Annotated in this window: 51 protein-coding genes, 1 tRNA gene and 1 pseudogene (1 of these 53 cut by a window edge); 33 read left to right on the top strand and 20 right to left on the bottom strand. The window is 64.4% G+C overall.

What is annotated here, in order from left to right; genetic code table 11:
• Positions 1-757, bottom strand: the 5' end (the start) of a protein-coding gene (locus tag SE92_RS16960; RefSeq protein WP_157095517.1) for a P-loop ATPase, Sll1717 family. The gene continues 1343 nt to the left of window position 1, outside the view; 757 of the gene's 2100 nt are visible here — the first part of the coding sequence; the start codon lies at positions 755-757; the stop codon falls past the left edge of the window.
• Between the two features lie 387 nt (positions 758-1144).
• Positions 1145-1282, bottom strand: a complete 138-nt coding sequence (locus SE92_RS35885; protein WP_157095516.1) for a hypothetical protein — start codon at positions 1280-1282, stop codon at positions 1145-1147.
• Positions 1283-1547: 265 nt separating this feature from the next.
• On the opposite strand from SE92_RS35885, the gene SE92_RS16955 reads away from it, so the two are divergent.
• A complete protein-coding gene (locus SE92_RS16955) occupies positions 1548-2510 on the top strand; it encodes a DUF4238 domain-containing protein (RefSeq protein ID WP_063196784.1) in 963 nt (320 codons plus the stop codon).
• 40 nt (positions 2511-2550) lie between these two features.
• On the opposite strand, the gene SE92_RS16950 is transcribed toward SE92_RS16955, so the two are convergent.
• Together SE92_RS16950 and SE92_RS16945 are read right to left on the bottom strand one after the other, a co-directional pair.
• Positions 2551-2626, bottom strand: a tRNA-Ile gene (locus tag SE92_RS16950).
• A gap of 338 nt (positions 2627-2964) precedes the next feature.
• Positions 2965-3939 (bottom strand): Bug family tripartite tricarboxylate transporter substrate binding protein, encoded by a 975-nt coding sequence (locus SE92_RS16945; protein ID WP_063203589.1) that lies wholly within the window; start codon positions 3937-3939, stop codon positions 2965-2967.
• A 102-nt stretch (positions 3940-4041) separates the two neighbouring features.
• Here SE92_RS16945 and SE92_RS16940 point away from each other — a divergent pair, with 102 nt between their 5' ends.
• Positions 4042-5004: a TAXI family TRAP transporter solute-binding subunit gene (locus SE92_RS16940; RefSeq protein WP_063203588.1), complete on the top strand. Its 963-nt coding sequence runs from the start codon at positions 4042-4044 to the stop codon at positions 5002-5004.
• Positions 5005-5161: 157 nt separating this feature from the next.
• Here the strand turns inward: SE92_RS16940 and SE92_RS16935 are convergent, their stop codons facing one another.
• Entirely contained in the window at positions 5162-6376 is a 1215-nt protein-coding gene (locus SE92_RS16935) for an ABC transporter substrate-binding protein (protein WP_063196783.1), read from the bottom strand.
• A gap of 102 nt (positions 6377-6478) precedes the next feature.
• Positions 6479-7372 (bottom strand): substrate-binding domain-containing protein, encoded by an 894-nt coding sequence (locus tag SE92_RS16930; RefSeq protein ID WP_063196782.1) that lies wholly within the window; start codon positions 7370-7372, stop codon positions 6479-6481.
• A 271-nt stretch (positions 7373-7643) separates the two neighbouring features.
• On the opposite strand from SE92_RS16930, the gene SE92_RS16925 reads away from it, so the two are divergent.
• The 4 genes from SE92_RS16925 (at position 7644) to SE92_RS16910 (ending at position 11969) form a co-directional block, all read left to right on the top strand.
• Entirely contained in the window at positions 7644-8471 is an 828-nt protein-coding gene (locus tag SE92_RS16925; RefSeq protein ID WP_063203587.1) for an ABC transporter substrate-binding protein, read from the top strand.
• A 55-nt stretch (positions 8472-8526) separates the two neighbouring features.
• Positions 8527-9633, top strand: a complete 1107-nt coding sequence (locus SE92_RS16920; RefSeq protein WP_063196781.1) for a molybdopterin-binding protein — start codon at positions 8527-8529, stop codon at positions 9631-9633.
• A gap of 13 nt (positions 9634-9646) precedes the next feature.
• Positions 9647-11596 carry a molybdopterin biosynthesis protein gene (locus tag SE92_RS16915; RefSeq protein ID WP_063203586.1) on the top strand — a complete coding sequence of 650 codons (1950 nt, stop codon included), beginning with the start codon at positions 9647-9649 and terminating at the stop codon, positions 11594-11596.
• Positions 11597-11669: 73 nt separating this feature from the next.
• A complete protein-coding gene (locus SE92_RS16910; protein ID WP_245324622.1) occupies positions 11670-11969 on the top strand; it encodes a DUF4175 domain-containing protein in 300 nt (99 codons plus the stop codon).
• Here SE92_RS16910 and SE92_RS35035 read toward each other — a convergent pair.
• Positions 11966-12133: pseudogene (locus SE92_RS35035) on the bottom strand (molybdenum cofactor guanylyltransferase MobA); the annotation flags it as partial. The gene SE92_RS16910 and the pseudogene SE92_RS35035 sit on opposite strands and share 4 nt — an antisense overlap.
• Before the next feature lie 160 nt (positions 12134-12293).
• Here SE92_RS35035 and SE92_RS16905 point away from each other — a divergent pair.
• Entirely contained in the window at positions 12294-13436 is a 1143-nt protein-coding gene (locus SE92_RS16905) for a toll/interleukin-1 receptor domain-containing protein (RefSeq protein ID WP_084251834.1), read from the top strand.
• Positions 13437-13489: 53 nt separating this feature from the next.
• Here SE92_RS16905 and mobA read toward each other — a convergent pair whose 3' ends face one another.
• Together mobA and SE92_RS16895 are read right to left on the bottom strand one after the other, a co-directional pair.
• Positions 13490-14146, bottom strand: coding sequence for a molybdenum cofactor guanylyltransferase MobA (gene mobA / locus SE92_RS16900; protein WP_157095514.1), 657 nt, complete (start codon positions 14144-14146; stop codon positions 13490-13492).
• A complete protein-coding gene (locus tag SE92_RS16895) occupies positions 14127-15017 on the bottom strand; it encodes a formate dehydrogenase accessory sulfurtransferase FdhD (protein ID WP_063196779.1) in 891 nt (296 codons plus the stop codon). The genes mobA and SE92_RS16895 overlap by 20 nt, the downstream gene beginning before the upstream one ends.
• A gap of 207 nt (positions 15018-15224) precedes the next feature.
• On the opposite strand from SE92_RS16895, the gene mobB reads away from it, so the two are divergent.
• From mobB to SE92_RS16830, 14 genes are all read left to right on the top strand, one after another.
• On the top strand, positions 15225-15752 hold the full coding sequence (gene mobB / locus SE92_RS16890) for a molybdopterin-guanine dinucleotide biosynthesis protein B (RefSeq protein ID WP_063196778.1): 528 nt from the start codon (positions 15225-15227) through the stop codon (positions 15750-15752).
• A 9-nt stretch (positions 15753-15761) separates the two neighbouring features.
• A complete protein-coding gene (locus SE92_RS16885; RefSeq protein WP_063196777.1) occupies positions 15762-17018 on the top strand; it encodes a molybdopterin molybdotransferase MoeA in 1257 nt (418 codons plus the stop codon).
• Positions 17019-17062: 44 nt separating this feature from the next.
• A complete protein-coding gene (locus SE92_RS16880) occupies positions 17063-17326 on the top strand; it encodes a sulfurtransferase TusA family protein (protein ID WP_063196776.1) in 264 nt (87 codons plus the stop codon).
• A 313-nt stretch (positions 17327-17639) separates the two neighbouring features.
• Positions 17640-19295 carry an OFA family MFS transporter gene (locus SE92_RS16875; RefSeq protein ID WP_063196775.1) on the top strand — a complete coding sequence of 552 codons (1656 nt, stop codon included), beginning with the start codon at positions 17640-17642 and terminating at the stop codon, positions 19293-19295.
• Between the two features lie 93 nt (positions 19296-19388).
• Positions 19389-19664, top strand: a complete 276-nt coding sequence (locus SE92_RS16870) for a hypothetical protein (RefSeq protein ID WP_063196774.1) — start codon at positions 19389-19391, stop codon at positions 19662-19664.
• A 149-nt stretch (positions 19665-19813) separates the two neighbouring features.
• Positions 19814-21517 carry an NADH-ubiquinone oxidoreductase-F iron-sulfur binding region domain-containing protein gene (locus SE92_RS16865; RefSeq protein WP_063196773.1) on the top strand — a complete coding sequence of 568 codons (1704 nt, stop codon included), beginning with the start codon at positions 19814-19816 and terminating at the stop codon, positions 21515-21517.
• Complete coding sequence (gene fdhF / locus SE92_RS16860; RefSeq protein ID WP_063196772.1) at positions 21514-24282, top strand: formate dehydrogenase subunit alpha; 2769 nt, start codon at positions 21514-21516, stop codon at positions 24280-24282. Before SE92_RS16865 ends, fdhF begins: the two co-directional genes overlap by 4 nt.
• A 232-nt stretch (positions 24283-24514) precedes the next feature.
• Entirely contained in the window at positions 24515-24988 is a 474-nt protein-coding gene (gene ybaK / locus SE92_RS16855; protein ID WP_063196771.1) for a Cys-tRNA(Pro) deacylase, read from the top strand.
• 16 nt (positions 24989-25004) lie between these two features.
• Entirely contained in the window at positions 25005-25130 is a 126-nt protein-coding gene (locus SE92_RS37375) for a hypothetical protein (protein WP_283806776.1), read from the top strand.
• Between the two features lie 104 nt (positions 25131-25234).
• Complete coding sequence (locus tag SE92_RS16850) at positions 25235-25678, top strand: hypothetical protein (protein WP_063196770.1); 444 nt, start codon at positions 25235-25237, stop codon at positions 25676-25678.
• Positions 25675-26532 (top strand): alpha/beta fold hydrolase, encoded by an 858-nt coding sequence (locus SE92_RS16845; protein WP_063196769.1) that lies wholly within the window; start codon positions 25675-25677, stop codon positions 26530-26532. The genes SE92_RS16850 and SE92_RS16845 overlap by 4 nt, the downstream gene beginning before the upstream one ends.
• Positions 26533-26548: 16 nt before the next feature.
• Positions 26549-27745, top strand: a complete 1197-nt coding sequence (locus tag SE92_RS16840; RefSeq protein ID WP_063196768.1) for an ABC transporter substrate-binding protein — start codon at positions 26549-26551, stop codon at positions 27743-27745.
• A gap of 61 nt (positions 27746-27806) precedes the next feature.
• Positions 27807-28688 carry an NAD(P)-dependent oxidoreductase gene (locus tag SE92_RS16835; RefSeq protein ID WP_063196767.1) on the top strand — a complete coding sequence of 294 codons (882 nt, stop codon included), beginning with the start codon at positions 27807-27809 and terminating at the stop codon, positions 28686-28688.
• Between the two features lie 8 nt (positions 28689-28696).
• Positions 28697-29452 carry an IclR family transcriptional regulator gene (locus tag SE92_RS16830; protein WP_063196766.1) on the top strand — a complete coding sequence of 252 codons (756 nt, stop codon included), beginning with the start codon at positions 28697-28699 and terminating at the stop codon, positions 29450-29452.
• Between the two features lies 1 nt (position 29453).
• Here the strand turns inward: SE92_RS16830 and SE92_RS16825 are convergent, their stop codons facing one another.
• Entirely contained in the window at positions 29454-30149 is a 696-nt protein-coding gene (locus tag SE92_RS16825; RefSeq protein ID WP_063196765.1) for a GntR family transcriptional regulator, read from the bottom strand.
• A gap of 156 nt (positions 30150-30305) precedes the next feature.
• On the opposite strand from SE92_RS16825, the gene tcuA reads away from it, so the two are divergent.
• The 3 genes from tcuA to tcuB are packed head-to-tail and all read left to right on the top strand — an operon-like array spanning position 30306 to position 33856.
• Positions 30306-31697 (top strand): FAD-dependent tricarballylate dehydrogenase TcuA, encoded by a 1392-nt coding sequence (gene tcuA, locus SE92_RS16820; protein WP_063196764.1) that lies wholly within the window; start codon positions 30306-30308, stop codon positions 31695-31697.
• 25 nt (positions 31698-31722) lie between these two features.
• Positions 31723-32751, top strand: coding sequence for an alpha/beta hydrolase (locus tag SE92_RS16815; protein ID WP_063196763.1), 1029 nt, complete (start codon positions 31723-31725; stop codon positions 32749-32751).
• A gap of 4 nt (positions 32752-32755) precedes the next feature.
• Positions 32756-33856: a tricarballylate utilization 4Fe-4S protein TcuB gene (tcuB, locus tag SE92_RS16810; protein ID WP_063196762.1), complete on the top strand. Its 1101-nt coding sequence runs from the start codon at positions 32756-32758 to the stop codon at positions 33854-33856.
• 173 nt (positions 33857-34029) lie between these two features.
• Here the strand turns inward: tcuB and SE92_RS16805 are convergent, their stop codons facing one another.
• Both SE92_RS16805 and SE92_RS37475 read right to left on the bottom strand, forming a co-directional pair.
• Complete coding sequence (locus SE92_RS16805) at positions 34030-37434, bottom strand: acyl-[ACP]--phospholipid O-acyltransferase (RefSeq protein ID WP_063196761.1); 3405 nt, start codon at positions 37432-37434, stop codon at positions 34030-34032.
• A 346-nt stretch (positions 37435-37780) separates the two neighbouring features.
• Positions 37781-38047, bottom strand: coding sequence for a hypothetical protein (locus tag SE92_RS37475; RefSeq protein WP_063196760.1), 267 nt, complete (start codon positions 38045-38047; stop codon positions 37781-37783).
• Positions 38048-38098: 51 nt separating this feature from the next.
• On the opposite strand from SE92_RS37475, the gene SE92_RS16795 reads away from it, so the two are divergent.
• Positions 38099-38719 (top strand): TetR/AcrR family transcriptional regulator, encoded by a 621-nt coding sequence (locus SE92_RS16795; protein WP_084251833.1) that lies wholly within the window; start codon positions 38099-38101, stop codon positions 38717-38719.
• Between the two features lie 15 nt (positions 38720-38734).
• On the opposite strand, the gene SE92_RS16790 is transcribed toward SE92_RS16795, so the two are convergent.
• The 4 genes from SE92_RS16790 to SE92_RS16775 all read right to left on the bottom strand — a co-directional run bounded on the left by SE92_RS16790 (position 38735) and on the right by SE92_RS16775 (position 43667).
• Positions 38735-40042: a GGDEF domain-containing protein gene (locus tag SE92_RS16790; RefSeq protein WP_063196759.1), complete on the bottom strand. Its 1308-nt coding sequence runs from the start codon at positions 40040-40042 to the stop codon at positions 38735-38737.
• Positions 40043-40289: 247 nt separating this feature from the next.
• Positions 40290-41594, bottom strand: coding sequence for a nicotinate phosphoribosyltransferase (pncB, locus tag SE92_RS16785; RefSeq protein WP_063196758.1), 1305 nt, complete (start codon positions 41592-41594; stop codon positions 40290-40292).
• Between the two features lie 105 nt (positions 41595-41699).
• On the bottom strand, positions 41700-42551 hold the full coding sequence (locus SE92_RS16780) for a putative nucleotide-diphospho-sugar transferase (protein ID WP_063196757.1): 852 nt from the start codon (positions 42549-42551) through the stop codon (positions 41700-41702).
• 198 nt (positions 42552-42749) lie between these two features.
• The gene (locus SE92_RS16775; protein WP_063196756.1) at positions 42750-43667 is read right to left on the bottom strand and encodes a LysR family transcriptional regulator; all 918 of its coding nucleotides are present in this window, start codon (positions 43665-43667) and stop codon (positions 42750-42752) included.
• Positions 43668-43767: 100 nt separating this feature from the next.
• On the opposite strand from SE92_RS16775, the gene pcaH reads away from it, so the two are divergent.
• Entirely contained in the window at positions 43768-44556 is a 789-nt protein-coding gene (gene pcaH, locus SE92_RS16770) for a protocatechuate 3,4-dioxygenase subunit beta (protein WP_063196755.1), read from the top strand.
• 3 nt (positions 44557-44559) lie between these two features.
• Positions 44560-45186, top strand: a complete 627-nt coding sequence (pcaG, locus tag SE92_RS16765; protein ID WP_063196754.1) for a protocatechuate 3,4-dioxygenase subunit alpha — start codon at positions 44560-44562, stop codon at positions 45184-45186.
• A gap of 4 nt (positions 45187-45190) precedes the next feature.
• On the opposite strand, the gene SE92_RS16760 is transcribed toward pcaG, so the two are convergent.
• Positions 45191-46090: a helix-turn-helix domain-containing protein gene (locus SE92_RS16760; protein WP_063196753.1), complete on the bottom strand. Its 900-nt coding sequence runs from the start codon at positions 46088-46090 to the stop codon at positions 45191-45193.
• A gap of 50 nt (positions 46091-46140) precedes the next feature.
• Between SE92_RS16760 and pobA the strand changes: the two genes are divergently transcribed.
• Positions 46141-47313: a 4-hydroxybenzoate 3-monooxygenase gene (pobA, locus tag SE92_RS16755; protein ID WP_063196752.1), complete on the top strand. Its 1173-nt coding sequence runs from the start codon at positions 46141-46143 to the stop codon at positions 47311-47313.
• Positions 47314-47358: 45 nt separating this feature from the next.
• Here pobA and SE92_RS16750 read toward each other — a convergent pair whose 3' ends face one another.
• The 3 genes from SE92_RS16750 to SE92_RS16740 form a co-directional block, all read right to left on the bottom strand.
• The gene (locus SE92_RS16750) at positions 47359-49509 is read right to left on the bottom strand and encodes an adenylate/guanylate cyclase domain-containing protein (protein ID WP_063196751.1); all 2151 of its coding nucleotides are present in this window, start codon (positions 49507-49509) and stop codon (positions 47359-47361) included.
• 20 nt (positions 49510-49529) lie between these two features.
• Positions 49530-50198: a hypothetical protein gene (locus SE92_RS16745; RefSeq protein WP_063203582.1), complete on the bottom strand. Its 669-nt coding sequence runs from the start codon at positions 50196-50198 to the stop codon at positions 49530-49532.
• Positions 50199-50384: 186 nt separating this feature from the next.
• A complete protein-coding gene (locus SE92_RS16740) occupies positions 50385-51509 on the bottom strand; it encodes an HD domain-containing phosphohydrolase (RefSeq protein WP_063196750.1) in 1125 nt (374 codons plus the stop codon).
• Positions 51510-51759: 250 nt separating this feature from the next.
• Between SE92_RS16740 and SE92_RS16735 the strand changes: the two genes are divergently transcribed.
• The 5 genes from SE92_RS16735 to SE92_RS16715 are packed head-to-tail and all read left to right on the top strand — an operon-like array spanning position 51760 to position 56712.
• A complete protein-coding gene (locus SE92_RS16735) occupies positions 51760-52083 on the top strand; it encodes an STAS domain-containing protein (protein WP_063196749.1) in 324 nt (107 codons plus the stop codon).
• On the top strand, positions 52083-52448 hold the full coding sequence (locus SE92_RS16730; protein WP_008142319.1) for a response regulator: 366 nt from the start codon (positions 52083-52085) through the stop codon (positions 52446-52448). Before SE92_RS16735 ends, SE92_RS16730 begins: the two co-directional genes overlap by 1 nt.
• The gene (locus SE92_RS16725) at positions 52445-54517 is read left to right on the top strand and encodes a chemotaxis protein CheA (RefSeq protein WP_063196748.1); all 2073 of its coding nucleotides are present in this window, start codon (positions 52445-52447) and stop codon (positions 54515-54517) included. The genes SE92_RS16730 and SE92_RS16725 overlap by 4 nt, the downstream gene beginning before the upstream one ends.
• Positions 54517-54978, top strand: a complete 462-nt coding sequence (locus SE92_RS16720) for a chemotaxis protein CheW (RefSeq protein WP_063196747.1) — start codon at positions 54517-54519, stop codon at positions 54976-54978. The genes SE92_RS16725 and SE92_RS16720 overlap by 1 nt, the downstream gene beginning before the upstream one ends.
• 36 nt (positions 54979-55014) lie before the next feature.
• On the top strand, positions 55015-56712 hold the full coding sequence (locus SE92_RS16715; RefSeq protein WP_063196746.1) for a methyl-accepting chemotaxis protein: 1698 nt from the start codon (positions 55015-55017) through the stop codon (positions 56710-56712).
• The last annotated feature ends 63 nt before the right edge of the window (positions 56713-56775 follow it).

Raw genomic sequence — 56775 nt, 5'->3', positions numbered from 1 at the left:
TTAGCTCGCGGGGCGGCATAAAGCTGCTCTGTAGCAGAGCGTCGCGTTCGGCCGCCTCGTCACCAAATCGAAGGGCACCAACGTCGATGCTTTCTCTCGTTAATTTCTCAAGATGGAACTCTGAGATGAGCCGATGAGCGAAGGTCCATTGCGTTGGGCTTGCAGTAACAAAAGAAGAGTCCAATAGAGCCCGGCTAGCCGCACTCACGCGGCTCACTGAGAGCCCCGAGAGCCTCCCGAGATCGGAGGGCGAGACCGGTTGAAAAAATGCCAGGATTGTGAGCAACAGGCGAGCATCGGTGCCAGTTTGATCCGACCCAAATCGGAGTTGATAACTCCTATTGATGCTATCTAAGATCGTGCTAGTTGAGGCCGCGAGAGGGACTTCACCGGGAATCTCGACATCGCCGCGCTCACGAATGAGACCCGCAATGAGCTTTAATGCTAGGGGATTACCATTCGCCTGAGCGCTGAGCCTCTCGACCGTCGCGGAATGGGCCTCGTCGGGGAGAATGCGGCGCAGGAAATCGACCCCCTCGGCCTCTGTGAGCGGAAGAAGCTGAAAGAGGTCGAAATGACCTCGGGTCTCTAGGCGCGACGCCGCGGGAGAATATCGCGATGTAACGACGAGGCTGGCGGAGATTAGGCGTTCCGCGAGCTCTTCGATAGCAAGCGAGATCTCAGCTCCGCCGGGCGTTTCGTCCATGCCGTCTAGCAAGATATAGGCGCGCTTGAGGGTACTGGCTTCGAGCGCCATCTGTATTATCTGCTCAAGAGTACTGGATGCTCGTGCCAGGCGAGATGAGGTTATAATCTCTGCATCAAACTGCGCCCGGAGTTGCTCGTACGCCGCGACCGGCGCGGACGTCCCCATCTGTACGTCTGGTCTCAGAAGCCCTCGTGCTATCGAGGTAATGAGCTGATCAGACGTATCGATCTCGCGGAGTCCGATCATGATCACAAGGTGATTGTCACCTCGAAGAACCTCCGTCAAATACTTCAGGGCCGATGTTTTTCCCGCCCCGGGCGGTCCGACAAGGAACGCATGCCGCCGACCTGGCAGCGCCAAGAATTCACGAAGACTGAGCACCGCGGACGTAACGATGTACGTGGGGTCGCCGATCATAGCTGAAGCTCGTTTTGTTTAACGGACGCCGCTGAGTAGGCCGATGAAATTATTGTCCACTAGCTGGACGGCTGTCCTTTTCGCCTTGCGTCGTTCATTTTCCAGCATTTCAGCGAGTCTCTTGTGGCGTGTACCCGCCTCTTCAGCATCAACCATTTGCAACCTCCCGCACCGTTCCCTACTACAACCGTATAGTGAGAGATTGTAGAATGCCATTTATAGTGGCCAGCAGCAATGCGCGTGGCCAGCATAGTTGCCCGGAGTTACGGGTGAGTGCACCCAACTACACCGAAGGCGCGGGCAGCCATTGCTTTGCGAGGTGACGCGGTGCGGTGGACGGGGAACGAAGATGCGGGCGACCTGCCTGTGTGATGCGTGCCCAGGGGGAATAGATCATTGAGAGTTAACCAGTAGAGTCGCCATGCCCCTCGATCATTACGTCTCGCAGGTTCACCTTCGGCAGTTCTATTCTCCGGCGCTTGACGGAAAGCAGATGTATGGCTTTCGCAAGCGCGACGGCCACATTTTCCCATGTAGCTCGAAAGATGTTTGCCGTGTGCAGGACGGCAGCACGAACGAATATCTACAGAAAGACCGGGTTATCGAAGAGTTTTTGAAAACAATAGAGCCGAACTACAACACTGCAATCGCTGAATTGCGAACGGGTAGGGCGAGCCTTGACGCGGTTTATGTGGTCGCAGGTTTCGCGGCCTATGTAACGAGCTGTTCGCCGGCCGCGATGCGTGTGCATGCCGGACCTTTGAGGAGTACGGTTGAAGCCACCGGCAAAATCCTCGACGCTTCGGGAGAAATTCCGAAGACGCCGGAAGTGCTCGGAGGCAAGGGCTATACCGAGTTGATCGAGAGTGGAATCATCAAAACAACAATCGACGAGAAGTATCCGCAAGCTCTTGGTATCGACGGGATTGTTGACCGCGTGAATATCTGGGGGAATTCCGCGTGGGATATACTGATAAACGAGCACGCCGGTAATAGTCCGTTCTTCACCACCGATTTTGCGAGCGGCATAGAACTCTCGGACGATCCGAGGATTATCAACCGGCTGGTGCCACTTGGTCCCGATCTCGCAATACGTATTCGTCCCGACCTTGATGCGCGCGACTTGAACAAAGACACGACGTTCAAAGCGTTTCGTTGTCGTTTGCTCACGCCTTCCCGGAGCGAGGTCCGCGTCATTAACCGAACCATAGTACGGTGCGGCGAGGAGTTCGTCTTCTTTCGTGACAATCACGGTTGGGTTGAAGACTTTCTCAACAAGAACAGGTCTTTTCGCGTTGAGCCGGTAACCAGGGAGATCAAGACGCCGACTGGATACGCGCTTGTGTCGACGATCCGAGTTAAGTCAACGAAAGGTAGTGGTTAGTTTATGAATTCTTTTCTTCACACTCCGAAGCAGCGAAGGCTGGTGGGCCCGGCAGGACTCGAACCTGCAACCAGACCGTTATGAGCGGCCGGCTCTAACCATTGAGCTACAGGCCCCGCCGCGAGCGGCTCGCGGGAACGCGCGGCCGGCAACGGTGCGCGGTTCGTTTACAGGGATGGGGGCGGGGGTGCAATGCTGGCTCTGGCGGGCGGGAACGACGGAGCAGCATCGCCGGTGAGTTTCAAATAACCGAAATCTGCGATGATGCCTGTATACCTCTGATTTGCCCGACGGAGCAAACCACCGCGCCGGGCTCATTTTTCAGGGGGGGGCGGCTAACTCGTTGAAATCATTGGCCTCGTCTACTGTGCATGGGGTTGTTTTGCGACTCTTTGATTGGAGGGGCCCTCCCGAGCCCCTCTCAGATCTTTCCTGTGAGCCGCCGAGCCCTTCGCTAATCCACCGAGACCCCGGCGAACTCCACCACCTTGCGCCACTTCTCGGTCTCGCTGGCGACCAGCTTGCCGAACTCGGCCGGCGTCATCGGCTTGGGGATGCCGCCGACTTCGGTGAGGCGCGCGACCACCTTCGGGTCCTTCAGCACTTCGCCGACGGCCTTGTTGAGGGTCTCGATCACCTCGCCCGGCGTGCCCTTCGGCGCGGAGATGCCGTAGAAGCCGACCGATTCGAAGCCCGGCACGGTCTCGGCGATCGCGGGCACGTCGGGCACGCTGGGCCAGCGCTGCGGCGAGGTCACGCCCAGCGCGCGGACGTTGCCGCCCTTGGCCTGCTCAAGCGCGGAAGGAAGATTGTCGAAGATCAGCTGCACCTTGTTGGAGATGATGTCGGGGAAGGCGATCGCGGAACCACGATAGGGCACGTGGATCATGTCGCACTTGGTCATCGCCTTGAACAGCTCGGCCGACATGTGCACCGAGGTGCCGTTGCCGGACGAGGCATAGGAGATCTTGCCGGGATTGGCCTTGCAATAGTCGATGAACTCCTGGACCGTCTTGGGTGGAAACGCGTTGGAGACCACTAGCATGTTGGTGAGCTGCATGATGCTGGCGACGGGGGTGGTGTCGCGGATGAAGTCGAACGGCAGCTTCTTGTAGAGCGAGGTCGAGATCGCGTTGTTGGGGGCGACGAACAGCAGCGTGTAGCCGTCGGGCGGCGAATTGATCGCGGCGGCGGCTGCGATGTTGCCACCGGAGCCGGCCTTGTTCTCGACGACGAATTGCTGGCCGAGCCGGTCCGACAACGCTTGCGCCATGATCCGCGCCACGATGTCGACCGGGCCGCCGGCGGCGAAGCCGATCATCCAGTGCACGGGGCGGTCGGGATAGGCGGCGGAGGCCGGTGGCGTGGCGCTGAAAAGACCTAAGAGAACTGCGAGCCCGAAAAGCCCGCACCGCAAAATTCGCAACATGACGCCTCCCATTGTTCTATTGTCGTTGGAGGCATGCTTTCACAAAATCGGGCGGCTGCCTACATCGCCGCAAGTCGGTGTTGACGCAGTGGTGCAATGACCATGAGATTCGCAATCATCCTTCTCGCCGCTGCGCTGCTCGCCGGCCCCGCGGCTGCTCAAACCGGAGGCAACGCCATTCCGACCACGACGATCAGTCTGGGCACCGCGACGCCCGGCGGCGGCTTTCCGCTCTATGGCAACGCCTTCGCGGAGGTGATGAACGCGGCCGATCCGCAACTCTCCATCGCGCCGCGCAACACCAAGGGCAGCAACGAGAACATCCCGCTGCTCGAGAAGGGCGAGCTCGATCTCGCGCTGGTCGCGGGCGAGCCGGCCTATGAGGCCTTCGCCGGCATCGGCCGCGCGCCGGTGCGTTTGAAGATACTGACGGCGATCTATTCCAACCCCGGCATGTTCGTGGTGCGCGCGGATAGTCCCTACAGGACGATCCGCGATCTCGTCGGCCAGCCGGTCGCGTTCGGCGCAAAAGGCTCGGGGCTGCCGATCCTGGCGCGCTACGTGCTCGATGGTCTCGGGTTGAAGCAGGACGAGGACTTCAAGGCCGTCTATCTCGACCGCGCCGGCGATGGCCCCGCGATGGTCGAGGACGGCCGCGTCGCCGCGCTCTGGGGCGCCGGCATCGGCTGGCCCGGCTTCGCCGCGGTCGCCTCGAGCGCGTCGGGCGCGCGCTTCATCGCCCCGAGCGCAGACGAGATGACGCGCATCCGCGCCAAGCATGCGTTCCTCAAGCCGCTGCTGGTTCCGGCGGGCAGCTATCCCAAGCAGGACGCGCCGATCGCTTCGCTCGGCTCCTGGAGCTTTGTGCTCACGCGCGAGGATCTGCCTGACGATATCGCCTATCGCCTGGCGAAGACGCTGCACGGCAGTGAGGCGAGTTTCTGCAAGAAGCTCGCCCAGGCCTGCGAGACCACAGCATCGAACACGGTAGCGGCCGCGCCGAGGCCGGAGCTGATCCATCCCGGCGTGATGAAGTATTTTCGCGAGATCGGGGTGGTGAAGTGACGCCGCAGCCTCGTGCCCCGGATGCTGCGCAGCGCGCCGCACTTGCGGCGTGATGCGCTGCTGATCCGGGGCCCAGCGTGCCGATGCGGAGTTGTGGGTCCCGGCTCTGCGCAGCGGCACTTCGCGCCGCAGCGCGTCCGGGACACGGAGATCGAGTCTACTTCTTCACCAGCGGACACGCCTGGTCCGGCGGACCGAACGCCTTGTCGCCGGAGATCGTGGTGAGGATCTTGTAATAGTCCCACGGATATTTGCTTTCCTCCGGCGTCTTCACCTGCACCAGCCAGAGGTCGTGCACCATCAGATTGTCCTCGCGCAATTTGCCGTTGCGGGCGAAGAAATCCTCGATCGGCTTCTCGCGCATCTTCGCCGCCACCTTGAGCGGATCGTCGGTGCCGGCTTCCTTGATGGCGTTGAGATAGTGCATCACGCTGGAATAGACGCCGGCCTGCCACATCGACGGCATCTTGTTCATCTTGGCGAAATAGCGCTTCGACCATTCGCGGGTCTTGTCGTCCATGTCCCAATAGAACGAGGTGGTCAGCAGCAGGCCTTGCGCCGCCTGCAGGCCGAGGCCGTGGATGTCGGTGATTAGCGCCAGCAGCGCCGCCATCTGCTGGCCGCCCTTGAACACGCCGAACTCCGAGCCGGTCTTGATCTCGTTCATGTTGTTGGGCGGGCCGGCCGCGATGCCGATGATCTTGGCCTTGGAGGCCTGGGCCTGCAGCACGAAGGAGGAGAGATCCGGCGTTGCCAGCGGCGGCCGCACCGAGCCCAGCACCTTGCCGCCATTGGCGGTGACGACCGCGGAGGCGTCGCGCTCCAGCGAATGGCCGAAGGCATAATCGTCGGTGATGAAGAACCAGCTGTCGCCGCCGCGCTTGACCACCGCGTCCGCGGTGCCGACCGCGAGCGCGCGGGTGTCGAACACCCACTGGATCGCATAGGGCGAGCAGAACTTGCCGTGGAAATCGGCGGTGCCGGTGGAGTGGGTGATGAACAGCCGCTTCTTCTCGTTGGCGATGTTCTGCACCGCGAGCCCGACCGCCGAGACCGGAACGTCGACGATCAGGTCGACCTGCTCGACGTCGTACCAGCGCCGCGCGAGCGAGGCGCCGATGTCGGCCTTGAGCTGATGGTCGCCGACCACGATGCTGATCGGCTTGCCGAGCACGGTGCCGCCGAAATCGTCGATCGCCATCTGCGCTGCCGTCACCGAGCCCTGGCCGGTCGGCGCGGAGGCCGGGCCGTTCATGTCGGTCAGCACGCCGATCTTGACGACGTCGTCGGATACCTGCGCCGAGGCAGCACCCGACATCAGCGTCGCCGCCAGCGCGGCCACGACCGGTAGTCCAAATCTGGTTGGATTCACGCTTGTCCTCCCCTGATCCGGCGCGTTGGCCGGTGTTGCTTTGCCGGGTAGGCCCCGGCTGAATTGGTTTCTTTTGCAACTATTTTGGGGCGGGCGTCAATGTCAGGCTGCGAAGCGGATCTGTCCTGCGGGCGAGGGATCGTAGCCAGTCAGCTCCTCGGCGCGCTGCCGCAGCCGCCGTTCGTTCAGGAAGCGGAGCAGCGCCTGCATGGCGGGGCGGAAATAGCTGCGCTGCCGCATCGCGAGGTCAAAATTCTCCCAGACCAGCGGCACGAAATCGAGGCCGGCCGAGCGCGCGGTGGCGCGGGTCGCGATGCCGCAATCGGCCTGGCCGGCGCGGACCAGCTCCGCAAGGTCCGGGCCGGTCAGGCATGGCGGCTCGGCCCGGCGCAAATCCCGTGTCGAGGCGCCCGCGCGTTTCAACAGCACGTCGAGCAGCATCTGCGCGCCCGTGCCCTGGTGCCGCAGCGCCATCCTGGCGCCGAGTGCGAGCACGTCGGTGAGGCCGTGCAGCTGCTTGGGATTGCCTTGCGGCAGCACGAGACCCTGCTCGCGGCGCACGAACGCCACCAGCACCGTATCATGCAGGTCGGGAGCCGCGCGCAGCGCTTCGATGCTGGCATCGCCGGCGAGATCGCCGGACGCATCCAGGCCGTGGAAGTGCACCGCCGCCGCCATCACCTCGTTGCGCTGCAGGCGTTCGAGCCCGCGCATGCTGCCCTCGCTCATCAATCCCAGGCCGGATCCGGACTCGCGCAGGCTCCAATCCAGGAGTTCGTCCTGGCTGCCGCCCACCACCGGCGGCGGCTCGGCGATCAGCATGCCGGCCGGACGTGCGAGGCCCGACAGCACCCAGAGATCGAGTTCGTGCCGCGGGAATAGCCACTTCCCGGTCACCTTGGTGCAGGGGATCGCGCCGGTGGTGACGAGTTCGTAAAGTTTGCGCTCGCCGAGCCGAAGGTAATCGGCGGCTTCGCTGGTCGTCAGGAATTCCATCCTGCATTCCTATGCAAATTCTTGCTTCTTTTTGACGTCTGACGCAGGTGGAATCTGCATTTCAATTGTCGTGTGAGCGGGGACCATGCCCGATCATCTCGCTGCTTTGCAACACATCCGCACACGCGATTTCTGCTTTGGTGAACGGTCTCAAAGGGCGCGAGGCTTGCCGAAATGTCCCGATTTGCAGAACGCATCGGCGCAAGTGCGTCACGAGTGCGGCGCAATCGATCATCATCATGACGCCGTCATAGCCAATGGGAACCTGATCATGGGCCGCCTCTTCGCTGCATTCGCGCTGTTCTGCGGCCTCACCGCGGGCGTTGCGGCGTCATCCGCGGAGGACCGCAGCATCGTCCTCGCCACGACGACCGCGACACAGGAGTCCGGCCTGCTCGACTATCTGCTGCCGATCTTCCGCGACAAGACCGGCATCGAGGTGACCGTGATCGCGCGGCGGGCCGACGAGGTGCTGAACGGACCGCGACGGGGCGAGGCCGATGTCGTGCTGATGCATGCGCGGCCGCAGGAGGAGAAATTCGTCGCCGACGGATTTGGCGTGAAGCGCTTCAACGTGATGTACAACGACTATGTGCTGATCGGGCCCAAGAGCGATCCCGCGGCCGTGAAGGGCAAGGACATCGCGACGGCGCTGAAGGCGATCGAAGCCAAGGGCGCGCCGTTCGTGACGCGCGGCGACCGGTCGGGCACCCACGCCGCGGAGCTCGCGCTCTGGATCGTCGCCGGCATCGACATCGGCGCCGCCAAGGGCGCCTGGTACCGCGAGGCCGCGCAGGGCATGACCTCGGCCCTCGACGCCGCGCGCGCCGCGAATGCCTATGTGCTGTCGGATCGCGGCAGCTGGATCTCGTTCAGGGATCGCGGCGATCTCGACATCGTCGTCGAGGGTGACCGGAGGCTGCTCAATCAGTACGGCGTGATGCTGGTGAACCCCGAGAAGTTTCCGAGCGTGAAGAAGGATCTCGCGCAGACCTTCATCGACTGGCTGACCTCGCCGGAGGGGCAGACGGCGATCGCCGGCTACAAGGTCGACGGGCAGCAACTGTTCTTTCCGAATTCGGACCGGTCGGGCGGCTAACGGCCCGCATCGCCGGCGGTTGCCAAAGCGGGCGATGCATGGTCCACCATGGCGCATGACCCAGCGCCTGCCGCCCTCGCTGACGCCGCTCGAGATCGCGCTCGCCGCATTGCTGGACGGGCTCGCGCCGCTTGCCCCGGTGGAGCTGCCACTGAGCGACGCGGCCGGCTGCATCGCGACGGGCACGCCGCTGCTTGCGGCCCATCCGCCGCACGACATTGCCGCCGCGGACGGCTGGGCCGTCTGCGCCAATGATCTCGTCGGCGCGTCGTCTTACTCGCCGCTGCCGTTGACGAAAGTGCCGCAATGGGTCGAGTTCGGCGAAGCGATGCCGGCAGGATGCGATTGCGTACTCGATGCTGACGCCGTGGAGGTGTCCGGGCCGCTGGTACAGGTGCTGGCGGAAGGCGTGCCGGGGCACGGCGTCAGGCGCGCCGGCAGCGACATCGCGGAACGCACGCGTGCCGGCGCCGAGGGTTATCCGGTCGGTGCGGCTGATCTGCTGCTCGCGCGCGTTGCCGGTTTGGACAAGCTCGCCGTGCGGCGGCCCCGGCTGCGCATCGTCAACGTGCCGGACGCAACGGCCACGATGCACATGATCGCCGGTCTCGCGCGCGCAGCGGGACTGGATGTGGAAATGCGCGAAGCCGATGCGCGCGATGAAGCATCGATTGCCGATGCGCTTGACGCCTCCTCTTGCGATGTCCTGCTGACGGTCGGCGGCAGCGGCGTCGGCCGCCGGGATGCCACTGTGGCAGCCTTGGTCCGGCGCGGCGAGGTGACGGCCCATGGCGTTGCGCTCCAGCCTGGACGCACTGTCGCGGTCGGACGGCTCGGACAGGTTCCCGTGGTCGCCTTGCCAGGCTCGCCCGATGCTGCGCTTGCGGCCTGGCTCGCGATGGTGCTGCCGCTCGTCGATCGCCTGTCGGCGCGGCACGCCCGCCGGCAGGTGACCTTGCCGCTATCACGCAAGATCGCCTCCAGCGTCGGCATCGCCGAGGTCGTGCTGCTGGCTGAGGAACACAAGACATGGAGGCCGCTTGCCGTGGGCGAATGGCCGCTTCAGGCGATTGTCCGTGCGGATGCATGGTCGCTGATTCCCGGCAATCACGAGGGATTTGCGGCGGGTGAGCCGGTCGATGCTTATCTGATGCGGGAATGATATGGGTTCCGGCATGACGATGATCCCAAGACCGCCAGACCGCAGCGCGCTCGAACAGGAGCAATTCCTCAAGATCCTGTCGCGGGAGGAGGCGCTGGCGCGTTTCGAGGCGGCGTTGTTCCCGCGCGCGCTTCCGCGTGAGGCGCGCAAGCTCGCTGCCGCGCTCGGTGCAGCGCTCGCCGAAGACATTACGGCGCCGATCGACGTGCCGCCGTTCGACCGCTCCAATGTCGACGGCTTTGCCGTGCGCGCCGCCGACCTTGCTTCCGCGGGGGAGGGCACTGCCGTGGGTCTCGCGTTGAATGGTGAAATCATCCATTGCGGCACCGCGCCGAGGCTTCAAGTAGCGACTGGAACCGCAACGCCGATTGCCACCGGCGGCCCGCTGCCGCGCGGTGCCGATGCCGTCGTCATGGTCGAGCACACCCAGCCGGCAGGGTCGGATGCGATCGAGGTCCGTCGCGCGGTCTCGCCGGGTCAATTCGTGTCGTATGCCGGCTCCGACATTGCGCGCGGCGAGGCGCTGCTGCGCGCCGGCACCATCATCGGCTCGCGCGAGATCGGCATGCTGGCGGCCTGCGGCGTCGCCGAGGTGACGGTGGCGCGCAAGCCGCGTGTCGCCGTGATCTCCACCGGCGACGAATTGGTTCAGCCGGGCCAGCCGCTCGCGCCTGCCGGGATCTACGACACCAATGGTGCGATCGTCACGGCCGCGATCGACGAGAACGGCGGCGAGGCGATCTTCCTTGGCGCCATTCCCGACGATGAAGCCAAGCTCGAGGCGGCCATGCGCCGCGCGCTGGCGGACGCCGACATGCTGGTGCTGTCAGGCGGCACCTCGAAAGGCGCGGGCGATTTGTCCCACCGCATCATCGGCCGTCTCGGCCAGCCCGGCATCATCGCGCATGGCGTTGCGCTCAAGCCGGGCAAGCCGCTGTGCCTTGCGGTGTGCGATGGCAAGCCGGTGGTGATCCTTCCGGGCTTTCCGACCTCGGCGATGTTCACCTTCCACGACATGATCGTGCCGGTGCTGCGCAAACTGGCCGGCCTGCCGCCGCGCTCCGATGCCAAGGTCAGCGCGACCGTGCCGGTGCGTATTTCATCCGAGCTCGGCCGTACCGAATTCGTCATGGTCTCGCTGGTCGATGGCCGCGACGGTCTGATCGCCTATCCCTCCGGCAAGGGATCCGGTGCGATCACGTCCTTCGCGCAGACCGACGGCTTCCTGCGCATCGATGCGCTGGCCGACCAGATGCCGGCCGGGACTGAAGCCGAGGTGACGCTGTTCACACCGCATGTGCGCGTGCCCGATCTCGTCATCGTCGGCAGCCATTGCACCGGCCTCGATCTCGTCACGGCTAAGCTTGCGCATGCCGGGCTCACCGTGCGATCGATCGCCGTCGGCAGCCTCGGCGGACTTGCAGCCGCAAAGCGCGGTGAATGCGATCTCGCGCCGATCCATCTGTTCGACGACAAGAGCGAGACTTACAACACACCCTATCTCGTCGAGGGACTCGAGCTCGTACCCGGCTGGCGGCGGATGCAGGGCATCGTCTTCCGCAAGGGCGACGGGCGTTTCGAGGGCCTTGGTGCGAAAGAGGCCGTCGCTGCTGCGCTCACCGATCCCGCATGCATCATGGTCAATCGCAATCAGGGTGCCGGCACTCGCATCTTGATCGATCGCCTGCTCGGCGGCGCGCGCCCGGAAGGCTATTGGAACCAGCCGCGCTCGCACAACGCGGTCGCCGCCGCCGTCGCGCAGCAACGCGCGGACTGGGGCATGACCATTGCGCCGGTCGCTCATACCGTCGGCCTCGGCTTCATTCCGCTCGCGGAAGAGCATTATGATTTTGCGGTGGTGAGGGCGCGCAAGGACCGGGCGGCGGTGCAGGCGTTTCTCGATGCGCTTGGCTCGGACGAGGCGCGTGCGGCACTGGAGCGGGCGGGATTTCGCCCCGCCTAGACGGCCTCTGCGCGTCCCGGTTCGTGATGAACCCGGATAAACGTCGCCGCGACCAAGTGGCATGAGCGAGGTCATGAGCGCGTCGATACCCCTGAACTTCCGCAAGATCGGCGCCCTCGTGGCGGCGGTCGGCACGCTGTTCTGGCTCTATACTTTCTACGCGATCGCCCACGTGCCGCCCGGCGATGGCACCGGCTTTCAATGGCTCGCAACGTTCCCGCTGGGCGCGATCTTCGGGCTTTTCTTTCTGCCGGCCTGGCTGCTGGTCGCGCTCAACCGGCTGCCGCGCCTGACCACGGTCATCGGCCTTTGCGGGCTGATTGCCTTTGCAGTCGTCTGGGCACAGCTTCTCAACGAATTCCCGAAGCGTTAAGCCGCGTCGTCCAGCGCCGCCAGCCGTTCGGCCTCGGCGATATCCTCGACCGTATTGGCGTTGAAGAACGGATCGAGCGGCTCGGTCGGCCAATTCACCGTCGCGAGCGGGTAGCGCGCGGTCCAGCGGTCGATCTTGCGGAGGTCCTCGACGACCAGCGCGTGACTTTACGCCGACGTCTAGCCCAGCAAAGCGCAATACAAAATGTCGACGGAGGCGCACTTTTTTAAAGGCATCAGTGATGTGCTTTAGGCTAGATTGCGAGCAAGATCATTCTATCGTAAAAGGGGAGTTCGGCGCTCAATTCACTCTGGGGATGTCCGTATGTCTAATGTGTTCATTTCACACTCTTCCAACGACAAGCCATTTGTAAAGCGCCTCGCATCCGCATTGGCCTCTGAAGGATTTCCAGTCTGGCTCGACTCCTGGAAACTGGAGTTGGGCGATTCCCTGACGGACAGGATCTATGATGGCATAGACAGCAGCAGCATGGTTCTTCTCGTTGTTTCCCGGCATGCCATCGACTCCGGCTGGGTAAATCGGGAATTGAACGCAGCGCTGTCGAGAGAGGAGCAAGTTGGACGGAAATTCCTCGTCCCGATAAAGATTGATGATTGTCAGGCGCCTTTGAAAGTAGCTGATCGATTGTACGCGGACTTCTCGACTTCTTTCTCGTCTCCTTTGGGTAGAGTGGTCCGAATTCTAGAATCCAATGGATGCCGAGAATTGGCCGTTCCGCTGGAAAGAGAGCAGCTATGTTTAAGCTTTACCCGTGAGGTCAATCTCGACTGTGTCTCGCTTCGGAAAGCGATCGATCACATTGGGGGAAGGCAAGGACATCTGAAGCTGGATCCTGCGCAGATCGTTATGAACGAGGATAAAGACGCCGAATTGCTCTTAGAGCGGCTCCATTCTAGGATAGACAATATTTCGGAAGATCGGTATTACTCGCCGGAGCTTGAAAGCGCACTTCGCGGAGCATTGAGCGACATCACGCGGAACGATAGATTTCTAGCCGAAGGCATATGTCTATTCCTTGCAAATCATCCCGATGTCGACGCCATCTATTGGTTTGCGCGAATACTCCGTGCGCGGAACGCCTACACTCTGTGGCAAATGCAGAGCCCGGATTCCGAAGTTCTCGAATACGGGAGAACTTGGCGATCGGGCGGTCTTACATCGAACGTGGACGCTGCAGTGTTTTTTGAGGTTGAATACGTTAGGCCGGTTGATTTTTGGAAAAAGGAAAATGCCAGCCGGAGTCCCTATTATCACGTTTGGCTGGATCGCAAGGAAACTGAGGCGCTTGAAGGATATCACGGTGTACCAGGTGATTTTGGCGATATCGGTCCTGCGGCGATCGACAAATTTATCTACCCGCAGATGGTATTGCAGCATCTTGCAGACAAGCGCGGAAGGGGACCCGTGATCTGGAATCTCAGCCAAGCGCTGATTGGAATTTCGTGAGCCCGGGTCTGGGGGGCGGTTATTCTATTTCATTTGGGACCTATTCGGCAGAATCAGTCGCCCGAAGTTCGGTCAACATCATCCAGCGCCGCCAGCCGTTCGGCTTCGGCGATATCCTCGATCGTATTGGCGTTGAAGAACGGATCGAGCGGCTCGGCGGGCCATGTCACGGTGGCCAGCGGATAGCGCGCCGTCCAGCGGTCGATCTTGCGAAGGTCCTCGACGACGAGCGCGTGGCGCAACTCGTCGCGCAAGGCGACGCGCCACAGGCCGATCACCGGATGGGTCTGCTCGCCTGAGGCGGCGACCGCAAGCTGCGCATTCTCGCGACTTCGCGCCTCGTGCAGGCGCGTGACGAGATCGCGCGGCAGGAACGGGCAGTCGCCGGCGGCGCTGAGCACCCATTCGACGTTCGGACGTTTTGCCGCGGTCCAGTCGAGCGCGGCAAGGATGCCGGCGAGCGGGCCGGGAAAGCCCGGGACGTCGTCCGGGACGACCTCGAGGCCGAAGGAAGCGAAACGCGCGGGATCGCCGTTGGCGTTGAGGATCAGTCCGCTGCATTGAGGTTTCAGGCGCGCGATCACGCGTTCCAAAATGGTGCGGCCGCCGATGGTGCGCATCGGCTTGTCGCCGCCGCCCATGCGGCGGGCGAGACCGCCGGCGAGCAGCACACCTTGCGTGGCCGGAAATTCAGTCGTCACCACGTTCACCCTTGCGCTTGTGCTTCGCCGACTCTTCCTCGACGTAAGCGAGGTCCTGGTCGTAGACGATACGCTCCTCGCCCGCGAGTGCGATGAAGCGTTTTCCCCGCGTGCGGCCGACCAGCGTCAAGCCCACTTGCCGCGCAAGATCGACGCCCCAGGCGGTGAAGCCGGAGCGCGACACCAGAATAGGAATGCCCATCCGGACCGTCTTGATCACCATCTCGGAGGTGAGGCGCCCCGTGGTGTAGAGGATCTTGTCGCCGGGATCGACGCCGTGGCGGTACATCCAGCCCGCGATCTTGTCGACGGCGTTGTGGCGGCCGACATCCTCGGTGTAGCAGAGCGGAGCGCCTTCCTTGCACAACACGCAGCCGTGGATCGCGCCAGCCTCGAGATAGAGCGAGGGCATGGTGTTGATGGTTTGCGTCATCTGGTACAGCCAGGAGGTGCGCAGCTCCGCCTTCGGCAGTGCGACGCTCTCGACCGCCTCCAGCAGATCGCCGAAGGCGGTGCCCTGCGCGCAGCCCGAGGTCTGCGTGCGCTTCTTCAGCTTGGCTTCGAAATTGGTGTGGTGTTCAGTGCGCACGACGACAACCTGGAGGTCGTCGTCGTATTCGACCTCGGTGACGGCGTCATTATATTTCAGCATGTTCTGGTTCAAGAGATAGCCGAGCGCCAGATATTCCGGATAGTCGCCGATCGTCATCATGGTGACGATCTCCTGAGCATTCAGGTAGAGCGTCAGCGGCCGTTCCATCGGCACCTTGATCTCGACCCTGGCGCCGGTCTGGTCGGTCCCGGTCACGCTTTGGGTCAGGCGCGGGTCGTCCGGGTTGGGGACGATCAGGGGCACCGGGGCTTTGTCGATCTTCATCATGGCGGCGAGGTTAGCATGACATTCGGGTCAAGCCGATATAAGCATGGGCGAGAATAGACAAATGCCTCTGTTCGTCATTGCGAGCGCAGCGAAGCAATCCAGAATCTTTCCGCGGCGGCAGTCTGGATTGCTTCGCTGCGCTCGCAATGACCGGTGAGGGACCTGAGGTTCCATCGGCTCGCGAGCCGATGGTGGAGATGGACGGTCATGAAAGTCATCGGCCTTGCGGGCTGGAGTGGGGCGGGCAAGACCACGCTGTTGGCGCGGCTGATCCCGCATTTCAACGCGCAAGGCCTGCGCGTCTCGGTGATCAAGCATGCGCACCACCAGTTCGACGTCGACGTACCCGGCAAGGATTCCTGGCGGCATCGCGAGGCCGGCGCCGCCGAGGTGCTGGTTGCTTCGTCGAATCGATGGGCCTTGATGCACGAACTTCGCGGCGCGGCGGAGCCGCTTCTGCCGGAACTATTGAGCAAGTTGTCCACGGTCGATCTCGTCGTGGTCGAGGGTTTCAAGCGCGAGCCGCATCGCAAGATCGAGGTGCATCGCGCCGCCAACGGCAAACCGCTGCTGTTTCCCGACGATCCCGGCATTGCCGGGATCGCGACCGACACCGCCATTGACACCCGGCTTCCGACTGTCCATCTCGACGACATCGCGGCGGCCGCGGCATTGCTGCTGCGCGCGGCGATGCCGGTCGAGGAAGCGGTTGCGAAGAGCGCCGCGAGACGCTGACGAGGCACCATGGCGCAACTCTCGGACGATTGCTTTGCCTTCGGCGGCCCGATGATGTCGGTCGACGAGGCCGTCGGTCTCATCACGACGCGCGTCAACGCCATCGCCGATCTGGAGACGGTGTCACTCGTCGATGCCGACGGGCGCGTGCTGGCGCGCGACGTCGCGGCGCCGCTGCCGTTGCCGCCGTTCACCAATTCGGCCGTCGACGGCTACGCCGTGCGCAATGCCGATCTTCCCGATCGCGCCGAGCAGGCGTTGCCGCTTGACGGCCGTATCCCGGCCGGCGGGCTTGCACAGGCACCGATCAAGCCCGGCCACACCGCGCGCATCTTCACGGGCGCGCCGATGCCGCCGGATGCCGAGACCGTCTTCATGCAGGAAGATGTCCGAGTCGATGAGGCCGGCAGGATCGTGCTGCCGCCGGGGCTGAAGCCTGGGGCCAATGTCCGTCCCGCCGGCGAGGACATCCCGCAGGGCCACATCGCGCTGCGCGCGGGCCAGCGCCTGCGGCCGCAGCACGTCGCGCTTGCCGCCGCGTTCGGGCTTGTCAGGCTCGACGTGGTCAGGCGCATTCGCATCGCGGTGTTCTCGACCGGCGACGAGCTGGCGTCCCCCGGCGAGCCGCGCGCCGCCTCGCAGCTGTTCGATTCCAACCGCTTCATGCTGATGGCGATGCTGCGCCGCCTCGGCTGCGAGGTCAGCGACCTCGGCATTCTCCGCGATGAGCGTGCTTCGCTTGCGAACGGCTTGAAGCAGGTTGCGGGGCGTCACGATCTGATCGTCACCACCGGCGGCGTCTCGACCGGCGAAGAGGATCACGTCAAGGCCGCGGTCGAGAGCATCGGCTCGCTGGTGCTGTGGCGGATGGCGATCAAGCCCGGCCGGCCCGTGGCGATGGGCATCATCGACGGCACGCCGCTGATCGGATTGCCCGGCAATCCGGTCGCGAGTTTCGTCACCTTCGTCCATGTCGTGCGGCCGACGGTGCTGGCGCTGGCGGGCGGCCTGCCCGAGCCGTTGACACCGATCCCGTTGCGCGCGGCGTTTACCTACAAGAAGAAGGTGGGCCGGCGGGAATATGTGCGCGTTTCCTTGCGGCGCGCGCAGGACGGCGAGCTCGAGGCGATCAAGTTTCCGCGCGAGGGAGCGGGGCTGTTGTCCTCGCTGGTCGAGACCGACGGCCTGGTCGAGCTCGGTGAGAGCATCACCGGCGTGGAGCCGGGACAGCGCGTAGGTTTCTTGTCCTATGCCGACCTGCTCTGACCGGCTGCGTTGACGTCATTCTCCGACCCCGCCATGTTGCGCGCATGACCAGAACGACGCTCGATCTCACCGGACTGAAATGCCCGCTGCCCGCCCTGAAGACACGCAAAGCCTTGAAGCCGTTGCAGCCCGGCGATCAGCTCGAAGTTCACTGCACCGACCCGCTGTCGGTGATTGACATCCCGAACCTGATCCGCGAGACGGGCGACACGGTGGAGATCACCGAGCGCAACGACGCGCGCATCGTGTTCCTGATAGAGAAAGCAAATGGTTCGATAGGTGATGCCAATGGTGCACCGCATTCGTGAGCGTTACCTCACTGATACCGACCATTTGTCTATCGACATCGATCATGGCTTCTGCCCAAATTGACTTTCTCCGTGCAGGCGCGGAGGTTGAGTCTTGTCTGCGATACGCGGATCAACGGGCCGATCACGAAGCCTGCACGTCGTATCGGGCATAGCGCCCCGCGCGAGGGGTTTACTAAGGATGCGCGTGACGATCCTGGCGCGCGTCGGATGATTGTGCGGGGCAGCAGGGGCAATTGTCTGCACCGCAATGAGCTGAGGAACAGGATAGTAGCGGCAGGCTGCTCAGAAGGGTGGCTTAGGGGAGGAATGCATGACTGCAATCGAAGGCGCTGGGACACTTTCAGGCGCTGGCGCGGGTTTTCTTGATCGCGAGCGGACCATCGCGACGGCCGGCTTCAATCGCTGGCTGGTGCCGCCGGCCGCGCTGTGCATCCATCTGTGCATCGGCATGGCCTACGGCTTCTCGGTGTTCTGGCTGCCGTTGTCGCGCGCGATCGGTTTGACCGCGCCGAAGGCCTGCCCCGACATGTCGCTGTGGCAGGAGCTGTTCACGACCAGCTGCGACTGGAAGGTCGCCAGCATGGGATGGATGTACACCCTGTTCTTCGTGCTGCTGGGTATCGCGGCTGCGGTCTGGGGCGGCTGGCTGGAGCGCGTGGGGCCGCGCAAGGCGGGCTTCGTGTCGGCGCTCTGCTGGTGCGGCGGTCTCTTCCTCGGTGCGATCGGCGTTTACACCCATCAACTTTGGCTGTTGTGGCTCGGTTCGGGCGTGATCGGCGGTATCGGTCTCGGCCTCGGCTACATCTCCCCGGTGTCGACGCTCGTCAAATGGTTCCCCGACCGCCGCGGCATGGCGACCGGCATGGCGATCATGGGCTTCGGCGGTGGCGCCATGATCGGCGCGCCGCTGGCGAACCTCTTGATGAACTACTTCAAGAGCCCGACCTCGGTCGGCGTCTGGGAGACCTTCGTCGCGATGGGCGTCATCTACTTCGTGTTCATGATGATCGGCGCGTTCCGCTATCGCCTGCCGCCGCCCGGCTGGCAGCCCGAGGGCTGGACCCCGCCGGTCAAGGCCAACGCGATGATCTCGAAGAACAACGTCCATCTCAACGACGCGCACAAGACGCCGCAGTTCTGGCTGATCTGGTGGGTGCTCTGCCTGAACGTGTCGGCGGGTATCGGCGTGATCGGCATGGCCTCGCCGATGCTGCAGGAGATCTTCGCGGGCAAGCTGATCGGCCTGCCCGACGTCGGCTTCAACGCGCTCGATGCCGGACAGAAGGCGCAGATCGCCGCGATCGCCGCAGGCTTCGCCGGATTGCTGTCGCTGTTCAACATCGGCGGCCGCTTCTTCTGGGCGTCGCTGTCGGACAAGATCGGACGCAAGAACACCTACTACACGTTCTTCATCCTCGGCATCGTGCTCTACGCGTTGGCGCCGACCTTCGCGGCGATGGGCTCGAAGCTGCTGTTCGTGCTCGGCTTCGGCATCATCCTGTCGATGTATGGCGGCGGCTTCGCGACCGTGCCGGCCTATCTGGCCGACATGTTCGGTACCCAGTTCGTCGGCGCCATCCATGGCCGGCTGCTGACCGCGTGGTCGACGGCGGGCATCATCGGCCCCGTCGTGGTGAACTACATCCGCGAGTTCCAGCTCGCGGCCGGCGTTCCGCGCGACCAGCTCTACAACACCACCATGTACATCCTCTGCGCCATGCTGATCGCGGGCCTGATCTGCAACTACCTGATCAAGCCGGTCGATTCGAAGTGGCACATGAAGGAGGCCGATGTGGCCAAGCTGCAGGCGGCGAGCGCCAGCGCTGCGGCTGCGGGGCCGCACGGCTCTTACGGTATCGGCTTTGGCGGCCTCGACGCCAAGGCGGCGCTGTTCTGGGCCTTCGTCGGCATTCCCCTGGCTTGGGGTGTCTGGAAGACGCTGGAGAGCGCGGTCAAGATTTTCTGATCGCTGTCGACACGGTCGCGGGATGCCGATGGTCGGCGTCCCGCGACATTCGTCTTTCAAGAATCATCGCGAATGGGACCTAGGGGGATTTTCATGTTTCGCACCCGTATCTGCCTCGCCGCCATGCTGCTGGCCGCGGGCATCCACGCCGCATCGGCACAGACTGCGACTACACCGGCTGCACCCACTGCGACGACCGAAGCCAAGCCCGGCAAGATCAAGCTCACGATGCAGAAGCTGAAGGACATGAAGGCCAAGTGGGCGGCCAACAAGCCGAAGCTGAAGACCTGCCGCGCCGAGGTGAAGTCCAAGGGCCTCGCCGGTGACGACCGCTGGTTCTACATCGAAGAGTGCATGAACAAGAGCTGAGGCGGCGCACGATCGAGTTCGATGGGGGCATGGGGCTGGTTGGCCGCATGCCCCTTAAACGCTTATTGGAACATGAGAATTTTCTTGGCATTTGGCATGCCAAAGGCTAGGGTTGGACTTGTTCTAAAGAAGGGCTACGAGATTCATCGATGAGCCATGACGTGCATCAGGTCCGCTCGTTCGAACACCCGGGCGAGGGACGCAAGCGAGCCAAGGCCACGCCCAAGGGGCGGCAGGTCGATCCCACCGCCGCGCACGAGATCGAGCAGCTGCTCGGCGACAGGCCACGGCGGCGCGATCTGTTGATCGAATATCTGCACCTGATCCAGGACAAATATCACCAGATCTCGGCCGCGCATCTCGCTGCGCTCGCCGACGAGATGAAGCTCGCCTTCGCCGAAGTGTTTGAGACCGCGACGTTCTACGCGCATTTCGACGTGGTGAAGGAGGGCGAGCCCGACATCGCGCCGCTGACGATCCGCGTCTGCGATTCGCTGACCTGCGCGATGCTCGGCGGTGAGAAGCTGCTCGAGGACTTGCAGAGTGCATCGGGTCCCGGCATCCGCGTCGTGCGTGCGCCTTGCGTCGGGCGTTGCGACACCGCGCCGGCTGCCGAAGTCGGCCACCACTTCGTCGATCATGCGACGGTTGCCAACGTGATGGCCGCCGCGAAGGCCGGCGATACCCACGCGCATCTGCCCAAATATATCGACTACGACGCCTATGTCGCCGGCGGCGGCTATAAGCTGCTGGCTCGTCTGCGCTCGGGCGAGCTGTCGACGGACGATCTTTTGAAGTCGCTCGACGACGCTTCGCTGCGCGGTCTCGGCGGCGCCGGCTTCCCGACGGGACGCAAATGGCGCGCGGTGCTGGGCGAGCCCGGTCCGCGCCTGATGGCGATCAATGGCGACGAGGGCGAGCCCGGCACGTTCAAGGATCGCTATTACCTCGAAACCGATCCGCATCGCTTCATCGAAGGCATGCTGATCGGCGCGCATGTGGTGCAGGCCTCCGACGTCTACATCTATCTGCGCGACGAATATCCGGCCTCGCGCGAGATCCTGGAGCGCGAGATCGCAAAGCTGCCGCCGGGCGGCCCGACGCTTCACATGCGCCGCGGCGCAGGCGCTTACATCTGCGGCGAGGAATCCTCGCTGCTGGAAAGCATCGAGGGCAAGCGCGGCCTGCCCCGGCACAAGCCGCCTTATCCGTTCCAGGTCGGCCTGTTCGGCCTGCCGACGCTGATCAACAACATCGAGACGCTGTGGTGGGTGCGCGACATCGTCGAAAAGGGCGCCGACTGGTGGAAGGGCCATGGCCGTCATGAACGGCATGGCCTGCGCAGCTTCTCGGTCTCGGGCCGCGTCAAGAATCCCGGGATGAAGCTCGCCCCTGCGGGCATCACCGTGCGCGAGCTGATCGACGAATATTGCGGTGGCATGGCCGACGGCCATCAGTTCTACGCGTATTTGCCCGGCGGCGCGTCCGGCGGCATCCTGCCGGCCTCGATGGACGACATCCCGCTCGATTTCGGCACGCTGGAGAAATACGGCTGCTTCATCGGATCGGCCGCCATCGTGATCCTGTCGCAAAAGGACAGCGTGCGCGCGGCGGCGCTGAACCTGATGAAATTTTTCGAGGACGAGAGTTGCGGCCAGTGCACGCCGTGCCGGGTCGGAACCCAGAAGGCGGCGCAGCTGATGCAGCAGCCGGTCTGGAACCGCGCTCTCCTGGAGGAATTGAGCCAGGCGATGCGCGATGCCTCGATCTGCGGGCTCGGACAGGCGGCATCGAATCCGCTGGCCACCGTGATCAAATATTTCCCTGACGAGTTCAAGGAAGCGGCCGAATGACGAAGATTACGTTCGAGCTCGACGGCAAGCAGGTCGAGGCCCAACCCGGCGAGACCATCTGGCAGGTCGCAAAGCGGCAGGGCCGCGAGATCCCGCATCTGTGCTATTCGCCAGCGCCCGACTATCGCCCCGACGGCAATTGCCGCGCCTGCATGGTCGAGATCGAGGGCGAGCGCGTGCTTGCGGCGTCCTGCAAGCGCACGCCGTCCGTCGGCATGAAGGTGAAGACGGAATCCGCGCGTGCAGTGTCGGCGCAGAAAATGGTGATGGAACTGCTCGTCGCCGACCAGCCGGCGCGCGAGACCAGCCACGATCCGGATTCGAAATTCTGGCACTGGGCCGAGACCACTGGAGTCACCGAGAGCCGCTTCCCCGCCGCCGAGCGCTGGACCACCGACGCCAGCCATCCGGCGATGCGCGTCAACCTCGATGCCTGCATCCAGTGCGGCCTGTGCGTGCGCGCCTGCCGCGAGGTCCAGGTCAACGACGTCATCGGCATGGCCTATCGCAGCCACGGCTCGAAGATCGTGTTCGACTTCGACGATCCCATGGGCGAGTCGACCTGCGTTGCCTGCGGCGAATGCGTGCAGGCCTGTCCGACCGGCGCGCTGATGCCGGCGGTGATGCTGGATGAGAAGCAGACCCGCGTCACCTATGCCGACAGGAAGGTGGATTCGCTCTGCCCGTTCTGCGGCGTCGGCTGCCAGGTCACCTACGAGGTCAAGGACGAGAAGGTGATCTACGCGGAGGGCCGCGACGGTCCCGCCAATCACAATCGTCTTTGCGTCAAGGGCCGCTTCGGCTTCGACTACATCCACCATCCGCATCGCCTGACCAAGCCGCTGGTTCGGCTGCCGAATGCGAAGAAGGATGCCAACGATCAGGTCGATCCGGCCAATCCCTTCACCCATTTCCGCGAAGCGAGCTGGGAGGAAGCGCTCGACATCGCCGCCAAGGGCCTCGTCAAGATCCGCGACGAGAAGGGCGTAAAGGCGCTGGCCGGCTTCGGCTCGGCCAAGGGCTCCAATGAGGAGGCTTATCTGTTCCAGAAGCTGGTGCGCACCGGCTTCGGCTCGAACAATGTCGATCATTGCACCCGTCTGTGCCACGCCTCTTCGGTGGCGGCGCTGTTCGAAGGCCTGAGCTCCGGCGCGGTGTCGGCGCCGTTCGCTGCCGCGATGGATGCCGAAGTGATCATCGTGATCGGCGCCAACCCGACCGTGAACCATCCGGTCGCCGCGACCTTCATCAAGAACGCGGTCAAGCAGAATGGCGCCAAGCTGTTCGTGATGGATCCGCGCCGCCAGACGCTGTCGCGCCACGCGACCAAGCATCTGCAGTTCAAGCCCGGCTCCGACGTCGCCATGCTGAACGCGATGATCAACACGATCATCACCGAAGGCCTGACCGACGACCAGTACATCGCCGGCTACACCGAAGGCTTCGAGGACCTCAAGGAGAAGATCAAGGAGTTCACGCCGGAGAAGATGGAAGCGATCTGCGGCATCCCCGCCCAGACGCTGCGCGAGGTTGCCCGGACGTATGCCCGCGCAAAATCGTCGATCATCTTCTGGGGCATGGGCATCAGCCAGCACGTCCACGGCACCGACAATGCGCGCTGCCTGATCGCGCTGGCGCTGATCACCGGCCAGGTCGGCCGTCCCGGCACCGGCTTGCATCCGCTGCGCGGTCAGAACAACGTGCAGGGCGCCTCCGACGCCGGCCTGATCCCGATGTTCCTGCCGGACTACCAGCCGGTCGGTCGCGACGATCTGCGCGGGAGCTTCGAGAAGCTCTGGCAGCAGGATCTCGATCCCGTCCGCGGCCTGACCGTGGTCGAGATCATGAACGCGATCCACGCCGGCGAGATCACGGGCATGTATATCGAGGGCGAGAACCCCGCGATGTCCGATCCGGATCTGCAGCACGCGCGACACGCGCTCGCCATGCTCGATCATCTCGTGGTGCAGGATCTCTTCGTCACCGAAACCGCGTTCCACGCCGACGTGATCCTGCCCGCCTCGGCCTTCGCCGAGAAGGAAGGCTCCTTCACCAACACCGATCGGCGCGTGCAGCTCGCGCGCCAGGTGATCAAGCCGCCGGGCGATGCGCGGCAGGATCTCTGGATCATCCAGGAGATCGGCAAGCGCATGGGCCTGCCCTGGAATTACGCCGGTCCCGGCGACGTCTTCACCGAGATGGCGGAGCTGATGCCCTCGCTGAAGAACATCACCTGGGATCGCCTGGTGCGCGAAGGTGCGGTGACCTATCCGGTCGATGCGCCCGACAAGCCCGGCAACGAGATCATCTTCACCACGGGCTTCCCGACCGCGAGCGGCCGCGGCAAGATCGTGCCGGCCAAGGTGATCCCGCCGGACGAGATTCCGGACGACGAATATCCCATGGTGCTGTCGACCGGCCGCGTGCTGGAGCATTGGCACACCGGCTCGATGACGCGCCGCGCCCAGGTGCTCGACCAGATCGAGCCTGAGGCGGTGGCCTTCATGTCGCCGAAGGATATGCGCAAGAAGAAGCTGGCGCCCGGCGATTTCATTCGCCTGGAGACCCGCCGCGGCGCGGTCGAAGTCAAGGTCCGCTCCGACCGCGACGTGCCGGAGAACATGGTGTTCATGCCGTTCTGCTACGCGGAGGCAGCGGCGAACCTGCTCACCAACCCGGCGCTCGATCCATTCGGCAAGATCCCGGAATTCAAGTTCTGCGCGGCCAGGGCTGAGCGGGCGGAGATGCGGGACGCGGCGGAGTAGCGAACGCCGCCGGCATTAGGTGGCACAGCTGTCGTCCCGGCGAACGCCGGGACCCATACCGCGTGATCTCCCGTTGCGGACGGACGTGGTACCGAACAACGAGTCTTCGCCTAACTGCTCCCTGGGGTTATGGGTCCCTGCTTTCGCAGGGACGACATTGAGGGTGTAGCGGGCGGTCGTACCCACCTCGTCGCCGCTTCGCTCCCCGCGATGACGGTGGTAGATATCACCCATGTCCAAAGTCACTCCAGCCACCCGCGCGCTCACCGCCGCCGGCGTCGCCTTTACCGTCAACACCTACGACTACGATCCTGACGCCGAGAGCATCGGCCTCCAGGCCGCCGCCGCGCTCGGTGAAGACCCGGGGCGCGTCCTCAAGACGCTGATGGCGCTGGTGGACGGCAAGCCGGTCTGCGTCGTCGTTCCGTCCGACCAGGAAGTCTCGATGAAGAAGCTTGCGGCGGCCGCGGGCGGCAAGTCGGCGCAGATGATGAAGCCGGCCGAGGCCGAGCGTGTCACCGGCTACAAGGTCGGCGGCATCAGCCCGTTCGGGCAGCGCAAGCCCGTGCAAACCGTGATCGAGCAGAGCGCGCTCGCGCATGATCTCGTCTATATCAATGGTGGCCAGCGCGGCCTGCAGGTGCGGCTCAAGCCTGCCAACGTAAGAGACGTCGTGAAAGCGGTCGTTGCGGACGTGCTGGCGTAACGGCCATGGGGGCGGGATGATCAGGCGGCCAGTGCTGCTGTGCTTCGCGATCCTGCCCGGAGCTGCCGGCGAGGCGGATGAAATCAATCAGATGACGGCGCTCGTCGCGCTCACCGCCGATCGCACGGCCAGCAGGACCTGAAGCTCTCCGAGGTCGTGCACTTGAGTTCGCTCACCAGCCCTGTATAGAAGTACAACAGAAATAGAATACTGTTCTATCTAGTAGAACAGCAGGGAGTGCGAACGATGGAGTCCGAACGTATCCGTCAAGATCACGGCTCGCCGGTGCCCTTCAAGCCGGAAACGGTCACCGCGGCTTTCAAAACGATTCCCGATTTACTGGCCCGCGATGAAGCGTTGATCGCCCGTGGCCGCTCGCTCGACGTGGATTGCCAGCTCGGGCCGAGCACGCAGCCATTTCACCTGGCCATTCGGGCCGGACGGATCGTGGATATGATTCCGGCGCCGGTACTGATGCGCTCCTGGCGCTTCTCCTATCGCGCGACGCCCGCTGCCTTCGCCGCCCATTGGCAGAAGATGCCGCCCGCGGGCTGGCACGATCTCCTGGCCCTGACCAAGCGCGGGCAGGCAACCCTCGAAGGCGATCTGCATCCCTTCATGACACATCTTCAGTATTTCAAGGATCTGCTGGCTCTGCCCAGGCGGAACGGTTTTGGAGGCCTGTCATGAGCGGCTTCATCGAGCCGATCGTCGGTCGCTACCTGCATGTCGAGATCGAAGGCGAAATCAACCGGATCTATTTCGAGGAAAACGGCAGCGGCATTCCGTTGGTCTGTCTGCACACCGCCGGCTCGGACGCGCGGCAGTGGCGTCATCTGCTCGTGGATGACGAGTTCACCAGGGATTTTCGTGTCATCGCCTTCGACATGCCGTGGCACGGCAAGTCCAATCCGCCCGACAGCCAATATGGCAGCGAATACCGGCTGACGACGGCGAGCTATACCGCGACCATTCGCGCGTTCTGCAACGCGCTCGGATTGGATCGGCCGGTGGTGATGGGCTGCTCGATCGGCGGCCGCATCGTGCTCAATCTCGCCATCGAACATGCGCGCGAATTCCGCGCCTTGGTCGGGCTGGAGGCGGCGGACTTCCAGCAACCCTGGTACGACACGGCATGGCTGAACCGGCCCGACGTCCATGGCGGCGAGGTCTGCGCTGCCCTGGTATCGGGATTGATCGCGCCGAATGGTCCGGAAGTCGCGCGTCATGAGACGCTGTGGGGCTACAAGCAGGGCGGCCCAGGCATCTTCAAGGGCGATCTTTACTTCTATCGCGTCGACGGCGATCTGCGCGGACGCACCGGCAACATCGACGTCAATGCGTGTCCGCTCTATCTCCTCACCGGCGAGTACGATTTCTCCTGCACGCCGGAGGACACGCTGCGCACCGCCGCCGGCATTCCCGGCGCGAAGGCGACCGTGATGGAGCGGCTCGGACATTTTCCAATGAGTGAAAATCCAGAGCAGTTCCGGCGCTACATCGCGCCGGTTCTGCAAGACATCCTCGATAAGCAAAGATTGTAAACGGGAGGCGTAAGTTATGAAGTTGCGTTGGATGATGGCGGCCGTTCTGGCCGCGCAAACGAGTGCGGCATTCGCAGCCGACAATGTCATCAGGATCGGCGTGCTCAACGACCAGTCCGGCGTGTTCGCCGACAATGGCGGACGCGGCTCGATTGCCGCGGCAAAGCTCGCGGCGGAGGATTTCGGCAATGAGCTGCTCGGCAAGAAGATCGAGATCGTCTCGGCCGACCACCAGAACAAGCCGGACATCGCGGCGGCCACCGCGCGAAAATGGTTCGACAATGAGGGCGTCGACATGATCGCGGACGGCGCGGCGTCCTCGGCCGGCTTTGCCATCCTCGAAGTCGCCAAGCAGAAGAACAGGATCTTCGTCATCTCCGGCCCCGGCTCGTCCGATTTCACGGGCAAGTCCTGTTCCCCGGTGAGCTTCCACTTCAACTACGACACCTACGCGCTGTCGAAGCTGACCAGCGATGCAATCACGCGCGCCGGCGGCAAGACCTGGTATTTCGTGACCGCCGACTATGCCTTCGGCCACGCGCTGCAGCGCGACGCCACCAAGTTCATCGAGACGGCGGGCGGCAAGGTGATCGGCTCGGCTGCGCATCCGCTCGGCACCGCCGACTTTGCCTCATTCCTGTTGCAGGCGCAGGGCTCGAAAGCCGACGTCGTCGGCCTCGCGACATCGGGCGCGGACGTGCAGACCGCGATCAAGCAAGCAGGTGAATTCGGCATCGTCGAGGGCGGCCAGAAGCTGGCCGGTCTGCTCGTGTTCATCACCGACGTGAATTCGCTCGGGCTGAAAGTGACACAGGGCCTGCAGGTGACGACCTCGTTCTACTGGGACCTCAACGATCAAACCCGGGCCTGGTCGAAGCGCTATGCCGGCCTGATGGACGGCAAGGTCGCCAGCATGGTGCAGGCCGGGGTCTATAGCGGGGTCCACCACTACCTCGCCGCCGTGAAAGCAGCCGGTACGACTGATGCGACGGCGGTGGCCGCCAAGATGCACGAGCTGAAGGTGAACGACATGTACAACAAGGATGTCGTCATCCGCCCCGACGGGCGCGTGCTGCACACCATGCATCTCGTGCAGGTGAAGAAGCCCGAGGAGTCCAAGTACAAGTATGACTACTATCGGGTCGTCAGCTCCAAGCCGGGCGAAGAGGTGTTCCGGCCCATGAGCGAAGGCGGTTGCCCGCTGGTGAAGTAAGTGGGGCGGCCGGGCGGGACCGCCATCCGCCCGGCCGCGGGATTTTGAGGGAGAGTACGGAATGTCCGGTTCAATCGGGTTCATCGGTCTCGGCGTCATGGGCGAGCCGATCTGTCGCAACCTGCTGCGCAAGAGCGGGCGAACGGTCCTTGCGTTTGACCTTGCCGCTGAGCCATTGGCGCGCATCGCGGCTGATGGTGCGACGGCGACGACATCGATCGCGGATGTCGTCGGCGGCAGCGAGACGATATTCCTGTGCCTGCCCAGTGCCAGGCACGTGATGTCGGTATTCGCCGGCATCTTGCCGGCCATCAAGCGCGGCCAGACCGTGATTGACCTCGGCACCTCTGACGTCGGTCAGACCCGGTCGTTCGCCGAGCAACTCGCCGCGAAGGGCGCGCTCTGGATCGATGCACCGATCGCGCGCACACGCCAGGCCGCGCAGGACGGCACCCTCAGCGTCATGGTCGGCGCGACGGCGGAGCAGTTCGCGGAGGTTGAGCCGCTGATCCGGCATTTCGCCTCCGATGTCACACTCTGCGGCGGAACCGGCGCGGGCCAGGTGACGAAGATCCTCAACAACATGGTGCTGTTCGAGACCGTCAACGCGCTGGCGGAGGCCGTCGCGCTCGCCAAGCACAGCGGCGTCGAGCCGAAGCTGCTGCTGGAGACGCTGTCGAAAGGCTCGGCGGACAGCTTTGCCCTGCGCAACCACGGCATGAAGGCGATTGTCGCCAAAGAGTTTCCGCTGCGGGCCTTCTCGACTGAATATGCCATGAAGGATCTCTCCTACGCGCTGGAGCTGGGTGCGCAGGCCGGGCTGAATCTGCGCGGCGCGGCGCTGATGCGCGAGATCTTCCAGGAGACGATCGACAAGGGCATGGGGGATGCGTATTTTCCCGTCATCGCAAAGCTGATCGATCCCTCCGGATTTCCTCAATAGGAGACGACATGCCTTCGCCCGGCGTCGCAGCCGTCGACCGCGCTCTGAGCATCCTGGCGGCCTTCGAGGATGCGCCGGAGCCGATGACGCTGGCAGAGCTCGCCCGGCGCACCAAGATGTACAAAAGCACGCTGCTGCGGCTGATGACGTCGCTGCAGGAATTCGGCTATCTCGTCCAGTTCGCCGACGGACGCTACCATCTTGGCCCGACGCCGTTCCGTCTCGGTGCCGTCTATCAGCGCAGCAACAATCTGCATGACCGGGTCATGCCGCTGTTGCGGCAACTCGTGGCCGACGGCACCGAAAGCCCCTCGTACCACGTGAGGCATGACGCCAAGCGCAGGCTCTGCGTCTTCCGCGTCGATTCCCAGCATTCGACGCTCGACCGGGTCGAGGCAGGCATGCTGCTGCCGCTCGACCGCGGTGCGGCCGGCCGGGTCATCCTCGCCTTCGACGGCGAAAAAGGCGAGGGCCATGACGAGATTCGCGAGGACTGCATCGCCGTGTCCTTCGGCGAGCGTGATCCTGATTGCGCCGGGCTGGCCTGCCCGGTGTTCGGTCCCGGCGGAAAATGCGTCGGCGCGTTGTCGCTCTCGGGGCCGAAGCCGCGGTTCACGCGCGACAACATCAAGACGATGACGTCGCTGCTGCTGAAGGCCGCTGTCCGGCTGACGCGCGCGCTGGGCGGGCCGACTGAAGCTCTCGATGCTGCGCTGGCCCGCGCGGCCGACGATGCGCGTGCTCCGCGCCGGGCACGACGGTAGCCTACTGCTTCTGCAGCAGCTTCAGCCGGCAGCGCAGCGCCTCGCGGATATGCGCGCGCGCAAGCTGCTCGGCCTTGTCGCCGTCGCGCGCGGCGATGGCTTCGATGATGGCCTGATGCTCGGCGTGGCTGGTCGAGGGGCGACCCGATACGGTGAAGGTGGTCGGGCCGAGCAGGGCGATCCAGTCCTGCAATTCCCGTGAAGCGTTGTCGAGATAGCGATTGCGCGCGGCGCGGCAGATCGCTTCATGGAAGGCGCGGTTCAGCCTTGCCCTTTCTCTTGCCATCTCGGCGGCGTCCGTCGTCGAGGCCTCGACAAAAGCCTGCTCGATGTCTCGGAGCGCGTCGATCTCGGGCGGCGAGGCATGTTCGGCGGCAAGGCGCGCCGCGGCACCCTCCATGATCTCGCGCATGGCGTAGAGCTCGAGCACCTCCGAGATGTCGAGGTCGCGGACGATCACGCCGCGGCCGCCGGCGGGCTCGACAAAGCCGCGTGCGGCGAGCCGGCCCAACGCTTCGCGCACCGGCGTGCGGCTGACCTTCAGCCGCTGCGCGACCTCTTCCTCGCGCAGGCGGTCGCCGGCGCGGTAGCTGCCGGCCTGCAGCGCTTCGCACAGCGAGCGGAATACGGCTTCGCCCAGCGCAATGCCGCCGCTCCGCACGATCGGTCCGCCTGCCTTTGCCGGGCGTCTGGCCATTTGTCCTCGGAACGCAAAGCGCATCCTGCCCATGCGAAGATGGCGCTTGTCCCGCCAATGTATATCTTTGTATACAAAAGTACGCAATGGCGGCCTGGTTGACCGCGGCCGCCGGCGCGCAGAATGTCTCCAACTTCGTCGCATCGGGCGGACGGCATGAGCAGCAAATACGACGTGCTGGTGATCGGCGGCGGCAACGCGGCGCTGTGCGCGGCGATCGCGGCGCGGCGCGGCGGCGCGTCCGTGCTGGTGCTCGAAGGCGCGCCGAAGTTCTATCGCGGCGGCAACACTCGCCACACCCGCAACATGCGCTGCGCCCATGACGCCGCCACCGAAATCCTGACAGGTCCCTACACCGAGGAGGAATTTTGGGAGGATCTCTTGCGCGTCACCGGCGGGCAGACCGACGAGGTGCTCGCGCGGCACATGATCCGGGAGTCCAAGGACATTTTGAACTGGATCGTGGAGCAGGGCGTGCGATGGCAGCCCTCGCTCGGTGGCACGCTGAGCCTCGGCCGCACCAATTCGTTCTTCCTCGGCGGCGGCCGCGCGATGCTGAACGCGCTCTATCTGACCGCCGAACGGCTCGGCGTCGATGTCGAATATGATGCCGAGGTCACTGACCTCGTGATCGAGGACGGCATGTTCCTGGCCGCGCGCCTCAAGCGGCCGGTCAAGGGCGAGACCGAGATCCGCGCGACCTCGCTGGTCGCGGCCGCCGGCGGGTTCGAGGCCAATATCGAATGGCTCAAGCAATATTGGGGCGAGGCTGCCGACAATTTCCTGATCCGCGGCACGCCCTACAATCGCGGCTCCATTTTGAAGATGCTGCTCGACAAGGGCGTGCAGCAGGTCGGCGATCCCACCCAGTGCCATGCGGTCGCGATCGACGCCCGCGCGCCGAAATTCGACGGCGGCATCATCACACGGCATGACTCCGTCGTGTTCGGGATCGTCGTCAACAAGCACGCTGAGCGATTCTACGACGAAGGCGAGGACATCTGGCCGAAGCGCTACGCCATCTGGGGCAGGCTGGTCGCGGCGCAACCCGATCAGATCGCCTACATCATCTTCGATTCCACGGTCGTCACCAGTTTCATGCCGACCTTGTTCCCGCCGATCGCCGGGCAAACAATTGCCGAGCTTGCCGGCAAGCTCGAGCTCGATCCGGCCGCGCTGGAAAAGACCATCACAGAATTCAACGCCGCGGTGCGGCCCGGCACCTTCGACCACACCATCCTGGATGATTGCGTGACCGAGGGCATCACGCCACCCAAGACGCATTGGGCGCGCAGGATCGAGACGCCGCCTTATCTCGCTTATCCGGTGCGGCCCGGCATCACCTTCACCTATCTCGGCACGCGCGTGACCAAGGAGGCGCGGATGCTGATGGCTGACGGCAAGCCGTCCGCCAACATGTTCGCGGCCGGCGAGATCATGGCCGGCAACGTGCTCGGCAAGGGCTATGCCGCCGGCATGGGCATGACCATCGGCAGCGTGTTCGGACGGATCGCGGGGCGGGAAGCGGCACGTCATGCGAAAAACTAGAACGAAGAAAAGTCAGGGAGGAACCATGTCGCGCATTGCCATCGCTTCGCTCACGGCGCTGCTGATCGCAGGTCACGCCCACGCCGCCGAGCCGATTACCCTGCGCGACATGGGTTCGTTCCATGTCGGCGGGCGTCTCGTCGAGATCTCCGGCAAGCCGGTGAGGGAGGTCGTGTTCACGCCCGGTGGTGTGCCGGCCAAGGTCGATCCCAACGGCACCTATCAGGTCGAGCAGATGTATGTGCAATATTTCCTGCCGGCCAACGAGAAGGGCGCCTATCCGCTGCTGATGTGGCATGGCGGCGGGTTGACTGGCGTCACCTACGAGACCACGCCGGACGGACGTGAAGGATGGCTCAATTACTTCCTGCGCAAGGGCTGGGCGGTCTACAATTCCGACGCGGTGGAGCGTGGGCGCGCGGGCTGGGCGCAATACCCCGACATCTTCAAGAGCGAGCCGGTCTTCCTCACCACGGCCAATCCGTTCGAGCGTTTCCGCATCGGCGAAGGGCCGGGCTCCTACGATCCCGATCCCGCCAAGCGAAAGCTGTTGCCGGGCAACCAGTTTCCAGTCGAGGGCTATGAGAACTTCGTCAAGCAGAACGTGCCGCGCTGGACCACGACGGACGATGCGACCGTCGCCGCCTATATCGCCGAGCTCGATCGTGTCGGCCCCTCGGTGATCCTGTTCCACAGCCAGGCCGGCAGCTTCGGCTTCAAGGTCGCGCAGGCCCGGCCCGACAAGGTCAAGGCGCTGATCGCGATCGAGCCAGCCGGCATCGGCGATCCCGCCAAGGCGGATGTGCTGAAGTCCATTCCGACCCTCGTCATCTATGGCGACTATATCGAGCGCGATTCACGCTGGCCCAAGATCCGCGCCAATGGCATCGCCTTTGCCGATGCCATCAAGACGGCCGGCGGCAGCGTCGACGTCGTCGACCTCCCGCAGGTCGGCATCAAGGGCAATTCGCATATGGTGATGATGGACAAGAACAACCTCGAGGTCGCCGCCCTGATCCAGAAATGGCTCGAGGGCAAAGGCCTGACGAAGTAGCGCCATGCACGGAACCAGAATTTTGGACGAAGCCGACCGCCTGATGACGGTCTGCAATTCCTGTCGCTACTGCGAAGGTCTCTGCGCGGTGTTTCCCGCCATGGAGATGCGCCGCGCCTTCTCCGACGGCGACCTCAACTATCTCGCCAATCTCTGCCATGGCTGCGGCGCCTGCTATGTCGACTGCCAGTTCTCCCCGCCGCACGAATTCAATGTCAACGTCCCCAAGACGCTCGCGGTCGCACGCGCCGAATCCTATGCGGCCTATGCCTGGCCGGGCGCGCTGTCCGGCGCCTTCGCCCGCAACGGGCTCGTCATCAGCATCATCGCCGCGCTCAGCATGGCGGCCTTCATCCTCGGCTTCGCCGCCCTCAATGATCGCAACGTGCTGTTCGGTGTGCACACCGGCCCCGGTGCGTTCTACAGACTGATGCCGCATAACGCGATGGCCGCATTGTTCAGCGCTGCCTTCCTCTATGCTGTTCTGGCCCTGGTCATGAGCGTGCGCGCCTTCTGGCGAGACATCGGTCCGCCAATCGGCGGCCGCGCCGACGGCGGCTCGATTGTCCAGGCGATCCGCGACGCCGGTGAGCTGCGCTATCTCCATGGTGGCGGCGTCGGCTGCTACAACGAGGACGACAAGCCGACCGACCGGCGCAAGCTCTATCACCACCTGACGTTCTACGGCTTCATCCTGTGCTTTGGCGCGACGTCGGTGGCGACGCTTTACCACTATCTGCTCGGCCGCGAGGCGCCGTATCCGTGGTGGGACCTGCCCGTGGTGCTCGGCACGCTCGGCGGCATCGGCCTGATCATTGGCCCGATCGGCCTGCTTACGGCCAAGCTGCGGCGAGATCCCGCTCTGCTCGACGAGCTCAGCTACGGCATGGATGTCGGCTTCATCGCCATGCTGTTCCTGACCGGGCTGACGGGCATGCTGCTTCTGCTCCTGCGCGAGACCTCTGCCATGGGGCCGCTTCTGGCGCTGCATCTCGGCGCCGTGTTCGCGCTGTTCATCACCATGCCCTATGGCAAGTTCGTGCACGGCATTTACCGCTTCGCGGCGCTGGTGCGTTATGCGCAGGAGCGACGGACGGCGGCGTGAACATGATGGGATTGGGTTAGTCGTTAACGACGGATGTGGCTCCCTCTCCCGCCCGCGGGAGAGGGCCGGGGAGAGGGTGTCAACATGATGGGACAATCTCCTAGAGGAGAAAGCCCTCACCCGCGCATTCGGCGTGACCTCTCCCGCAAGCGGGAGAGGTGAACGAGCCGCGCTTACGCCACCTCGCGCTCCGGCGCGGAGGCTTGCTCGCGGGCCATCGTCGTGGCGGTGACGTAGTCGGTCTTGCCGGTGCCGAGCAGCGGCACCTTGTCGACCACCATGATCGCCGCGGGGACGGTGAGCTCGGACGCGCCGATCGTCTTGGCCTGGGCCTGCATCGCGCTGCGCTCGGCGGTCTTCTCCGTCGTCAGCAGCACGATGCGCTCGCCCTTGCGCTGGTCGGGGATCGACACGGCGATCGATCCGGCCTGCGGCCACAGCGTGGTCGCGATGGCTTCGACGGCCGATAGCGAGACCATCTCGCCTGCGATCTTGGCAAAGCGCTTGGCGCGACCCTTGATGGTGATGAAGCCGGCGGCGTCGATCGCCACGATGTCGCCGGTGTCGTGCCAGCCCTCGGGAAGCTTTTCGAGCACGCCGGGATTCTCGGCCCTGAGGTAACCAAGCATAACGTTCGGCCCGCGCACCGAGAGGCGGCCGCCTTCCTCGATGCCGGGGACCGGATCGAGGCGGCTTTCCATCAGCGGCGAGAGGCGGCCGACGGTACCGGGGCGATTGGCCATCGGCGTGTTCATCGCCAGCACCGGCGCGGTCTCGGTGACGCCATAGCCTTCGAGGATGCGAATACCATAGCGCTCCATGAACACCTGGCGCGTGCGGTCCTTGACCGCCTCGGCGCCGGCGATCACGAGGCGCAGCGTGCGGAAGTCGTAGGCATGCGCCGAGCGGGCATAGCCGGTGAGGAACGTATCTGTGCCGAACAGTATGGTGGCGCCGGTCTGGTAGATCAGCTCGGGCACGATCCGGTAGTGCAGCGGCGAAGGGTACATGTAGATCGGAATGCCCGCGAGCATCGGCATCATCATTCCGCCCGTGAGCCCGAACGAATGGAACACCGGCAGCACGTTGAACACCTTGTCATTGGCGTTGGCATCGACCCGCGCCAGCGCCTGCGCCGCGTTGGCGAGGATGTTGCGATGGGACAGCACCACGCCCTTGGGCGTGCCTTCCGAACCCGACGTGAACAGCACGACGGCGGGATCGTTGGCCTGGCGGACGACGCGGGGCGTCGTGCCGGCGAGCAGGCCCTTGATCTTGTCGGCGACGCCGATCGAGGCGCGGACGTCTTCGAGATAGACCACGCGTGCCTCCGCGGAGATCGCGGCCATCAGCTTGTCGAGCTTGCCCTTCTCGATGAACGCCTTCGAAGTCAGCACGGTCTTGACCTGCGCGGCCTTCATGGCGGCCAGCACGTTGACCGGGCCGGCGGAGAAGTTGAGCATCGCCGGCACCCGGCCGATATTCTGCAGCGCCATGAAGACGACGGCGACGCCGGCGGAATTCGGCAGCAGCACGCCGACATTCTCGCCGACGGCAGTCCCGTTCTCCAGCTTGCGGCTCAAGACCTGCGCGCCGAGGATCAGCTTGCGATAGGTCAGCTTGGTGCCGAGGGCGTCCTCGATGATGACCTTGCCGGTGTCGCGGTCGCGATAGGCGTGGCCGAGCGCCTCGAACAGCGAGTGGTCGAGCATGGCGTTCTTCACCATGGCATCGATCATCACGTCCTGGAGCGCGGCACCGGCGGCATTGCGGCGCGCCTTGCCCTTCAGCGCGGCGTCGACCGGCAGCTTGACCGGCGGCAGGATGGTGACCGTCACCCGCGGAAACCACGAGCGCTTGATCTGGCTGGAATTGAGGTAGCTGAGATGCGAGCGCTGCGCGCCTTCGATGCGCACCGGCACGACCACGGCGTCGGCCTTGTCGGCAATCATTGCGGTGCCGTCATAGACCTTCATCAGCGATCCGGAGACGGTGATGCGTCCTTCCGGGAAGATCACCACGGGCTCGCCGGCGGCGACCAGCTTGATCAGGTCGCGCGCGGCCAGCGGCTTGGTCGGGTCCATGGTGTAGTGCTTGACGACGCGCAGGAACGGCTTGGCCCACCAGGCCTTGGCGATGCCGGTATCGACCGCAAAGCTTGCATCGATCGGCAGCACGGCGTGCAGCAGCGGACCGTCGATCAGGCTGACATGGTTCGGCGCGATCAGCATGCGGGTGCCCAGCGGCGGCAGGTTTTCCAGCCCGCGCACCTCGGTGCGGAACAGCGCGCGGAACAGGAGCCCGCCGAAATCGCGCACGCCTTCCTTGCCCCATTTGGTCAGCACGAACCACACCGCGCCGAAGCTGGCGACGCCGAGCCCGAAGAAGATCCAGCCGATATGGAGGCCCGCCGCCTGCAGCAGCGCGACGAACAGCGAGCCGACCACCATGAAGGCAGCCTGCAGCACGTTGCCGGCGGCGATGATACGGGCGCGCTCGTTGGGCGCCGACCAGGCCTGGACGGCGGCGAAGGAGGGGACGACGAACAGGCCGCCGCCGAATGCGAAGGCGACGAAATCGGCCAGCATGCGCAGGCCCGCGAACGAGGTCGCGAAACCGGACGCGGTGATGTCCTGGCCCTTGGCGGTCACGGCGATCGCGAAGGCGAGATCGAGGCCGGCAAAGCCCATGATGATCGCGCCGATCGGCACCAGCGCGAGGTTCGGGCGAACGTGGCTGAGGCTGGCTGCGAACAGCGAGCCGATCGCGATGCCGATCGCAAAGATCGCAAGGCACAGCGTCACCACGCCCTCGGTGCCGCCCACGACCTCCTTCACCAGCGCCGGCAGCAGCGACAGCACGATGGCGCCGACCAGCCAGAACCAGGAGACGATCACGGTGCCGTCCCAAAGCCGATGGTCGGCATGCAACGTCCTGAGAAGGCTCACCGTCGAGGTCCAGGGATTGCCATCGACGGGCAGCTCGGGCGCGGAGGGCGTGGTCTGCGGAATCCGGGACGCGAACGCCCAGGACAGCAGGGCCAGCACGACCACGGCGGATGCGACCCAGCCCATATGCGCGGAGCCGGCGACGAACTGGCCGCCGGCGACGGTGCCGAGCAGGATGGCCATGAAGGTCGCGCCCTCCACCAGGGCGTTGCCGGTCGCGAGCTCGCCGAGCTCGAGCTGGTCCGGCAGCATGGCGTATTTCACCGGCCCGAACAGTGCGGCGATGACGCCGAACAAAGCGAGCGCCGCGAACAGCAGCGGCACCGAGTGCAGGAAGAAGCCGGCGGCAGCAAAGCCGGCGGCGAAGATCTCGGCGAATTTGAGCCGCCGTGCGACGACAGATTTGACGTATTTGTCGGCGAGCTGGCCACCGAGCCCGGACAGGATGAAATAGGGGAAGATGAAGACGGCGCCAGCCACCGTCACCAGGGCATCGCCGTGGCCGGTCGCGGCACTGTAAAGCAGGATGATGACGAGTGCGTTCTTGAGCACGTTGTCATTGAGCGCCGAGAAGAATTGCGCCCAGAACAGCGGCGCAAAGCGGCGTGACGACATCAATTCCCTGATCATGACGAGTCCTGTTGTAGAAAAGCAGCCTGAGATTGTTGCGTTGTCTGTGAAGCGTCACGACCGGAAGCGCATGGGAAGAACGATCGCACGGCGAGGATGTCGCCAGCCTGTTCTGTCCCCTCGGTTCCTCCGATCCTGTTGGTCTCCAACTGATCTCGTTAGGTTCGCAAATATCTTTGTCGCGACCGCGTCAGCCGCGCTTGTCTCGGATATGGCTCGGGCGATGAAAACCTGAACCGCCTCATGGAGGCCAGCGGGAACGCCCGCGAATGTCCGGACATGGTGAGTCCTTCGTTGCCGCCAGATTCGACATTCGGGCCGAATCTGCGAGGGCCGGCCACTCGTCTCAGGTGAGATGGGCGAGGTGGCGAAAGGGCGAGAAACGGCCAAGAATGCTGAACTTGCGGCCTTCGAGACGAGCACGGGCGCGGCTGGCCCGCCACATCCGGAAGGTCGCGCGCCGCTCGGTGAGGACGCCGGCAATGTCGCAGGCATTGGCGATACGATCGATCGGCCTCATGGCCAGCCTGAGAACGGCCCGGCCAAAGCCGGTCGCGAGGCTTGCAGCGTCATCGATGAAGGTGGCGGCGATATCAACAGCGAGGGTTTGCATTTTGCAGGTCTCCGGGTTAAATTGAACAATGTTCACGTGAGTAGCTTGAAAATGAACAATGTTCAAGAAGAATCGCTGCGAGACCAGAAAAAAAATCGGCGCCGGCTCCAGATCCTGGAGATCGCCCGCAGCATTATTGCGGCTAAAGGGCTGAAATCATTGAAGGTTCGTGACGTCGCCGAGGCCGCCGGCTGTTCCGTCGGCAGCGTCTATAACGAGTTCGGCGACTTCGACGGCGTGATCCTGACCGTCAACCGGGAGACCGTTCAGGCTCTCACGGCCCGGCTTGGCGGGGTTCCGGCCGATGACCCCGTTCGCCAGCTCTACGGGCTTGCCGCGACCTATCTCGAATTCTTCGCGGAGCACGCCAATCTGCTGCGTTCGCTGTTCGAGCATCGGATGGAGGACGACCGTCCCTATCCCGACGACATCCTGCAGATGGTGATGGACGCTTTCGCGCTGATGCATCCGCCCCTGGTGCGGCTATTGCCGGATGCGGATGACGTGAAGATCGCGCTGCTGTCGCGCACGCTGTTTTCCGCCGTGCACGGCATCATCTCCCTCGGCCTCGAGGAGCGCATGGTGGCCGTGCCGCCGCAGATGCTGCGGCAGCAGGTCGAACAATTTATCGACGTGCATCTCAAGGGTCTTGGCATCTTGCCTTTGCGCTGACGGGGGCGAGCGGGCTCAGGCCCGTGCGGCTTCGCGCGGCCGTGCCGCAACGACGACGACATCGGCTCTTCCACCGTCGACCTGAACGCGGTTGCGTCCCTTTTCCTTGGCACGATAGCAGGCGGCATCTGCGCGCCGCATCGCGTCCTCAAGCGTGGTGTTGGCGTCTGCAATGCAGGCGACGCCGATGCTGGCGGTCACCGCAAAGCAGCGATCGTCCCAGGCGAAGTTGAGCAACTCCATCGATCGCCGCAGCCGTTCAGCGATATCGACTGCGGTCGCGGGCGAGCACTGCGGCAGGATCAGCCCGAATTCGTCACCGCCGAGCCGGGCCACCAGGTCACGCGGACGCCGATCCTGTTGCAGCAGGCGCGAAACCTGGCAGAGCAGGCGGTCGCCGGCCAGGTGCCCGCAGGTGTCGTTGACGGTCTTGAACTGGTCGAGGTCGAGCAGGATCAGGCCGAGCGGCCCCGCCGCGGCAACGTCCAGCTCGCCTTGCAGCCGCGCTTCGAAGGAGCGGCGGTTGGACAGGCCGGTCAGCCAGTCGTGCGACGCCTGCCAGGCCAGGCGTTCCTTCTCGGCATGCAGGGCATCTTCGAATGCCTGTCGTTGCAGCAGCAACCGCCTGGTGTGCCAGATCAGGAGCAGGATCAAAGTGACGGCGGTGCCGATGTTGATGCCGGTCAGCGCCAGCTTGATGGCGCGGGAGCCTTCGCCGAGGACGGTGGAGAACCGGTTGGCATGCACCGTGAACTGGGTGTTGAGCTCGGAGAGCCGCGACGACAGGAGTTGCAGGCGATTGGTGTCTCGTACAGGGCCGTGCTCCCATTCGGACCGGATCACCTCGCCGAACACGCTCAGCTCCAGCAGCATCGGATCGGTCGCGGCCCACTCGTGGATCGCTTCCTGCAGGAAGCTGACGCGGTTGAAATAGCGAAACAGCCAAATCAGTCCGGGGACGTCATCGGGATGATTGCCGCCTTGCAGGAAGCCGATGCGGGCGGTCTCGACGTCGACCGGATCCCGCTCGAGCGCCCAGCGCGCGAATTCATCACCGATGGGAACGGCGAGCGAGGTCCGGTATTGCGCGAACTGGCTGGCATCGCCCGAATGCAGATAGAGATTGAGGAAATAGACGGCGTTCTTCTGCGACCGGGACCACAGCGCTTCGCCTGCGACATAGGCGCGAACCGACGACATCACCTCGAGACTGAATCCCGCGATTGCCGCCTGGAGCACGACGACCATCACGAAAGGCGAGACGAGCTTGATGACGTGAAGGAAGCTGTGTCCCTTCAGCGATGCCGCTGTTCTGCGAAACACCCTGCGTTCCCCAAATCGCGCAACGACCCCAACGGAAGCGCTGCGCCTGCAACGCGAAGTAGAGGGGATGGTTGCTTAACTCGACCTGAAAGCCCGGCAAGACTGCATCGCAGGGTGAAGGCGTCGTGAAACGAATGGCCGCAGATCGCTTCAAATGCCGGCAAATGGGAACTGGCGCGGTATCGGCGAACCGATACCTCGCATCCGTCGTCCGCGTTTGACGTGATGAAGAGAGTTGGAGCCGCGTTTAGACCAGCACCGGCTTGCGCACGCGGCCGGCGTCGCCGAACACGCGCAGGTAGCGTTCGATCTCCGAGGGCATGCCGGTCGCCTTCTCCGGATTGTCGGAGAGCTTGACGGCGGGATGGCCGTCGACCGACGACACCTTGCAGACCAGCGAAATCGGATCGAGGTTGAACGATCCATCCGGCGTGCAGCCGACGAAATCATTGGTGAGGTTGGTGCCCCAGCCGAAGGACAGCCGCACCCGGCCGGCAAAGTGATGATAGGTCTCCTCGATCGAGCCGACGTCCATCGCGTCGGAAAACACCAGCAGCTTGTCCTTGGGATTACGACCCTTCTTCTCCCACCAGGCGATGATCTCCTCGCCGGCCTGGATCGGCGGGGCGCTGTCGGGCCTGAAGCCGGTCCAGTCGGCGACCCATTCCGGCGCATCGCGCAGGAAGGCTTTGGTGCCGAAGGCATCGGGCAGTGCGATCAGGAGGTTGCCGCCGTAGGTCTGGCGCCATTGGTCGAGAATGCGATAGGGCGCCCAGCGCAATTCCTCGTCGTCCTTGGCGAGCGCGGCCGCGACCATCGGCAGTTCATGCGCATTGGTGCCGATGGCTTCGAGATCGTTGTCCATCGCCAGCAGCACGTTGGAGGTGCCGATGAAGGACGAGCCGAGGCCTTCCTTCACCGCCTCCACGCACCAGCGCTGCCACAGGAAGCCGTGACGGCGGCGGGTGCCGAAGTCGGACAGGCGCAGATTCTCCAGCTTGCGCAGCCGCTCGACCTTGGTCCAGAGCTTGGCCTTGGCGCGGGCGTAGAGCACGTCGAGCTCGAAGCGGCCGCGGCCCTTGATCGCCGCGCGCGAGCGCAGCTCGTTCAGGATCGCGAGCGCCGGAATCTCCCACATCGAGGTGTGGGTCCACGGTCCGTGGAAGTGCAATTCGTACTGGCCTTCGACCTTGCGCAGCTCATACTCGGGAAGGCGGAATTCGGCCAGCCAGCGGATGAAATCCGCCGAGAACATGTGGGTCTTGCCATAGAAGGTGTTACCGGCCAGCCAGATCAACTCCTTCTTGGAGAAGCGGATGGTGCGGGCGTGGTCGAGCTGGGCGCGCAGCTCCCCTTCGTCGATGATCTCGGCGAGCCGCACATGGCGCGAGCGGTTGATGACCGAGAAGGTCACTTTCTGACTCGGGTAATCCTCCCGAATCATTTGCAACATCAATAGCTTGTAGAAGTCGGTATCGAGCAGGCTGCGGATGATGGGATCCAGCCGCCAGCTGTGATTGTAGGTCCGGCTCGCAATGTCGGTCACTGTCATGGGGGGATTTTAGCGTGGCTCCCTTTGCGCAACCAGTGGGTTTGGCGAGGGGCAGGCCCCGGTGCCCGCAGGGGCCGGCGGCCGTGCCGCGCCGGGCAGGGCACGTCAGGACCGGTGAAAGAGCTCCTTGGTCCAGCGCAGCGGCGCGGTCAGCCGCCATGAGGTGGAGTTCTGCACGGCTGCAAGTTGTGCGCGCGCCTCGTCCCGCTCCGCCAGGCATCCGTGCCGGTCGGCCGCGACCGCCTGGAGCTCAGCCAGGGCGGAATCCCGCTCCGTCGTGATCCAGTCGCGCATGGCCGCGTCCTCACGCCAGAGGCTGAACTGCCGTGCAAGCGCCCCGCGCAAGGCCGCGCCCATCCGTTCGCGCAAGGGCGCGGTGGTCGCATCGGCCTCGATCATCTTGAGGCGCGTCGACGGATTGCTGATCCCAGCGTAGTGGTGGACGATCGGATCGGGGGCCACGGCGAGACCGGGAATCGAATTCCAGGCCGTGTCGAGGTGTGCGACGCCGGATCGGTTGGGCTCGTCAGGGCGATCCGGACCGAGTCCAAGGCAGCCGTCATAGCCGAGGAGGTGGAGGATCGTGGCCTGATCGAACCAATGATGCGGCAATTGGTCGGTGTCCCAGACTTGCTTGAAAAATCGGCGTGACCAGTCGCTCACGCGGATCAGCATCACGCCCGAATTGAAGTGCGGGATGAAATCCGCCGCCACGATCTCGGATGTATCCGTGCCGTGCCAGGCCATGTGCAAGTGAGCGCCGTCCAGGGCAGCCGTTCTGATATCGACGTCGTTGCGGAGCACGATGGCGTCGACGTCGATCCAGAGCACGAAGTCGAAATCATCTTCGAGGACGGCACGGATCGCCTCGATCTTGAGCCATCCGCGCGGACGCGTCCATCCGTCTCCGCGCACGAAGCGCAGCTCGTATCCATGTGCCGCAGCAAGGGCCTTCATGCGGGGGACGGTGATATCTGCGAGCGGCTGCTGAACGGAATCGCAGGCTGTCAGAAGGCAGACGCTGGACTTCACGAGGCTTCCCCGGACGCCCCCGACGGACGTTCCATTCGTACGGCGAGGGGAATTTTAGCGTAGTCCTCGCGGCACAGCCAATAGCCCCGGCGTGAACGGTCGTTCGCAACCGGCGCATCGACATCAGGTCGCGGCGGCCGTCGCCACAGACTCCAGCTGTGTTCGCACCCAGCGATGGGCGGGGTCTTTCTGATAGCGCTGGTGCCAGACCATGAACATCGGCAGCTCGGCGAGCGTCTGCGTCCGAGACGCCAGCGGAATCCGCGTTTGCGCGAAACCGTGCATGACCCCGGATGCCAGCAGGCTCGGCATGCTCGCCAGCATCTGCGAGCCGCGCAGGAAGGACGGCACGCCGGAAAAGCTCGGCACCGAGATCGCGATGTCGCGGTGAAGACCGTTGGCCGCCAGCCGGCGGTCGAAGTCGAGCCGCTCGTTGTCGGTGTAGACGACAGTGACGTGGCGCGCGGCGAGATAGGCCGCGCGGCCGCTCGGCGCGGTGCGCATCTTGGGATCGAAGTAACAGACGTAATGATCGCTCAAGAGGCGCTTCTGCACGATGTCGGCGCCGGATGGCGGCAGCGGCGTGATCAGGAGATCACAGCGGTTCTCGCGCAGCATCGCCGGCGAGGGCGATTGCGACGGGATCACGCGCAGGTTCAAACCCTTCACTTGCGCGGCGACGCGATCGAAGAACCGCGGCAGCAGCAGATCGCGCTGAAAATCATTGGCGGCGATCGTCAGCGAAAGCTGCGCGCGTGCCGGCTCGAACGTGACGCCGCCGGCAAAGCTCCGCATCTCGTCGATCAGCGCCCGTGCCTTCGCGGCGAGCGCCTGCGCATGTGCGGTGGCGACGATGCCGCGGCCGGATTTCGCGAACAGCGGATCGCCCGCGATCCGCCGCAGCTTGTTCAGGGCGTGACTGACCGCCGATTGCGTCAGGCCGAGCCGGGTTGCCGCCGCGGTGACCGATCCCTCCTCCAGCACGGCGAGGAACAGTTCGAGCGCGTGGCCGTTGAGCGCCAAATGATCGATTTCTTTCATGAAATATATTATAATCGATCTATTTATTCGGGGAATAGCCCGGGTCATGATCTCCCGATAAGCCGCGCGTCCGGACCCGGGCGCCCCAGGGAGAGACACGATGAATGCCCAGGCGCCAGCCTCGCGGGATCCCCGCCTCAACCGTCCCGAGCCCTTTACGCCGCCGCTCGGGGATGGCGGCTTCTTCCAGCGTGACCGCTCCATCCATCCGCCCGCGCATGCGCCGGGCTACAAATCCTCGGTGCTGCGCTCGCCGCGCCAGTCGCTGCTGTCGCTGGAGGGCTCTATCTCGGAGATCACGGGACCGGTGTTCGGCCACAACGATCTCGGCCCGCTCGACAACGATCTGATCCGCAACTACGCCAAGGACGGCGATCCCGTCGGCGAGCGCATCATCGTCCACGGCCGGGTGCTGGACGAGACCGGCCGCGGCGTTCCGAACACGCTGGTCGAGTTCTGGCAGGCCAATGCCGGCGGCCGCTACCGGCACAAGAAGGACACCTATCTCGCGCCGATCGACCCGAATTTCGGCGGCTGCGGTCGCGCGCTGACCGATGACACCGGCTATTATTATTTCCGCACCGTGAAGCCGGGCCCCTATCCCTGGCGCAACTACGTCAACAGCTGGCGTCCCGCCCACATCCACTTCTCCGTGTTCGGTTCGGGCTTTGCGCAGCGGCTGATCACGCAGATGTATTTCGAGGGCGATCCCCTGATCCCGGTCTGCCCGATCCTGACGACGATACCGGACAAGGACGCGCTCGACCGCCTGGTCGCACCGCTCGACCTCAACGCCTCGACGCCGTTCGACTCGCTCGCCTACCGCTTCGACATCGTCCTGCGCGGCCAGCGCTCCACCTATTTTGAAAATCGCACCGCGGGGAACTGAGCCATGCCGCAGCCGCTCAACTATCTCAAGGAAACGGCGTCGCAGACCGCCGGACCCTACGTTCATATCGGCCTGATCCCGGCGATGGCCGGCTTCGACATCTTCGAGAAGAATTTTTCCAACGTGCTGGTGACGCCGAGCACGCAGGGCGAGCGCATCACGCTCGAGGGCAAGGTGCTCGACGGCACCGGCACACCGCTGCGCGACGTGCTGCTGGAGATCTGGCAGGCCAATGCGAGCGGCCGCTACAACCATCCGGCCGACCGCTCGACCGGTGTGCTGGAGCAGGAGTTTCGCGGCTGGGGCCGGGCGGGTTCGGATTTCGAAAGCGGTCTCGTGACCTTCGAGACCATCAAGCCCGGTGCGATCACCGACAGAGCGGGACGCACATGCGCGCCGCACATCAATGTCTGGATCGTCGCGCGCGGCATCAACATCGGCCTCAACACGCGGCTCTATTTCTCGGACGAGGAAGCCGCCAACGCCGCCGACCCCGTGCTCAACCTGATCGAACAGCCGTCCCGGCGCTCGACCCTGATCGCCAAGCGCACCGAGCGGGCCGGCCAGGTCGTGTACGCTTTCACGATCAATCTGCAGGGGCCGGAGGAGACGGTGTTCTTCGACGTGTAAGGCCTCACGCCTCTTCGCCATGGAGCTGCGCGCGGAAGGCGCGCGGCGATGTCCCCGTGGCGGCCGCATAGACCCGGCTGAAATAGGCGGGATCCTCGAAGCCGAGCGTGTAGGCGATCGTCGAGACCGGCAGATTGGTGTAGACGAGGTTGCGCCGGGCCTCGCGGATCAGCCGGTTGAGGATCAGATGCGAGGCGGTGTCGCCGGTCGCGGCCCGCGTGATCCGGTTGAGATGCGTCGGCGTCACCGCCAGCGCCTCGGCGTAGTCCGCGACGCTCCAGCGCTCCAGATGATGCTGCTCCAGCAGCGCCTCGAAGCGGCGGAACAGGCTGGACTCGACCGCGCCATTGCCGCCGCTCTCGCTCGTGAGCGCGCGCGCCACCAGCCCGATCATGGCGGACGACAACGCGCGCAGCACATGGGCGCGGCCGAAATCGCGCGCGGCGTGTTCGGCGAAGATCTGCTTCATGATGGCGCGGATCTGCGGTGTACCCCGCACCACGGCCGAGCGCGACAGCGCGGCGCGCAGGCCCTCGGCGGCGAGCAGCGCCTCGTCCAGAATCTCCGCGGCGATGGTCAGCACCCATCCCTGCGTATCGGGCACGAAGCGGAAGCCGTGGACGTGGCCGACCGGCACGTTGACGATCTGCATCGGCTTGAGCGGCACAACCCGCCCGTCGAGCGTCGCCTCGCCGCCGCCGCGCTCGATCAGCAGCACCTGATGCAGCCGGGCATGCCGGTGCACGGCCAGGGTCCAATCGTGCAGCACCGAGCGGGACGCGATGGTCTCGCAATGCACGACGTCGGGCAGATCGCCGGACTCGCCGAACAGATTGTAGATGCGGATCGCCGGGGCTGTGCGTTTCATGTTCGAATAGTACAAGACAATGGCGAAACCCTCCATCGGTCTGCGGCGTCAAATCTGCAAAAAAGTGCCGATGGGAGGACGCAAAAATGAAAGTTCAGGTCTGTATCATCGGCGGCGGGCCCTCCGGGCTGCTGTTGTCCCAGCTCCTGCATCTCAAGGGCATCGACACGATCGTGCTGGAGAAATACAGCCGCGACCACGTGCTTGCCCGCATCCGCGCCGGCGTGCTCGAGCATGGCTTCGCCAAGCTGATGCGCGAGGCGCAGTGCGGCGAGCGGATGGACCGCGAGGGCGAAATCCATACCGGTTTCGAGATCGCCCATGACGGTGTGCTGTCCAAGATCGACCTTCACAAGCATTCCGGCGGCAATTCGGTGCTGGTCTACGGCCAGACCGAGCTGACGCGCGACCTCTATGAGGCGCGAGACCGTCTCGGCGGCCAGGTCGTGCACAATGCGGAAGACGTGACGCCGCACGATCTGACCTCCGACCGACCCTACGTGACGTATCGCTCGAACGGCGAGACGGTCCGCATCGATTGCGACTACATCGTCGGCGCCGACGGCTTTCATGGCGTCAGCCGCAAATCGATTCCGAAGGACGTGCTGCGCGAATATGAGAAGGTCTATCCGTTCGGTTGGCTGGGCGTGCTGTCGCGCACCAAACCGGTGTCGCCGGAGCTGATCTATGCGAAGCACGAGCGCGGCTTTGCGCTCTGCTCGCTGCGCTCGCAGGTGCTGAGCCGCTATTATGTTCAGGTGCCGCTGACCGACAAGGTTGAGGATTGGAGCGACGATGCGTTCTGGGCCGAGCTGAAGCGCCGCCTGCCGGGCGAGGTCGCCGGCCGCCTGATCACGGGGCCCTCGATCGAAAAGAGCATCGCGCCGCTGCGCAGCTTCGTCGCCGAGCCGATGAGCTATGGCCGGTTGTTCCTCGCCGGCGATGCCGCTCACATCGTGCCGCCGACAGGCGCGCGCGGGCTGAACAGCGCCGCGTCCGACATCTACTATCTCTATCACGCGATGCTCGCGCATTATCAGCGCGGCGATGATTCCGGCCTCAAAGGCTATTCCGCCAAGGCGCTGGCGCGGATATGGAAGGCGCAGCGCTTCTCCTGGTGGATGACGATGCTGTTGCACGGCTTTCCCGATAGGCTGCAGTACGAGGATCGGCTGCAGCAGACCGAGCTGGACTATCTGCTCTCCTCTGAGACGGCGCAGCGCCTGCTCGCGGAGAACTATGTGGGCCTGCCGTTTTAGGGCGATGCTCACTACCCTCCCCCTCCAGGGCAGGGTAAGAGGCCGCTACTTTCCCTCCAGCGTATTGACCGGTGTCCAATCCGGCGGCGGTGGATTCGCGATGAATGCCTGTGCGCGCTTAGCAAACAGCGCTGATGCCGGATCGGTCTCCGCCATCTGCCCGAATGCGTCAGCCGCTTTCGCAAAATCCCGCGCGCGCCAGCAGGCGAGCCCATCGGCATAGGCGGCGGCCAACTTCGTCTGGACGGCGCTCTCCGCGCCCCTGGCCGCCAACGGCTCGAACACCCTGATCGCCTCGCCGCGGCCGAGCACCCGGATGGCGTCGAGCTCGCGCCAGGCGAAACTGTCGCCGGTCTGCGCCATCGTGGTTTCGGAGGCCATGATCGCGGTGCCGTAATATTTGTTGGCACCCTCGAGCCGCGAGGCGACGTTCACGGTGTCGCTCATCACGGTGTAGTTGAAGCGGCGGCGCGAGCCGATATTACCGACCACGGCCTCGCCGCTGTTCAGCCCGATGCGATGCGACAGGCCATGGCCGGCGAAGGCGGGGTGGCCGGCATTGAGCTCCGCCAGCGTCTCGTGGCACCTCAGCGCGGCACGAACCGCGTTCGTCGCGTGCGCGGGATCGTCGGCCGGCGCGCCGAACATGGCGACGATGGAATCGCCGATATATTTGTCGACATAGCCGCCATGGCTTTGGATGATGTCGGTCATGGCGGACAGATATTCGTTCATCAGGGTCACCAGTTCGACCGGTGTCATGGTTTCAGCAATCGAGGAGAAGCCGCTGAGGTCGGAGAAGAACATGGTGACGTTGCGCATCTCGCCGCCGAGCGCCGGCATCTTGCCGGAGGCGACCATGGTCTCGATCACCTCCGGCGCGAGATAGTAGGCAAAACTCCTGCGCAGGAAGCGCTCGTCGCGATCGGCCAGCATGAAGCGGTAGCCGGTCATGATCGCGAGCGCGGCCAGGCCGGCGAGTGCCGGCTCCGTCAGCGGCAGCGCCAGGGCATGGACGAACGCGCCGACCGCCATGGCCGCGTAGGCGAGGGTGAGACCGAACCAGGCAATCAGCGCGCCGCCCGGCGCGAGCATGCAGGCCGCGCAGGCGACGACAAGCGCGAACGCGATCGTGAGAAGGGTGCGCGCGGGGAAGCCGAGCTCGGTCACGGCATCGCGCTCGATCAGGTTGCGGACAACGGTGGCGTGCACGAACACACCGGCGATGTCGCTGCGGGTCTTCTGCACGGTGCCGGCCGGCGCGGGCAGGGCGCATCGCGCCGCCGGCATGCCGTCATGGCCGCCGGACAGGCGCATCGAGGTGAGCTTGCGATCCTCGAAATTGAGGACGGTGCCGAGCAGAACGACCTTGCCGTCGAAGGCGCGGCGGAAGAAGTCGCGGTCGCCCTTCTCGACGCAGGCGCGCAAATCGGCGAAGGAATAGGTCGGAACGTCGCGGCCGAGCCCGCGAAAGTTGAGCGTCACAGTATTCGGCACCCCGCTCGGGATGGCGTAGCCGGACAATCCGGTCTGGCCAGAGGGCGCAGTCTCGAGCTTTCCGCCAAGCGCACGCGCCGCCAGCTCGACCGCCATTGCGGGCACCGGTTTGCCCTCGATCGAGAAGCTCAGCGGCATTCGCCGGATCACGTCGTCCGCGTCGGTGTGCACGTTGAGCGCGCGAATGCTGTTGCGCACCGCGACTTGCTGTGCGCGGTAGGGGACCTCCGGATGGTCGTTGCTCAGGATGTCGCCGAGCACCAGTTTGCCGCTGTCCGAGATCTGCCGCAGCGCGATCAGGTAATCCCGGTCAAAGCCCTTCATGCGGCTGCCAACCGACGTGTCGCCAAATGGAATCTCCGACTGCTCGATCGAGCTCGGAAAGATAACGTCGAAGCCGATCACCTTGGCGCCGCCTTCGGTGATGCTGCCGAGCACCCGGCCGATCTCGCGTGTCCAGGTCTGCGTCGGCGATCCCTTGAAGGGCGCCGTCTCGTACGTTTCCCCGTCGATGGCCACGACGACCACCGGCGAATGGGCGGGATCGCGGCGGTCACCGATGAGCTTGCCGCGCAATGCCGTGAGGATGTCGAGCGAGAGGCCTTGCAGCGCCTGGAGCGGCGGAGACGTGAAGATTGCGCCCGCGAGGAGCGCAATCAGGATAGCCGCAACGATGTCCCGTCCCCCGATCCGCCGCATTCGCCCCGTCGCTAGGCTGCTTATTCGAGCCGCAGCAGGCGGCCGATGATCGGGGTCGGCGACGAGGTGGCGCTGGCGTCGACCTGGAAGGTGTATCGCTTGGCGCCGAGGCTTGCGAGATAGCTGCCGCCGGGGGTCAGCGATTTCCCGGCCTTGGCAAAATCATAGAACTTGCCGCGGATCATGATGTCGTTCTTGAGCGGGACGCTGATCGTGGGTTCCTTACCGTCGGTGCGCTCGATCACCAGCGTGCTGCCGCTCTTGGCCTGGACCAGCGGCGCGACGCCGTAGATCGTCGGCAGCTTGGACGGAGCGCCCTTGGCATCGGACCGCATGGTCCGGAAGGTGGTGGCGGCACTCTGGTTCGCCTCGCGCTCGGAGAGTTGCGCTGCCTTGGTATCACAGGGCACCTTGGCGCGCTGGACGTCGCCGAGCTGCACGGTGCTTTGCTCGGCGCCGACAAGAACGACGCCCTCGCTGATCGTCTCGCGCAGGCAGGATTTGAGATAGCTGAGCGTGATGCTCGCTTTGGGCCCGAGCTTGATGATCTTGCCGGGCGCGACATAGTCCATGAACTCGATGCCGTCGACCTTGCCTTGCACATCCTCGACGATCGCGGCCGGCGTCTCCGCCAGGGCGGGGGCCGCAACGCAGAATGCGCCGACAGCGGCGCCGATCAGGCTTCTCATGGGCATGCTCATTCAATTCGACCGATATTTTGCTGGTCCCCGTCCCGGTGCGGTTTTTAGCATCGGAGCGCCCAGGCAAGTGTGACCAGAATCACTCTTTGATGATTGGTGCCACTCTAGCAGGAACTGGTTCAAACCCGCCATCGGCCACAAGCGGGGTGCCAAGCTGTTGACTGGACGACGATTTCAGGTGGCATGGGCCAATTCGGGCGGACGGTCTTCGACCTGAGACTCCATGGTCGGAGCGAGAGGTGTCTCGGCCTTGTGGAATGGCGTCGCCTGCCCGCCGGCGGCGATATCGAGGACCTCGTCCCAGCGCGACAAAAAGGCCTCGACGCAGGCCGGATCGAATTGGCGGCCCTTGTTCTCGACCAGATAGTTGCGCGCCACCTCGATCGGCATCGGCTCCTTGTAGGGTCGTCGTGTCGTCAGCGCGTCGAAAACGTCGGCGACGGCGACCACGCGCGCGGCCACCGGAATCTCATCCGCCCTGAGGCCGCTCGGATAGCCTGCACCGTCCCAACGCTCGTGATGGCCCGCGGCAATTTGCGCACCGAGCTGGATCAGCTCGCAGCTCGAATCCGCCAAGATCTTCTCGCCGATCGTGGCATGGGTCCGGATCACCGCCATCTCCTGGTCGGTCAGCTTGCCCGGCTTGAGCAGGATGTTGTCGGGAATGGCGACCTTGCCGACGTCGTGCAGGGGCGCGGCCAGATAGATGTCGCGGCAGAGCCGGGCCGGCAGGCCGAGCTGCTCGGCGATGATGCGGCTGTACCGGGCGACCCGCAGCGTGTGCTCGCCGGTGTCGTTGTCGCGATATTCGACCGCCAGCGCGAGCCGCAGGATGATCTCCTCCTCGCGCTCGCCGAGCTTTCGTGTTGCCGCTGCGACTTCGCTGGCCAGGTGCGCGGCACGATCGCTGAGCTTGCGCACGGCTGCACCAAGCTGAATCAAGTTTCGCAACCGCACCGTCATCTCGACGCTTTGCGGCTGCTTGGGCAGGAAATCGGTGGCTCCGGCCTGCAGCGCTTCCATTTTGACGTCATCGGTCTGTCGCGAGGTGATCATCGCGATCGGGATGTCGGCGCAGCCAGGAAGCCTGCGGAAGGTGCGAATGAAGCTGATGCCGTCCATATGCGGCATCTCGTAGTCGACCAGCACGAGATCGAAGGCGCGTTCTCGTGCACAAGTCAGCGCTTCCACGGGATCGAGGAAGGCGGTGGCCTCGACCAGACCTTCAGCCTCGATGTGGCGTTTCAGAAAGTTGAGGACAGAGCGGCTGTCGTCAACCAGGAGCGCTTGGGTCAGCATCGGCGGCCGGGGCTCTCTTCGCTGGCAGAGGCACGAAGCCAAGCCATAACCCGAGCGAATTTAACGCGAAGCAAATGCGTCGGGTGGGCCACCGCGCCGCGGATGAGATTTCAGGCTGTGCATGCCTGCATTCAGTTGCGCGAATTCCGAACGAATGTGACCCGTAGTTGTACGGATGCGCGCGTTAGGAGTTTGCTCACTCGATTCACGTCAAACGAGTATCGGAATCTTAGCAGAGGCGGGGGCAGCGATGGCGCTCAATCCGACGGAGCCGAAGTGGTCGTTGCGGTTGCCCGCCGATTGCAGCATCGCGGCCATTCGTAGCGTCTACGACCTCATCCGCGAGGCGTTCGGCCGCCAGGAGCGGCTCGAGATCGACTGTTCAAGCGTCGACAAGGCCGACGTGACGTCGATCCAGCTTCTGCTGTCGACCGCCAAGACCGGCGCGGCTCAAGGCCGCCCGGTGGTCTTGACCTCCTTCTCGCAGTCTCTTCGCAACACCCTCCGCCGTGCCGGCTTCGCCAGCGAGGCGATGATTGATCAGCATTTCCCGCAAAAGAAAGATGGCACCTGATGGCCACGATTCTGACCGTCGACGATTCGCCCAGCATTCGGCAGATGATCAAGGTCGTGCTCGAGCCGGCCGGTCACAACGTGATCGAGGCCGGCGACGGCGCGCAAGGGCTCGCCAAGGCGCAGGCCGGCAAGCTCGACCTCGTGATCACCGACCTGAACATGCCCGTCATGAACGGGCTGGAGCTGATCCGGGCGCTGCGCAAGCTGCCGAGCGCGGTCGGCATGCCCATCGTGTTCCTGACGACCGAATCCAACGACACGGTGAAGCAGGAAGCCAAGAGCGCCGGCGCCACTGGCTGGATCACCAAACCTTTCAAGCCTGAACAGTTGCTCGCCGTGGTGGGCAAGCTGGTGCGCGCATGAGCGCGATGGACCCGACCGAGGTCTTTCGTCAGGAAGCCAGCGAGCTCTTCGAAGTTCTTGAAGGAGCCCTGCTCGACCTCGGCCTGCGTCCCGACGACCGTGAACTGGTCGATTCCGCCTTCCGCGCCCTGCATACCATCAAGGGTTCGGGTGCCATGTTCGGTTTCGACAAGGTCGCCTCCTTCACCCACGAATTCGAGACCGCCTTCGACCGCGTCCGCAAGGGCGAGATCAAGCCGACCCAGGAACTGATCTCGGTCGCGCTCGCCGCCAAGGACTACATCCGCGCGTTGATCGAGGACCCGCAGTCGACCGACGACATCATCGGCGAGGCCATCCTCGACGACCTCAAGCGTTTCGTATCATTCGACCAGCCCAGTGCTCCGGTCGTCGAGATCGCCGAGGCGCCGCCGCTGGCCCCCGGCGAAGGCAAGCAAGCCGGCTGGCACCTGTATCTCGAATTCGAATCGCACATCCTGCGCAACGGCTCGAACCCGCTCGATCTCCTGGAAGATCTCTGCAAGCTCGGCCCCTGTTTCGTCGTCCCGATCACCGACGGCATCCCGTTCCTCGACGAGATGGAGCCGGAAGACTGCTATTTGAAGTGGGACGTCAAGCTGCACGCAGCCTGCGGCAAGGATGCGATCGACGACGTCTTCATGTTCGTCCAGGACGAGATGAAGCTGACGCTCTCGCCCCTGGCACATGTCGAAGCGCCCGCGCCTGCGCCGCTGTTCCAGCTCCTCGACGAGGAGCCGGCCCCGGCGGCCGAAATGCCTGCGCCGGTGGTCGAGGCTGCTGCCGCGCCCTTCGCCGAGCAGCCCGTCGCAAAGGTGGAGCCGAAGTCCGAACCAAAGCCTGAACCGAAGCTCGAGGCCAAGCGCGACGATCGCGGCATCGCCACCGTCCGCGTCCAGGCCGAGCGCCTCGACGAGTTGATGGACCGCGTCGGCGAGCTCGTCATCGCGCAGGCGCGGCTGACCCAGCTCGCATCCTCCGGCTCCGATCTCTCGATCAAGATGATCGCCGAGGAGATCGAGCGTCTCGCTTCCTCCTTGCGCGACACCACGATGGGTGCGCGCATGGTGCCGATCGGTTCGCTGTTCGGCCGTTTCCGCCGCCTCGTGCACGACCTGTCGCGGGATCTGTCCAAGCCCGTCGAATTCGTCACCTCGGGCGAGGATACCGAGCTCGACAAGACCATGATCGAGTGTCTGGCCGATCCGCTGGTGCATTTGATCCGCAACGCCATCGATCACGGCATCGAAGACACCGCCACGCGCGCCGCCAACGGCAAGACCGAGCAGGGCCGGATCGAGCTCGCCGCCGTGCACTCCGGCGCGCAGGTGCTTGTCACGGTGAAGGACAATGGTGGCGGCCTCAACACTGCGCGGATCCGTGCGAAAGCGGAAGAGCAGGGGCTGATCGCGGCTGGCGCCGTGCTCACCGATCACGAGATCCACCAGTTCCTGTTTCATCCCGGCTTCTCGACCGCGCAGACCATCTCGGCGCTGTCCGGCCGCGGCGTCGGCATGGACGTGGTCAAGCGGACCATCGAGAACATGCGCGGCTCGATCGACCTGTCGACCAAGCCGGGCCAGGGCACCACGGTGACGCTGCGCCTGCCCCTGACGCTCGCGATCATCGAAGGTCTGCTGATCCGCGTCGGCGAGGGCCGCTACATCATTCCGCTCTCCGCGGTGGAAGAATGCATCGAGCTGACCGCCGAGGACGAACGCTCCCGCGGCCGCAACTTCCTCAACGTGCGCGGCAATCTCGTGCCCTTCCTCCGGTTGCGCGAGATCATGTCCGCATCGGGCACGCCCGACCGGCACCAGAAGACGATCATCATCTCGACCGGCGAGACCCACGTGGGTCTCGTCGCCGACCAGATCATCGGCAACCACCAGACCGTGATCAAGTCGCTTTCCAAGTTGCATTCGGACGTCACGATGTTCTCCGGCGCGACGATCCTGGGCGACGGCACGGCGGCGCTGATCCTGGACGTCGCGCAGCTCGTCGCGCTGGCGCAGTCGAAGGTCGAAAAGCACATCAGCGAGGCGGCGTGATGAACGGTGGTTTGGCTGGCGAGCATCAGACGGGCGCGATGCAGGTCGTGATGATCGGCCTCGGCGAGGAGAAGTTCGCGCTCGACGCGGGACTCGTGCGCGAGATCATCGATCCCGTTCCCGTGACCAAGGTCGCGGGTGCGCGGGCCTTCGTTCCGAGCGTGATCAACGTGCGCGGCAACGTCATTCCGCTCGCCGACCTGCGCATCCGCTTCGGCATGCCGCAGCTCGACGACACCGCCGACACGCGCATCGTGGTGATCGAGCTCGAGCTCGAGGGCGAGCCGGTCCTGGTCGGCGTCACCGCGGACAAGGTCTACGAGGTCACGGAAATCTCGCAGACCGACGTGCAGCAGACGCCGCGCGTCGGCATGCACTGGAAGCCGGAGTTCATTCGCTTCATTGCGAAGTGGCGTGAAGAATTCGTCATCGTTCCGAACATGGAACGCATCTTGAATTGAAATGCGATCTCGGGCGAGATCCGGTAGGGGCTGAACATGAGATTCACGGTCAAGGCTAAGCTTGCTGCTGCATTCGGCGTGGTGCTGCTGCTCTCGATGGCGGCGGGCGGCCTCGCTTATGTGAAGCTCAGCGAGATGATCGACACCGCCGACAATCTGGTGTCGCGCGCCGGCCGGATGGAGCGAGCGTCGGAAATCGAGAAGGGGATTCTGACCCAGGTTCGGTCCGAGAAGAATCTGCTCCTGGCGCCCGATGGTGAAGCGGATGGCTTCGTCGCCGAGATCGCAAAGCAGCGCGAGGCGCTGCTCAAGCTGAAGGAAGAGATTCACGCCGCAGCCTCCCCGGAAGGCAAGAAGCTGATCGAGAATTTCGGCGCCGCCTACGCCCGGATGAATGCCGTTCAGGACGAGGCGCTCAAGACCGCCCGGACGAACAGACCGAAGGCCGTCGAGCAGTCCGCAGTCGAGGTTCGCAAGGCGGTTCGCGAGGCGTTGGACGCCGCCGCCGCCTACGTCAACAACGTCAAGAAGAACATGGCAGACCGGGCCGCGTTGGCGCATGAGGACGGCAATCGCGCCCACCTGATGCTGGTCTCGGCGGTGGTCGCATCGCTGGTGATCGGCCTGATCGCCGCGATCTGGATCTCACTCAGCATCTCCCGTGGGCTCGGCCGTGCGGTCGGCCTCGCTGGTGCCGTGGCAGGCGGCGATTTGACCCAGACGATCACGATCTCCAGCAACGACGAGATCGGCGATCTCGTCAAATCGCTGAACGCGATGGTGGAGAAGCTCCGTCGGGTCGTCGAGGAGGCCCTTACCGCGGCCAGCAACGTGTCCGCCGGCAGTCAGGAACTTTCCGCCAGCGCCGAGCAGCTCTCGCAGGGCGCCACCGAGCAGGCCTCGTCCGCCGAGGAAGCCTCCTCTTCGATGGAGGAGATGGCCTCCAACGTGAAGCAGAACGCGGACAACGCCAATCAGACCGAGAAGATCGCGGCCCAGTCGGCCAAGGACGCGGAGGCCAGCGGCGTCGCCGTCGGCCGCGCCGTCCAGGCCATGCAGACCATCGCCGAGAAGATCACGATCGTCCAGGAGATCGCCCGTCAGACCGACCTGCTCGCGCTCAACGCGGCGGTCGAGGCCGCCCGTGCCGGCGAGCATGGCAAGGGTTTTGCGGTGGTCGCCTCCGAGGTGCGCAAGCTCGCCGAGCGCAGCCAGGCCGCCGCCGCCGACATCGGCACCCTGTCGACGGAGACCGTGAAGGTCGCGCAGGAGGCCGGCGACATGCTGTCCAAGCTCGTGCCCGACATCAAGAAGACGGCCGAGCTGGTCCAGGAGATCACCGCGGCCTGCCGCGAGCAGGACGTCGGTTCGGCTCAGATCAACCAGGCGATCCAGCAGCTCGACAAGGTCGGTCAGCAGAACGCCAGCGCATCCGAGCAGGTGTCGTCGACCTCGGAGGAGCTCGCCTCCCAGGCCGAGCAGCTCCAGTCCACCATTTCGTTCTTCCGGATCGAAGACGCCGCCCGCAAGGAGAAGGCGGTGGTCGAGCCGATCGACCGCGCCGTCGGTCAGCTGCGGGCGAAGGCGGCGCACATGGCGTCGGTCGATCGGGGCGCGAAGAAGCACGCACCTGCCCGCAAGCCGGCGCGTGCGATGAAGGTCGCCGGCGGCGGAGGCTTCGCTTTCGACATGCATGACGGCGAAGACGATCGCGACGCCGACTTCCAACGCTGATCAAAGGGTCCGGCCTCGCGCCGGACCGAATTCATTCGCCAACCTCCGGATCCCCTTGGACTT

The sequence above is a fragment of the Bradyrhizobium sp. AT1 genome (genome assembly GCF_001590795.1).
Lineage (GTDB): Bacteria > Pseudomonadota > Alphaproteobacteria > Rhizobiales > Xanthobacteraceae > Bradyrhizobium.
The sequence above is the reverse complement of the archived record's forward strand: the minus strand, read 5'-3'. Positions and strand labels throughout refer to the sequence as shown.

Coding starts and splice junctions, on each gene's coding strand:
- SE92_RS35885 (WP_157095516.1), bottom strand. CDS start 1,282: ATGGTTGATGCTGAAGAGGCGGGTACACGCCACAAGAGACTCGCTGAA.
- SE92_RS16955 (WP_063196784.1), top strand. CDS start 1,548: ATGCCCCTCGATCATTACGTCTCGCAGGTTCACCTTCGGCAGTTCTAT.
- SE92_RS16945 (WP_063203589.1), bottom strand. CDS start 3,939: ATGTTGCGAATTTTGCGGTGCGGGCTTTTCGGGCTCGCAGTTCTCTTA.
- SE92_RS16940 (WP_063203588.1), top strand. CDS start 4,042: ATGAGATTCGCAATCATCCTTCTCGCCGCTGCGCTGCTCGCCGGCCCC.
- SE92_RS16930 (WP_063196782.1), bottom strand. CDS start 7,372: ATGGAATTCCTGACGACCAGCGAAGCCGCCGATTACCTTCGGCTCGGC.
- SE92_RS16925 (WP_063203587.1), top strand. CDS start 7,644: ATGGGCCGCCTCTTCGCTGCATTCGCGCTGTTCTGCGGCCTCACCGCG.
- SE92_RS16920 (WP_063196781.1), top strand. CDS start 8,527: ATGACCCAGCGCCTGCCGCCCTCGCTGACGCCGCTCGAGATCGCGCTC.
- SE92_RS16915 (WP_063203586.1), top strand. CDS start 9,647: ATGACGATGATCCCAAGACCGCCAGACCGCAGCGCGCTCGAACAGGAG.
- SE92_RS16910 (WP_245324622.1), top strand. CDS start 11,670: ATGAGCGCGTCGATACCCCTGAACTTCCGCAAGATCGGCGCCCTCGTG.
- SE92_RS16905 (WP_084251834.1), top strand. CDS start 12,294: ATGTCTAATGTGTTCATTTCACACTCTTCCAACGACAAGCCATTTGTA.
- SE92_RS16895 (WP_063196779.1), bottom strand. CDS start 15,017: ATGATGAAGATCGACAAAGCCCCGGTGCCCCTGATCGTCCCCAACCCG.
- mobB (WP_063196778.1), top strand. CDS start 15,225: ATGAAAGTCATCGGCCTTGCGGGCTGGAGTGGGGCGGGCAAGACCACG.
- SE92_RS16885 (WP_063196777.1), top strand. CDS start 15,762: ATGGCGCAACTCTCGGACGATTGCTTTGCCTTCGGCGGCCCGATGATG.
- SE92_RS16880 (WP_063196776.1), top strand. CDS start 17,063: ATGACCAGAACGACGCTCGATCTCACCGGACTGAAATGCCCGCTGCCC.
- SE92_RS16875 (WP_063196775.1), top strand. CDS start 17,640: ATGACTGCAATCGAAGGCGCTGGGACACTTTCAGGCGCTGGCGCGGGT.
- SE92_RS16870 (WP_063196774.1), top strand. CDS start 19,389: ATGTTTCGCACCCGTATCTGCCTCGCCGCCATGCTGCTGGCCGCGGGC.
- SE92_RS16865 (WP_063196773.1), top strand. CDS start 19,814: ATGAGCCATGACGTGCATCAGGTCCGCTCGTTCGAACACCCGGGCGAG.
- fdhF (WP_063196772.1), top strand. CDS start 21,514: ATGACGAAGATTACGTTCGAGCTCGACGGCAAGCAGGTCGAGGCCCAA.
- ybaK (WP_063196771.1), top strand. CDS start 24,515: ATGTCCAAAGTCACTCCAGCCACCCGCGCGCTCACCGCCGCCGGCGTC.
- SE92_RS37375 (WP_283806776.1), top strand. CDS start 25,005: ATGATCAGGCGGCCAGTGCTGCTGTGCTTCGCGATCCTGCCCGGAGCT.
- SE92_RS16850 (WP_063196770.1), top strand. CDS start 25,235: ATGGAGTCCGAACGTATCCGTCAAGATCACGGCTCGCCGGTGCCCTTC.
- SE92_RS16845 (WP_063196769.1), top strand. CDS start 25,675: ATGAGCGGCTTCATCGAGCCGATCGTCGGTCGCTACCTGCATGTCGAG.
- SE92_RS16840 (WP_063196768.1), top strand. CDS start 26,549: ATGAAGTTGCGTTGGATGATGGCGGCCGTTCTGGCCGCGCAAACGAGT.
- SE92_RS16835 (WP_063196767.1), top strand. CDS start 27,807: ATGTCCGGTTCAATCGGGTTCATCGGTCTCGGCGTCATGGGCGAGCCG.
- SE92_RS16830 (WP_063196766.1), top strand. CDS start 28,697: ATGCCTTCGCCCGGCGTCGCAGCCGTCGACCGCGCTCTGAGCATCCTG.
- SE92_RS16825 (WP_063196765.1), bottom strand. CDS start 30,149: ATGGCCAGACGCCCGGCAAAGGCAGGCGGACCGATCGTGCGGAGCGGC.
- tcuA (WP_063196764.1), top strand. CDS start 30,306: ATGAGCAGCAAATACGACGTGCTGGTGATCGGCGGCGGCAACGCGGCG.
- SE92_RS16815 (WP_063196763.1), top strand. CDS start 31,723: ATGTCGCGCATTGCCATCGCTTCGCTCACGGCGCTGCTGATCGCAGGT.
- tcuB (WP_063196762.1), top strand. CDS start 32,756: ATGCACGGAACCAGAATTTTGGACGAAGCCGACCGCCTGATGACGGTC.
- SE92_RS16805 (WP_063196761.1), bottom strand. CDS start 37,434: ATGATCAGGGAATTGATGTCGTCACGCCGCTTTGCGCCGCTGTTCTGG.
- SE92_RS37475 (WP_063196760.1), bottom strand. CDS start 38,047: ATGCAAACCCTCGCTGTTGATATCGCCGCCACCTTCATCGATGACGCT.
- SE92_RS16795 (WP_084251833.1), top strand. CDS start 38,099: ATGAACAATGTTCAAGAAGAATCGCTGCGAGACCAGAAAAAAAATCGG.
- pncB (WP_063196758.1), bottom strand. CDS start 41,594: ATGACAGTGACCGACATTGCGAGCCGGACCTACAATCACAGCTGGCGG.
- SE92_RS16780 (WP_063196757.1), bottom strand. CDS start 42,551: ATGAAGGCCCTTGCTGCGGCACATGGATACGAGCTGCGCTTCGTGCGC.
- SE92_RS16775 (WP_063196756.1), bottom strand. CDS start 43,667: ATGAAAGAAATCGATCATTTGGCGCTCAACGGCCACGCGCTCGAACTG.
- pcaH (WP_063196755.1), top strand. CDS start 43,768: ATGAATGCCCAGGCGCCAGCCTCGCGGGATCCCCGCCTCAACCGTCCC.
- pcaG (WP_063196754.1), top strand. CDS start 44,560: ATGCCGCAGCCGCTCAACTATCTCAAGGAAACGGCGTCGCAGACCGCC.
- SE92_RS16760 (WP_063196753.1), bottom strand. CDS start 46,090: ATGGAGGGTTTCGCCATTGTCTTGTACTATTCGAACATGAAACGCACA.
- pobA (WP_063196752.1), top strand. CDS start 46,141: ATGAAAGTTCAGGTCTGTATCATCGGCGGCGGGCCCTCCGGGCTGCTG.
- SE92_RS16750 (WP_063196751.1), bottom strand. CDS start 49,509: ATGCGGCGGATCGGGGGACGGGACATCGTTGCGGCTATCCTGATTGCG.
- SE92_RS16745 (WP_063203582.1), bottom strand. CDS start 50,198: ATGAGAAGCCTGATCGGCGCCGCTGTCGGCGCATTCTGCGTTGCGGCC.
- SE92_RS16740 (WP_063196750.1), bottom strand. CDS start 51,509: ATGCTGACCCAAGCGCTCCTGGTTGACGACAGCCGCTCTGTCCTCAAC.
- SE92_RS16735 (WP_063196749.1), top strand. CDS start 51,760: ATGGCGCTCAATCCGACGGAGCCGAAGTGGTCGTTGCGGTTGCCCGCC.
- SE92_RS16730 (WP_008142319.1), top strand. CDS start 52,083: ATGGCCACGATTCTGACCGTCGACGATTCGCCCAGCATTCGGCAGATG.
- SE92_RS16725 (WP_063196748.1), top strand. CDS start 52,445: ATGAGCGCGATGGACCCGACCGAGGTCTTTCGTCAGGAAGCCAGCGAG.
- SE92_RS16720 (WP_063196747.1), top strand. CDS start 54,517: ATGAACGGTGGTTTGGCTGGCGAGCATCAGACGGGCGCGATGCAGGTC.
- SE92_RS16715 (WP_063196746.1), top strand. CDS start 55,015: ATGAGATTCACGGTCAAGGCTAAGCTTGCTGCTGCATTCGGCGTGGTG.